This window comes from Microbacterium sp. OVT16B, assembly GCF_019969705.1.
Taxonomy (GTDB): domain Bacteria; phylum Actinomycetota; class Actinomycetes; order Actinomycetales; family Microbacteriaceae; genus Microbacterium; species Microbacterium natoriense.
The window spans coordinates 3,519,374-3,576,848 of the sequence record NZ_JAHXZA010000001.1; the positions used below are offsets into that span (position 1 = coordinate 3,519,374).

General features: G+C 70.2%; 47 protein-coding genes (1 of these 47 only partly in view). 25 read left to right on the forward strand and 22 right to left on the reverse strand.

Translation table 11 applies throughout. From position 1 onward, the window contains the following. From LC438_RS16590 to erm, 4 genes are all read left to right on the forward strand, one after another. Positions 1-1,164, forward strand: the 3' portion of a protein-coding gene (locus LC438_RS16590; RefSeq protein ID WP_223587226.1) for an ABC transporter substrate-binding protein. Its footprint begins 147 nt before the window's first position; only the last 1,164 of its 1,311 coding nucleotides appear in the window; its start codon lies beyond the left edge, outside the window; it ends in the stop codon at positions 1,162-1,164. 90 nt (positions 1,165-1,254) lie between these two features. Next, positions 1,255-2,226, forward strand: coding sequence for a carbohydrate ABC transporter permease (locus tag LC438_RS16595; protein WP_223587227.1), 972 nt, complete (start codon positions 1,255-1,257; stop codon positions 2,224-2,226). Further along, the gene (locus LC438_RS16600) at positions 2,226-3,146 is read left to right on the forward strand and encodes a carbohydrate ABC transporter permease (protein WP_105676707.1); all 921 of its coding nucleotides are present in this window, start codon (positions 2,226-2,228) and stop codon (positions 3,144-3,146) included. The genes LC438_RS16595 and LC438_RS16600 overlap by 1 nt, the downstream gene beginning before the upstream one ends. 540 nt (positions 3,147-3,686) lie before the next feature. Then, complete coding sequence (gene erm / locus LC438_RS16605; protein ID WP_223587228.1) at positions 3,687-4,454, forward strand: 23S ribosomal RNA methyltransferase Erm; 768 nt, start codon at positions 3,687-3,689, stop codon at positions 4,452-4,454. A 209-nt stretch (positions 4,455-4,663) separates the two neighbouring features. Here erm and LC438_RS16610 read toward each other — a convergent pair whose 3' ends face one another. After that, positions 4,664-9,865 (reverse strand): endo-alpha-N-acetylgalactosaminidase family protein, encoded by a 5,202-nt coding sequence (locus LC438_RS16610; protein WP_223587229.1) that lies wholly within the window; start codon positions 9,863-9,865, stop codon positions 4,664-4,666. Between the two features lie 269 nt (positions 9,866-10,134). Between LC438_RS16610 and LC438_RS16615 the strand changes: the two genes are divergently transcribed. Beyond that, on the forward strand, positions 10,135-12,192 hold the full coding sequence (locus LC438_RS16615) for an MMPL family transporter (protein WP_223587230.1): 2,058 nt from the start codon (positions 10,135-10,137) through the stop codon (positions 12,190-12,192). Here the strand turns inward: LC438_RS16615 and LC438_RS16620 are convergent. After that, a complete protein-coding gene (locus LC438_RS16620) occupies positions 12,179-13,993 on the reverse strand; it encodes a beta-galactosidase family protein (protein WP_223587231.1) in 1,815 nt (604 codons plus the stop codon). The two genes, LC438_RS16615 and LC438_RS16620, sit on opposite strands and share 14 nt — an antisense overlap. A 93-nt stretch (positions 13,994-14,086) precedes the next feature. Here LC438_RS16620 and LC438_RS16625 point away from each other — a divergent pair, with 93 nt between their 5' ends. Next, positions 14,087-15,115, forward strand: a complete 1,029-nt coding sequence (locus LC438_RS16625) for a LacI family DNA-binding transcriptional regulator (protein WP_105676700.1) — start codon at positions 14,087-14,089, stop codon at positions 15,113-15,115. A gap of 12 nt (positions 15,116-15,127) precedes the next feature. On the opposite strand, the gene LC438_RS16630 is transcribed toward LC438_RS16625, so the two are convergent. From LC438_RS16630 to purM, 3 genes are read right to left on the reverse strand one after another with little or no spacing between them, the layout of a single operon-like run. Continuing rightward, positions 15,128-16,450 carry a CynX/NimT family MFS transporter gene (locus tag LC438_RS16630; protein ID WP_105676699.1) on the reverse strand — a complete coding sequence of 441 codons (1,323 nt, stop codon included), beginning with the start codon at positions 16,448-16,450 and terminating at the stop codon, positions 15,128-15,130. Further along, entirely contained in the window at positions 16,450-17,922 is a 1,473-nt protein-coding gene (purF, locus tag LC438_RS16635) for an amidophosphoribosyltransferase (protein ID WP_105676697.1), read from the reverse strand. The genes LC438_RS16630 and purF overlap by 1 nt, the downstream gene beginning before the upstream one ends. 24 nt (positions 17,923-17,946) lie before the next feature. Continuing rightward, a complete protein-coding gene (gene purM, locus LC438_RS16640) occupies positions 17,947-19,056 on the reverse strand; it encodes a phosphoribosylformylglycinamidine cyclo-ligase (protein WP_105676696.1) in 1,110 nt (369 codons plus the stop codon). Between the two features lie 82 nt (positions 19,057-19,138). On the opposite strand from purM, the gene LC438_RS16645 reads away from it, so the two are divergent. Beyond that, a complete protein-coding gene (locus LC438_RS16645) occupies positions 19,139-19,762 on the forward strand; it encodes a zinc-binding alcohol dehydrogenase (RefSeq protein ID WP_105676695.1) in 624 nt (207 codons plus the stop codon). 15 nt (positions 19,763-19,777) lie between these two features. On the opposite strand, the gene LC438_RS16650 is transcribed toward LC438_RS16645, so the two are convergent. After that, the gene (locus LC438_RS16650; protein WP_105676693.1) at positions 19,778-20,092 is read right to left on the reverse strand and encodes a potassium transporter Trk; all 315 of its coding nucleotides are present in this window, start codon (positions 20,090-20,092) and stop codon (positions 19,778-19,780) included. 146 nt (positions 20,093-20,238) lie between these two features. After that, positions 20,239-24,117 (reverse strand): HtaA domain-containing protein, encoded by a 3,879-nt coding sequence (locus LC438_RS18810; RefSeq protein WP_223587232.1) that lies wholly within the window; start codon positions 24,115-24,117, stop codon positions 20,239-20,241. A gap of 162 nt (positions 24,118-24,279) precedes the next feature. Here LC438_RS18810 and LC438_RS16660 point away from each other — a divergent pair, with 162 nt between their 5' ends. From LC438_RS16660 to LC438_RS16670, 3 genes are read left to right on the forward strand one after another with little or no spacing between them, the layout of a single operon-like run. Continuing rightward, complete coding sequence (locus LC438_RS16660; RefSeq protein ID WP_223587233.1) at positions 24,280-25,383, forward strand: hemin ABC transporter substrate-binding protein; 1,104 nt, start codon at positions 24,280-24,282, stop codon at positions 25,381-25,383. Continuing rightward, positions 25,380-26,453, forward strand: a complete 1,074-nt coding sequence (locus LC438_RS16665) for an iron ABC transporter permease (RefSeq protein WP_223587234.1) — start codon at positions 25,380-25,382, stop codon at positions 26,451-26,453. Before LC438_RS16660 ends, LC438_RS16665 begins: the two co-directional genes overlap by 4 nt. Then, positions 26,450-27,220 carry a heme ABC transporter ATP-binding protein gene (locus LC438_RS16670; protein ID WP_223587235.1) on the forward strand — a complete coding sequence of 257 codons (771 nt, stop codon included), beginning with the start codon at positions 26,450-26,452 and terminating at the stop codon, positions 27,218-27,220. Before LC438_RS16665 ends, LC438_RS16670 begins: the two co-directional genes overlap by 4 nt. Positions 27,221-27,240: 20 nt before the next feature. Here LC438_RS16670 and LC438_RS16675 read toward each other — a convergent pair whose 3' ends face one another. Then, positions 27,241-27,612 carry a sterol carrier family protein gene (locus tag LC438_RS16675; protein WP_105673230.1) on the reverse strand — a complete coding sequence of 124 codons (372 nt, stop codon included), beginning with the start codon at positions 27,610-27,612 and terminating at the stop codon, positions 27,241-27,243. A 105-nt stretch (positions 27,613-27,717) separates the two neighbouring features. On the opposite strand from LC438_RS16675, the gene LC438_RS16680 reads away from it, so the two are divergent. The 4 genes from LC438_RS16680 (at position 27,718) to LC438_RS16695 (ending at position 31,863) form a co-directional block, all read left to right on the forward strand. Then, positions 27,718-28,395 (forward strand): CoA pyrophosphatase, encoded by a 678-nt coding sequence (locus LC438_RS16680; RefSeq protein WP_105673229.1) that lies wholly within the window; start codon positions 27,718-27,720, stop codon positions 28,393-28,395. Positions 28,396-28,607: 212 nt separating this feature from the next. Next, the gene (gene purD, locus LC438_RS16685; RefSeq protein WP_223587236.1) at positions 28,608-29,885 is read left to right on the forward strand and encodes a phosphoribosylamine--glycine ligase; all 1,278 of its coding nucleotides are present in this window, start codon (positions 28,608-28,610) and stop codon (positions 29,883-29,885) included. 149 nt (positions 29,886-30,034) lie between these two features. Then, entirely contained in the window at positions 30,035-30,568 is a 534-nt protein-coding gene (locus LC438_RS16690; RefSeq protein ID WP_223587237.1) for a helix-turn-helix domain-containing protein, read from the forward strand. Continuing rightward, the gene (locus LC438_RS16695; RefSeq protein WP_223587238.1) at positions 30,565-31,863 is read left to right on the forward strand and encodes an MFS transporter; all 1,299 of its coding nucleotides are present in this window, start codon (positions 30,565-30,567) and stop codon (positions 31,861-31,863) included. The genes LC438_RS16690 and LC438_RS16695 overlap by 4 nt, the downstream gene beginning before the upstream one ends. A 223-nt stretch (positions 31,864-32,086) precedes the next feature. On the opposite strand, the gene LC438_RS16700 is transcribed toward LC438_RS16695, so the two are convergent. From LC438_RS16700 to LC438_RS16725, 6 genes are all read right to left on the reverse strand, one after another. Continuing rightward, on the reverse strand, positions 32,087-32,815 hold the full coding sequence (locus LC438_RS16700; protein WP_105673225.1) for an amino acid ABC transporter ATP-binding protein: 729 nt from the start codon (positions 32,813-32,815) through the stop codon (positions 32,087-32,089). Then, complete coding sequence (locus LC438_RS16705) at positions 32,812-34,284, reverse strand: amino acid ABC transporter substrate-binding protein/permease (protein ID WP_223587239.1); 1,473 nt, start codon at positions 34,282-34,284, stop codon at positions 32,812-32,814. The genes LC438_RS16700 and LC438_RS16705 overlap by 4 nt, the downstream gene beginning before the upstream one ends. 109 nt (positions 34,285-34,393) lie before the next feature. After that, positions 34,394-34,924 (reverse strand): GNAT family N-acetyltransferase, encoded by a 531-nt coding sequence (locus tag LC438_RS16710; protein ID WP_105673223.1) that lies wholly within the window; start codon positions 34,922-34,924, stop codon positions 34,394-34,396. Positions 34,925-35,098: 174 nt separating this feature from the next. Beyond that, on the reverse strand, positions 35,099-36,658 hold the full coding sequence (locus LC438_RS16715) for a DHA2 family efflux MFS transporter permease subunit (RefSeq protein ID WP_223587240.1): 1,560 nt from the start codon (positions 36,656-36,658) through the stop codon (positions 35,099-35,101). After that, positions 36,651-37,277 carry a PadR family transcriptional regulator gene (locus tag LC438_RS16720; protein WP_223587241.1) on the reverse strand — a complete coding sequence of 209 codons (627 nt, stop codon included), beginning with the start codon at positions 37,275-37,277 and terminating at the stop codon, positions 36,651-36,653. Before LC438_RS16720 ends, LC438_RS16715 begins: the two co-directional genes overlap by 8 nt. A gap of 66 nt (positions 37,278-37,343) precedes the next feature. After that, a complete protein-coding gene (locus LC438_RS16725; protein WP_223587242.1) occupies positions 37,344-37,904 on the reverse strand; it encodes a GNAT family N-acetyltransferase in 561 nt (186 codons plus the stop codon). Between the two features lie 44 nt (positions 37,905-37,948). Here LC438_RS16725 and LC438_RS16730 point away from each other — a divergent pair, with 44 nt between their 5' ends. After that, the gene (locus LC438_RS16730) at positions 37,949-38,812 is read left to right on the forward strand and encodes a phosphoribosylaminoimidazolesuccinocarboxamide synthase (protein ID WP_223587243.1); all 864 of its coding nucleotides are present in this window, start codon (positions 37,949-37,951) and stop codon (positions 38,810-38,812) included. 88 nt (positions 38,813-38,900) lie between these two features. Beyond that, a complete protein-coding gene (locus tag LC438_RS16735) occupies positions 38,901-40,241 on the forward strand; it encodes a uracil-xanthine permease family protein (protein ID WP_223587244.1) in 1,341 nt (446 codons plus the stop codon). 50 nt (positions 40,242-40,291) lie between these two features. Here LC438_RS16735 and LC438_RS16740 read toward each other — a convergent pair whose 3' ends face one another. Continuing rightward, complete coding sequence (locus LC438_RS16740) at positions 40,292-40,969, reverse strand: TetR/AcrR family transcriptional regulator (protein ID WP_223587245.1); 678 nt, start codon at positions 40,967-40,969, stop codon at positions 40,292-40,294. Between the two features lie 124 nt (positions 40,970-41,093). Between LC438_RS16740 and LC438_RS16745 the strand changes: the two genes are divergently transcribed. From LC438_RS16745 to LC438_RS16755, 3 genes are all read left to right on the forward strand, one after another. Continuing rightward, complete coding sequence (locus LC438_RS16745) at positions 41,094-41,966, forward strand: DUF1266 domain-containing protein (protein WP_181155837.1); 873 nt, start codon at positions 41,094-41,096, stop codon at positions 41,964-41,966. Next, a complete protein-coding gene (locus LC438_RS16750; protein WP_223587246.1) occupies positions 41,954-43,000 on the forward strand; it encodes a hypothetical protein in 1,047 nt (348 codons plus the stop codon). The genes LC438_RS16745 and LC438_RS16750 overlap by 13 nt, the downstream gene beginning before the upstream one ends. Positions 43,001-43,316: 316 nt before the next feature. Then, the gene (locus tag LC438_RS16755; RefSeq protein WP_105673214.1) at positions 43,317-44,135 is read left to right on the forward strand and encodes a M57 family metalloprotease; all 819 of its coding nucleotides are present in this window, start codon (positions 43,317-43,319) and stop codon (positions 44,133-44,135) included. A 112-nt stretch (positions 44,136-44,247) separates the two neighbouring features. On the opposite strand, the gene LC438_RS16760 is transcribed toward LC438_RS16755, so the two are convergent. The 5 genes from LC438_RS16760 to LC438_RS16780 all read right to left on the reverse strand — a co-directional run bounded on the left by LC438_RS16760 (position 44,248) and on the right by LC438_RS16780 (position 49,950). Next, complete coding sequence (locus LC438_RS16760; protein WP_105673213.1) at positions 44,248-45,246, reverse strand: LacI family DNA-binding transcriptional regulator; 999 nt, start codon at positions 45,244-45,246, stop codon at positions 44,248-44,250. A gap of 38 nt (positions 45,247-45,284) precedes the next feature. Further along, complete coding sequence (locus LC438_RS16765; protein ID WP_223587247.1) at positions 45,285-46,697, reverse strand: GH1 family beta-glucosidase; 1,413 nt, start codon at positions 46,695-46,697, stop codon at positions 45,285-45,287. A 5-nt stretch (positions 46,698-46,702) separates the two neighbouring features. Next, positions 46,703-47,626 carry a carbohydrate ABC transporter permease gene (locus LC438_RS16770; RefSeq protein ID WP_105673211.1) on the reverse strand — a complete coding sequence of 308 codons (924 nt, stop codon included), beginning with the start codon at positions 47,624-47,626 and terminating at the stop codon, positions 46,703-46,705. Continuing rightward, positions 47,623-48,567 (reverse strand): carbohydrate ABC transporter permease, encoded by a 945-nt coding sequence (locus tag LC438_RS16775; RefSeq protein WP_105673210.1) that lies wholly within the window; start codon positions 48,565-48,567, stop codon positions 47,623-47,625. Before LC438_RS16775 ends, LC438_RS16770 begins: the two co-directional genes overlap by 4 nt. A 111-nt stretch (positions 48,568-48,678) precedes the next feature. Then, the gene (locus LC438_RS16780; RefSeq protein WP_105673209.1) at positions 48,679-49,950 is read right to left on the reverse strand and encodes an ABC transporter substrate-binding protein; all 1,272 of its coding nucleotides are present in this window, start codon (positions 49,948-49,950) and stop codon (positions 48,679-48,681) included. Positions 49,951-50,218: 268 nt separating this feature from the next. Between LC438_RS16780 and LC438_RS16785 the strand changes: the two genes are divergently transcribed. The 3 genes from LC438_RS16785 to purQ all read left to right on the forward strand — a co-directional run bounded on the left by LC438_RS16785 (position 50,219) and on the right by purQ (position 51,893). After that, entirely contained in the window at positions 50,219-50,743 is a 525-nt protein-coding gene (locus LC438_RS16785; RefSeq protein ID WP_223587248.1) for an adenine phosphoribosyltransferase, read from the forward strand. A 197-nt stretch (positions 50,744-50,940) separates the two neighbouring features. Further along, positions 50,941-51,189, forward strand: a complete 249-nt coding sequence (gene purS / locus LC438_RS16790; RefSeq protein ID WP_105673207.1) for a phosphoribosylformylglycinamidine synthase subunit PurS — start codon at positions 50,941-50,943, stop codon at positions 51,187-51,189. Next, complete coding sequence (gene purQ / locus LC438_RS16795) at positions 51,186-51,893, forward strand: phosphoribosylformylglycinamidine synthase subunit PurQ (RefSeq protein WP_105673206.1); 708 nt, start codon at positions 51,186-51,188, stop codon at positions 51,891-51,893. The genes purS and purQ overlap by 4 nt, the downstream gene beginning before the upstream one ends. A gap of 262 nt (positions 51,894-52,155) precedes the next feature. Here purQ and LC438_RS16800 read toward each other — a convergent pair whose 3' ends face one another. Both LC438_RS16800 and LC438_RS16805 read right to left on the reverse strand, forming a co-directional pair. Beyond that, positions 52,156-53,421, reverse strand: a complete 1,266-nt coding sequence (locus LC438_RS16800; protein WP_223587249.1) for a hypothetical protein — start codon at positions 53,419-53,421, stop codon at positions 52,156-52,158. Positions 53,422-53,605: 184 nt separating this feature from the next. Beyond that, positions 53,606-54,034 (reverse strand): DUF1761 domain-containing protein, encoded by a 429-nt coding sequence (locus LC438_RS16805; protein ID WP_223587250.1) that lies wholly within the window; start codon positions 54,032-54,034, stop codon positions 53,606-53,608. Between the two features lie 241 nt (positions 54,035-54,275). On the opposite strand from LC438_RS16805, the gene LC438_RS16810 reads away from it, so the two are divergent. The 3 genes from LC438_RS16810 (at position 54,276) to LC438_RS16820 (ending at position 57,471) form a co-directional block, all read left to right on the forward strand. Continuing rightward, positions 54,276-55,937: a glycoside hydrolase family 13 protein gene (locus LC438_RS16810; RefSeq protein WP_105673203.1), complete on the forward strand. Its 1,662-nt coding sequence runs from the start codon at positions 54,276-54,278 to the stop codon at positions 55,935-55,937. A gap of 97 nt (positions 55,938-56,034) precedes the next feature. Next, positions 56,035-57,042, forward strand: a complete 1,008-nt coding sequence (locus tag LC438_RS16815) for a LacI family DNA-binding transcriptional regulator (protein ID WP_105673202.1) — start codon at positions 56,035-56,037, stop codon at positions 57,040-57,042. A gap of 24 nt (positions 57,043-57,066) precedes the next feature. Next, on the forward strand, positions 57,067-57,471 hold the full coding sequence (locus tag LC438_RS16820) for an arsenate reductase ArsC (RefSeq protein WP_105673201.1): 405 nt from the start codon (positions 57,067-57,069) through the stop codon (positions 57,469-57,471). Positions 57,472-57,475: the final 4 nt, after the last annotated feature.

Here is a 57,475-nt window from a genome sequence, read left to right on the forward strand (position 1 = left end):
CCCGACGGCGACGGCATGACCAAGGTCTCCGACATCGTGAAGCGCTGGAACGACGACCACCCCGACATCCAGGTCAAGGCCACGAAGTTCGACGGCAAGTCCAGCGACATGATCCTCAAGCTCGAGACCGACATCAAGGCCGGCAACGGCCCGTGCCTCGCGCAGACCGGCTACTCCGAGGTCCCCCAGCTGTACGTCAAGGGCCTGCTGCAGGACGTCGCATCCGAAGCCAAGAAGTACGAGGACAAGTTCTCCGCCGGCGCGTTCAGCGGCATGAAGGTCGGCGACGCGATCGTCGGACTCCCGCAGGACACCGGACCCCTCGTGTACTTCTACAACGAGACCGCGTTCGCGGCCCTCGGCCTGGAGGCCCCGAAGACCCTGGACGACCTGACCGCCGACTCGGCCACCGCCGCCGCCGCGGGCAAGTACGTCACCGCGTTCACCCCCGACGAGGCGCTGAACTGGCTCGCCGGACAGTCCGCCGCCGCAGGCGACACCTGGTTCTCCACCTCGGGCGACAAGTGGAAGGTGGATGCCGAGGGCGAAGGCTCGCAGCGCGTCGCCGCGTTCTGGCAGAGCCTGCTCGACAACAAGCAGACCCTCGCGACCGAGCGCTGGGGCGAGGGCTTCACCGCCGCCCTCAACGACGGCAGCCTGATCGGCCACGTCGGCGCGGCCTGGGAGGCCGGCTTCCTGCTCGACTCGCTCGACGGCACCCCGGCCGAGGGACAGTGGCGCGTCGCGCAGCTCCCCGACTTCGGCGCAGGCGCGCTGAGCGGCCCCGACGGCGGCTCCGGCGTCTCGGTCATGAAGGGCTGCAAGAACCCCGCCGAGGCCATGGAGTTCAACGCCTGGCTCAACACCCAGGTCGACGACCTGGCCTCGCAGGGGCTCGTCGTCGCCGCCAAGGGCAGCGTGAAGACCCCCGAGAAGATGCTGCGCCAGTTCGGCGGACAGGACGTCCTCGCCGAGCTCGCGACCGCGACCGAGAACCTCAACCCGGACTTCCCCTACGCTCCGGGCTTCTCGACGCTGTCGACGATGAACGAGACCGCGGCCGCGGCCGTCGCCGGCACCGCGAAGGTGGCCGACATCTTCACCACCGCCCAGGAGACGGCCGTCGCCTCACTGAAGGACCTCGGCCTCCCGGTCGCGGAATGACCCTCGGACAAGGCATCATCTGATGATCGACGGCGGAGTGCATACCACCACGGTGCACTCCGCCGTCGTCATGAAGCGAGAGGCGAAAGCATGGTCACCGTGACCGACAGCAGGGTCATCCCGAAGACCCCGACCCCGGCATCCGCACCCGCACGACGGCGGCGCTCCGGCATCCGACGCGAAGGACTCACCGGCTGGCTGTTCATGCTGCCGTTCGCGATCCTGTTCGTCGTCGTGTTCCTGGTTCCGATCATCGTGTCGGTGCGCTCGGCCTTCTTCGCCCAGGTCCCCGCGGGCGACGGACTCTACGGCGGCGGCGAGCTCGTCGACACCTTCGTGGGACTCGACAACCTCGCCATGGCCGCGACGAACAGTGCGTTCTGGGCCGGCATGGGCAGGGTCGTGCTGTTCGCGGTGATCCAGATCCCCGTCATGATCATCGGCGCCCTCGCTCTCGCGCTGCTGCTCGACTCGTTCATCGTGCGGCGCCCCGCGCTGTTCCGTCTCTCGTTCTTCCTCCCGTACGCGGTGCCTGGCATCATCGCCGCGATGATGTGGCTGTACCTCTACACGCCCCAGGTCTCGCCGTTCCTGCCCTACCTCCCCGAGGGCACCGACCTGATGTCGCCCCAGACGATCCTGTTCTCGATGGCGAACATGACGACCTGGACCTACATGGGCTACAACATGCTGATCTTCCTGTCGGCGCTGCAGGCCGTGCCGCGCGACCTGTACGAGGCCGCGCGTCTCGACGGCGCATCCGGGTTCCAGGTCGCGATGCGCATCAAGGTCCCCCTCGTCCGCGGCGCCGCGCTGCTCGCCGTGCTGCTGTCGATCATCGGCACGATCCAGCTGTTCAACGAGCCCGTCATCATGGAGGCCGCGAACTCGTGGATGGGCAAGGACTTCACGCCGATGATGCTCACCTACAACTCGATGATGGGCGAGATCTCGCCGTCGGGCAGCGGTCCGGCATCCGCCTACTCCCTGCTCATGGCCCTGATCGCGGGCGTGCTCGCGGTCGTCTACGCACTGCTGCAGCGCCGGAAGGGTGACGCCTGATGACCACCACACGACTCCTCACGGTCGCCCCGGCATCCGCTCGCCGAGCGCGCAAGCCGCAGTCGGCGGATGCTCCGCCCCCGTCGATCGCGCCCGGCCCCCTCGCGCGGACCTTCGGCATCATCGCACTCGTCATCGCGACGCTGTACTTTCTGGTGCCGGTGTACTGGCTCATCGTCGCCTCGACCAAGAACAACACCGACCTCACGTCGACCTTCGGCTTCTGGTTCGCCGACTGGAACCTCGGCACGAACTACGACAGCCTCATGGGCTGGACCCAGGGGCTGTTCTGGCGCTGGGTGGGCAACTCGCTGTTCTACTCGGTGAGCGCCGGCGTCATCGGCACCCTGTTCGCGGTGATGGCGGGCTACGCGATCGCGAAGTTCGCGTTCCCCGGCAAGAGGATCGCGGTCGGCGTCATCATGGCGGGGCTGCTGCTGCCTGTCGCCCTGCTGACCGTGCCGCTGTACATCGAGTTCCACTCGCTGGGGCTCACGAACACGGCCTGGGCGATCATCATCCCCTCGGCGGTGTCGCCGTTCGGTGTGTTCCTCGGCATGGTCTACGCGCAGTCGTCGGTGCCGACCGAGCTGCTCGAGGCCGCGCGCATCGACGGCGCAGGAGAGGCGCGCATCTTCTTCACGATCGTGCTGCGCCTGCTCGGGCCCGCGATGGTGACGATCTTCCTGTTCATCTTCGTGGCCACGTGGAACAACTTCCTGCTGCCGCTCATGATGATCTCCAGCGCCGACCTGAAGCCCGTCACCCTCGGCCTCTACGGCATGATGAGCTACTTCTCCCCCGACAAGGGCGCGGTCATGCTCGGCGCCCTGCTCGGCGTCATCCCGCTGATCATCCTGTTCTTCACCCTGCAGCGGTACTGGCGCTCCGGCCTCGCGGCCGGCGCCGTGAAGGGCTGAGCCCCCTCCCCACGTGCGTGGCGGGGAGACCCTCCCCTCATCCCCGCCACGCCGGTTCGGGAGGAGAACGCGCGTTCGGGAGGAGAAAGCACGTTCAGGAGGAGTCTCCGCGCGGGATCCTCCTCCCGAGCGTGAGAACTCCTCCCGAAACAGCGTCCCCTCCCGAGCAGGAGTTCTCCTCCCGAGCAGGGGCTCCCCTCCCGAGCAGGAGTTCTCCTCCCGAGGGCGAGCTCGCCTCCCGAGCAGGAGCTCTGCTTCCGAGCAGGAGTTCTCCTCCCGAGCAGGGGCTCCCCTCCCGACAGGACGGATGCCGCGGCATCCGGCTCCTGTATAGTCGGGCCGTGGGAACAATATGCTCTGCGCCCGTGACGGGGCGCTTCTTCACCTTCCGCGACCGCCGCGCCTGACGGCGCGCTCGCATCCGCTCGATTGAGCGCGCCGTCCCTCCGAGACGTCATCACGCACCTCGGACGGGCGCTTCCGCATACCCGCGACCCGGCCTCTCCGTGGTGCTCCAGAACCTTTCCTTGGAGCGCTCCCATGCCTCGTTCCCTTCACGGCGGCCGCCATGAACTCGGCCAGAACTTCCTCGTCCACCGACCGACCATCGACACCGTCATCGCCCTCGTCGACGCGACCACCGGGCCCATCCTCGAGCTCGGGGCTGGTGACGGCGCCCTCACGCGCCACCTCGCGTCGACCCGCCGGCCGCTCACGGCGATCGACCTCGACGAGCACCGGGTGCGGCGCCTCGCCCGTGCCCTCCCGCACGTGCGCGTCATGCACGCCGATGCGCTGCGGCATCCGCTCGACGCGCCCGTCGTCGTCGGCAACGTGCCATTCCACCTCACGACGCCGATCCTGCGGCGCCTGCTCTCGGAGCGCCGGTGGGATCACGCCGTGCTCGTCACCCAGTGGGAGGTCGCCCGCAAGCGCGCCGGCGTCGGAGGCGGGACGATGATGACGGCGCAGAGCGCGCCGTGGTTCGAGTTCTCCCTGCGGGGGCGGGTGCCCAGCTGGGGATTCGCGCCGCGCCCCGGCGTCGACGGCGGCATCCTCACGATCACCCGTCGCGGATCGCCCCTCGTGCCGCACGCCGAGAGACGTGCGTACGAGAGGTTCGTCCGTGACGTGTTCACCGGGCGCGGCGCCGGCATCGAGAGCATCGTCAGGCGGATCGCGCCGGTGAGCGCCGCGACCGTTCGGCACGCCCTCGCCGCGGCGAAGGCGCCGCGGCGCGCACTGCCCCGCGACCTGACCGCGGCCCACTGGGCATCGCTGTGGGCGGCGGTGCGCGGCGCGCGATGACCGCCTCCCGGCGCGGCGCGGCGCGGTGCGGTGCGGTGCGGTGCGGTGCGACACGGTGGATCAAAAGTGCATCCGCCGGGCCATCCCCACCGGCATTTCTGATCCATCTTCGCGCGACGCGGGAGCGGGACGGGACGGAACGGGACGGGACGCACGACACGGCCCGGAGGAATCGTCCTCCGGGCCGCGTCGTGCTGCGGATCTGCGGGTCAGCTCAGCCGACGCCGCCTCGTCCACAGCACCGCACCGAGGGCCAGCAGACCCAGAGCGGATGCCGCCACGGCCGACCACAGCGAACCATCGGCTCCCGTCGTGGCGAGACCCGCTCCGGAGCCCGTGCCCGCACCGGGCGCGGCCGTGACCGCCAGCCCGGCCGATGCGAGTTCGACGCCCTCGGCATCCGTCGCGACGAGCGTGTGGGCGCCCGCCGGGGTGGAGGCGGGAACCGTGATCGACAGCACCGCTTCGCCGTCATCGGATACCGTCGCCTCGCCGACCTTGACCGGCTCGGAGTGCAGCCACAGCTGCACGAGCTGACCGGGCTCGAATCCGCCCAGCTGCACGGTCAGCGTGCCGCCGGAGCGCACCGTCCCGACCGACGGGGTGATCTTCGGGTCCTTGGCCGGCTTGGCCTTCTTGACCTTCAGCTCCGCGCTCGCGAGCTCGGCTCCAGAGCCGTCCTTCACGATGACGCGGTGCTTCCCGATCTCGGCATCCGCAGGGATCAGCAGCGGGGTGGTGAGCGCTCCGTCGGCGTCGACCGCGGCATCCGCGATCTTCACGCCGTCGAGCCAGAACGACACGGTCGAAGACGGGACGAAGCCGGTCAGGGCGGCCCCGACCGTCTCTCCCGCCCGCACCGAATCGGCGTCGAGAGCGAGCGCCGGGTCGGTCGCGGGGGTGCACTCGCCCAGGTCGTCGGCCGGACGCGCCTTCGGGGCGTGGCCGTCCTTCGACGCGGGCGTGCCGTAGATCGCCATCTCGGCGATCGCGGCGAACTGCGTTCCCGAGATCGACGAGGTCGCGGTGACCCTGACGTACCGTGCCGACACGGAGGCGAAGTCGACGTCCTGCCAGTCGGCGACGTTCTTCCACTCCCCCGCGGCGACGTCGGTGAACGTCGTGCCGTCGGTCGAGACCGCCACCTGGAAGCCCTTGATGGGGCCGTTCTGGTTGGCTCCGCGGCGCAGGTAAGAGATGCCGTCGACCTGCTCGGCGCTGCCGAGGTCGAAGGTCACCACGTGCGGGTACGACGTGGCGTTCGCGCTCCAGCGGCTGTGCCAGAAGGTGCCGGCCTCGCCGTCGAGCATGTTCGCGGCCTTTCCGTCCTCCCCCTCGGTCTCCTCGGAGTTCGCGGATGCCGTGATCTGCGCGTTCGGGATGCGAGCACGCGACGCGACCGAGGTCTGCTGCACCGTCGACACGGTGCGCACGTCGCAGTCGACGAGATAGGTCGCCGAGATGCCGATGTCGACCGCGGAGCCGGCCGCCGCGGCGGGCGCCGTGATCAGCCAGGTCGTCTCGACGCTCGCGCCGGGAGCGACCTCATCGAACAGGTTCGACGAGCCGTCGGCCACCTCGACCGTGTACCCCTCGGGCAGCGCGAGCTGCACGCCGATGTTCTCGGCGGTCAGCGCCTCGCTGTTCGTGAAGGTCGTGGTGAACGTCGCCTGCGCTCCGGGGTTGAGCACCGCGGTGCCGCCGGAGACCGTCGCGCACGGCGTGCCACCCACGGTCGGTCCGAGGTCGGTGACCGTGAAGTCGTCGAGCACGAAGTCGACGTCGGGTCCGCCCGTACGCTCGAGTCCGACCCAGGTGTAGTCGCCGCATCCGACGATCACATCCTGGCTGAACGCCGTGGTCTCCAGCGCCTGGGCGATCGGCGTGCGGCTCAGCGTGGTCGAGGCGACCTCGCCGCCCGCGACGACATCCGTGCCGGTGAGCCAGCGGTAGGCGCCGCTCGCTCCCGCCTGGTAGTCGAAGCCGATGCGGTACGAGTGCCCGGCCTGCAGCGGCACGAGCGTGGGGTCGGTCCGGTAGACGATGCCGTTGTTCTCCGAGTGCGACATGAGCGAGTGCTCACCGGTCAGGGTCGAGTCGACCGCGAGACCCGCGAGCGCACCGCCGGGGGCGAACGGGGATGCCGTGTTGCGCCAGTCGCTGCTCGTGTACGGGTCGTGACGGCGGGAGATGCTCGTGCGGGGGTCGTTGATGCCGCCGGAGCTCCCCTTCACGAACGGCCCCCAGCCGGCCTGGTTGCCCTCGAAGTCGTTCGAGTAGACGGTGCCCGCAGCTGCGGGAGCCGTGGTGTCGGTCATGATGCGCGCGTTGTCGATCCGCACCTTCGCGTCACCCGCGGCCGCAGACACCGAGACCGTCACCTGGCCGGAGGCCGGAGCGAGGAACGATGCCGTGCCGCGCTGGTAGTACTGCCCGGCCTTCGAGTCCGCAGCGGTGTAGTTGAACGTCGGGGAGAGGTTCCAGGTGCGCTGCACGGCGCCGGCACCGGTGTCGACCGCCACGGTGACGTCACGCGTCGCCGTCGGGTCGATCTGCACCTGCGCGGAGAACGAGTAGCGCTGGCCGGGGGTGAGCCCGGTCACGGTCTGGCTGATCGACGAGGCCGCCGGACCGAAGACCGCGATGTTGTCGCCGCGCGACTTGTTCTTGCCGGAGCCCTCGTTCGTGCGGGCCAGGGTCACGTCGCCGCTCGGGTGCCAGACGTCGAGCGAACCGGAGTTGAAGCCGGGGTCGTCGAGGCCCGCGTCGTGGTAGGTCACCGCGGCGCGCTGCGCTCCGCCCTGAGGCACGACGACGTAGGCCACGCCCTTGTCGCCGCTGATGGTGAGCTTTCCGCCGACCGCGTTCACGGTGCCGACCTTGACGCGGCCCTGGTCGCCCAGAGTGAAGACGTCGAACGCGGTGTTGCCGCTGAAGGCGTCGGTGAGGCCGAACGTCTTCTCGCCGCCCGATGCGGAGTAGAAGTACATCTTGTCGGCATCCACCGGGGATCCGGCATCCGCGTTGGAGGCCAGCGACTGCCACGGCAGCAGGTAGGAGTCGCCGCGGAGCACCGTGGCGCCGTCCATCGTGATGACGCGCGTGCTGCCGTCCATCGAGATCTTCACGTCGTCGGTCAGCGTCGCGGCCTGCCCGGCCGTGTAGCTGAGCAGATCGAAGTGCTGGATGAACTTCGTCGGCAGGCTCTGGGTCCAGACGTTGTCGATGAAGCCGTCCCAGTTCTGGTTGCCGACCCAGCCCTCGGCGTCGACCAGGCGCTGCTGGCCGAGGAGGGCGTCGTTGTTCCAGATGTCGGCCTGGCCGTTCTGGATGAAGCGCACCATCGTGGAGTTGATGCCCTTGTTGGTCACTCCGCCGTAGCTGAGGTCGTTGGGCCAGTGCGACCAGACCGTGTTGTCGACGAACTTGTCGCCCCACTCGGTCGCGACCTCGAGGCCCATGCCGTGCAGCTCGTCGGCGAGCTCCTCGGCGACCCAGCCGTTGGAGTAGTAGACGTCGATGTAGACGCCGCTGAGGCCGGGGACCTCGTCGCGCAGCTGCTGGAACCGGTCGAGCACGCGGCCCGAGCCGAGGTCGGCCTGCTGGTTGATGTAGTACGACTGGTCGAGCCAGTTCCAGCCCGGCTTGTAGGGTGCGGCGCCGTCGATGATGGCCGAGTCGAAGGCATTCGCCTGCGGGTACATCTCGGTCGCGTTGACGTGCACGCTCATGTCGGCGTTGAGCTTCGCGCCCTCGTCGACGAGGTGGTTGAGGTCGCCCACGCCGCCGGCGCGCTCGTTGAAGTTGTCGCCGTAGTCGGTGTTGGCCGAGTCGTGGCCCTCGCTGCCGAAGCCCTTGTTGAGCACCCACTGCCCCAGGCCGTCGGTCTGGTTCGCGATGCGCTTGGTGTTGTCGAGCGTGAGGTCGAAGTAGTTGGTCGCGCTGGAGGCGAAGTTGAACGGGATGCGGCTGACGACGCGCTCCGCGACCCTGTCGGCCCCGAGACGCGGGGTGTCGACCTCGCGGTAGCGGATGCCGGCATCCTGCCAGTCGACCGCTCCGTCGCCGTTGCGGTCGCCCGCGAACAGCACGGTGACCTTCGGCAGCTCGTACGTGGTGACGCGGCCGTCGACCGCGGTCGTCGGGTGGATCAGCCACGTGTTCGAGCCGATCTCGGCCGTGCGCCCGTCGGCTTCGGTCACGCGGGTGAGGAGGCGGCTGTTCCACGAGGGGGTGCTGCCTGATGCCTGCGTGGTGGCGTTGGTGATGACGCTGCCGACGACCTCGCCGTTGCCGAGGAACGCGAAGGACGCGCCCTTCTGCCCCGTCGCCGTCGTGCCGCTCAGAGCGATGTGCTCGTCGGCGTTCTTCGTGCTGTCGGGGCTGATCACGGTGCGGTCGAGCACCGAGCCGGCATCCGATGCGCTGGTCGACAGGAACGCGTTGTCCGGCAGGCCGAGGGTCGTGACCGGCGCGGTGCCGTCGACGCCCGTGACCGCGAAGGCGACGGTGCCGTCAGCGGCGACGCGGATGCTGCTGCGCACCGTCACGTCGACGCCGGTCAGGACCGAGACGTAGTCGATGCCGGATGCCGTCGACGTCGCCGTGGTCGTCGAGGCGTAGGAGGTGCCGTTGACGGCCCACTTGCCGCCCGACGTGCGCTGGCCGCCGATGGACGAGCCGCCGACCGCGTACCCCAGGATCTGCGGGAAGGTCTTCGACACGGTGGCCGTGGTGCCGCCGTTCGCGATCTGCACGGTCGCTCCGGCCGGCGGGGTGCCGGGGTCGGTGACGATCGGCGGAAGGGCCTGGTCGGAGAGGACCTCGATCTCGCCGGCGCCGCCGCCGTTGCCCGCGGGGTCCTGCGCATCGAGCACGACGAGGGCGACGTAGCGCCCGGTCTTCGCCGTCGCGAGCTCGATGCGCTGCTTCTCGGTGTTGGCGGTGGGGGCGTGCAGGGTCGCCGTCCCCACGGCCGCACCCCACCCGCCGTCCTTCGGCGAGGTCGTCGCGACGGACGCGTCGTCTGTGACGTACACCTCGACGTTCTTCGCGTCGATGCGCTGGCCCTTCTTGCCCGAGTAGTCCAGCGCCTTCACGGAGATCGACCGCTGCAGGTCGATCGCCAGCCAGTGCGGAGCAGGGGCCGGGACCGTGTACCGCGAGACCCACTGCGTGGCGTAGTCGCCGTCGAAGGCCCCGAGGGCGGTGCCGTCGAGAGCAGGGGGCGCAGGGTACGCGTCCGACTCGCTGGACACCGCCGCCAGGCGGTACTCGGTCTTGGGCACGGGGATCAGGTCGGCTGCCTGTGCGGGAATCGCCTGCACGGCGACTCCGCCGAAGACGAGCACGCTGGTCAACAGTGAGCTGACCGCGCGCGTCGCGCGGGGTGGTCGGGTATGAGTCGACACGTCTTACCTCTCGAACGGGAGGTGCTCGGAGAGAAAGACGCTCCGATGCGCCAGGGTGGAGTCATCGCTCGCACGATGTTTGCGCAATCACTCTATGGGAGCGGGTATTGATATTTCAATACTTTCTGGGGACGCGAGCGCAAACATTCACACGATCGACATCGGCCGCCCCGCACGTCGGGGCTCGCACGGCATCCATCGTTCGACGGAGAACGTCGTCAACCGTCCTCGCGATGTCACCGCTCTCCCGCCACTGTGGAGTGGAGGACATGACCGACTCCTCCGCGCGCCAGCGCCTCTCCGACCGTCTGACCTCCCGACGAGGGGCGTGGATCTCCCTGGGGCTCGTCCTCCTCATCATGACCCTGCTCTTCGGCGCGTTCGGCTCGGCGAAGGCGCCGGGGGGCAACGCCCAGGCGCCCGCCGCATCGGAGTCGTCCGAGGCGGCGGCGCTCCTCGACCGGTTCCCTGACGCCGACCGGCAGTCGGTGCTGGTGGTCGCGTCACGCGACGACGGACGCGCGCTCTCCGACACCGACATCGACGATCTGGAGAACCTCCTCCCGGTGCTCGAGCCGCATGCCGACGCCGAACCGACGGGCCCGATGGTGAGCGACGACGGCAGGGCCGCCGTGATCGCGACACCGATCCTCGTCGGCGACACGAATGCGGAGACGGCGGAGACGATCGACGCCCTGCGCACCGCCATCGCCGGAGAGAGGCTCGAAGGGATGAGCCTGCAGGTCACGGGAGGCCCGGCCTTCGGGGCCGACGTCGCCTCCTCGTTCGAGGGAGCCGACTTCACCCTCCTGCTCGTGACGATCCTCATCGTCGCCGTGCTGCTGATCGTCACCTACCGCTCGCCGGTGCTGTGGCTGATCCCGCTGGTCGTCGTCGCGCTCGCGGACGGCCTGGCCGGACGCATGACCGCGGCGGCGGCATCCCTGTGGGACCTGCAGTTCGACGCCGGCATCATCAGCGTGCTCGTGTTCGGCGCGGGGACGAACTACGCGCTGCTGCTCATCTCGCGCTACCGCGAGGAGCTCCTGCTCTCCGACGACCACCGGCAGGCGCTGAGCACCGCCTGGCGCAAGTCCGCCCCGGCGATCGTCGCCTCGAACGCGACCGTCGTGCTGGCACTGCTGACCCTGGTGCTCGCGGTGATCCCCGGCACGCACGGCCTCGGCATCACCTCGGCGATCGGACTGCTCATCGCCCTCGGCTCCGTGCTGTTCCTGCTGCCGCCGCTGCTCGCCGTCTGCGGTCGCGGGGTGTTCTGGCCATTCGCCCCTCGCCCAGGAGCGGCCGTCCGCCACGGCGGCGGCTGGCGACGGGCGGCGACACAGGTCGTGCGGCGCCCCGTGGTGAGCCTCCTGTCGGGAGTCGCCCTGCTCGCGGTCATGGCGGCCGGCCTCTTCGGCACGGCGGTCGGGCTCGACCAGCTCGACAGGTTCCGCGTGCAGTCCGAGTCGGCGACGGGACTCGAGGTGCTCTCCGCGCACTTCGCGCCGGGAGAGGCCCAGCCGATCCTCATCGTCTCGCACAGCGACGAGGCCGACGCCGTCATCGCCGCGGCGGAGGGCGTCGACGGCGTGGTGCGAGTGAACCCCGCGGGGACCGCGGATGACGGCTCGCTGACGAAGATCAGGGTCATCAGCGAGTACGGCCCGAGCACCACGCAGAGCCTGGATCAGGTCGCCGCGCTGCGTGACGCGGTGCACGCCGTGGACGGCGCCGACGCGGTGGTCGGCGGCGCGGTGGCGACCGACCTCGACGCCAGAGAGGGCGGTCAGCGCGACCTCCTGCTCATCGCCCCGCTGGTGCTCGCCGTGAGCGTGGTGGTGCTGCTGATCCTCCTTCGCTCCGTCATCGCCCCCGTGCTGCTGCTCCTCGTGAACGTCGCGAGCGCTCTCGCCGCGATCGGCGCCGGAGCCTGGCTGAGCCGGGTGCTCTTCGGGCAGCCCGCGCTCGATCTGCAGGTGCCGCTCCTCGCGTTCCTGTTCCTCGTCGCTCTCGGCATCGACTACACGATCTTCCTCGTGCACCGTGCGCGCGCCGAGGCGTCCGTCCACGGCACCCGCGACGGCATGGTCGAGGCGATCGCCCACACCGGAGGCGTGATCACGAGCGCCGGGATCGTGCTCGCCGCCGTGTTCGCCGCCCTCGGCGTGCTGCCGCTCGTCACCCTCGGTCAGCTCGGGCTCATCGTGGGCGTCGGCGTAGTGGTCGACACGCTCGTCGTGCGGACCGTGATCGTCCCGGCGATCTTCGCCCTCGTCGGCGACCGCATCTGGTGGCCGGGTCGGCCCGCGGTCAGGAGCCGATGAACTCCTCCGGCGGGCCGAACGACGGCTGCTCGCGGATCTCGACGGCCGCACCCAGGCCGTCGAGATCGAGCACCACGACCTCGTTGACCCCCTCGCGCCAGAGCGGTGCCGGCGCGTACAGCGTCTCCTGCGGACCGATCTTCCAGTAGCGGCCGAGCAGGAAGCCGTTCAGCCACACCATGCCCTTCGAGCCGCCGGGGAAGGCGAGCCACGCGTCGAGAGGTTCGGCGACGTCGAGGCGGGCCACGGCCACTCCGTCGGCGGAGGGGGTTCCGGACGCGGCATCCGGAGCCCCCTGCGGCACGATGCGGTGCGTCCAGCCGTTCACGAAGCGGCGTCCGACCATGACGGAGCCCATGATGCCCTTGCCCTCGCCCGTGCGCGGGCCGTAGTTGATGCGGCCGAGGCTCTCCACGATGATCGTGAGCACGCCGCGACCTCCGGAGGCTGAAAGCGCGAGAGACGTCTGCGCATCGCGATCGAGGGTGCCGAGCCGCGCGTCATCGAGGAAGACCGTGGCGCGGTCGTGCAGCCCCTCGATCGTGAGCGTCGCATCCGCGGGGAACGACACGGGAGCCTCGTAGACGACCAGGCCGTCTTCGGCGCCGAGCTGTTCGAACGTGCGCGGCATCGGCGTCGAGCGTCCGGTCGTCGGAAGCGCGCGCACGACGTCGAGAAGAGAGCGCACGGGCACGAGCGGGACGGATGCCGCGGCCTGGCGTCGCGGGTCCGCGGGGATCTCGGGCAGCTCGCCGTCGTGGAAGGGAGCGAGCATCGCGCGCAGCGCGTGGAACTTGTCGTTCAGCGTGCCGTCCTCGCCGATCGGAGCGTCGGAGTCGTAGCTGGTGACGGTCGGCTGCAGCACCCGGTCGTGGTTCGCGCCGTTCCACAGCCCGAAGTTCGTGCCGCCGTGGGCCATGTACAGGCTGACCGAGCCGCCCTCGGCGAGCAGGTCGCCCACGGTGCCGCCCATGCTGGCCGCGGAGCGGACGTGGTGCCGCTCGCCCCAGTGGTCGAACCAGCCGCCCCAGAGCTCGCTGCACATCAGCGCCTCGTCGCCGCGGCGCAGCTCGACCGCCTTCGCCACACCGGTGCCGAAGGTGAAGGTCGTCATGGCTCCAGGGACGCTGCCGTGCTCGATCATGTCGGACGTGATGCCGTCGGCCGTCGTGAGCATCTCGACGATGCCGCGCGCGCGCAGTCCGTCGCGCAGGTGCACCAGGTGGGCCGCGTCGCTGCCGAAGGAGCCGTACTCGTTCTCGATCTGCACCGCGACGATCGGCCCGCCGTGCGCCGCCTGCAGAGGGGCCAGTCGCGGAATGAGCTCGTCGTACCAGGCATCCACCGCCGCGAGGTACGCGGGGTCGCTGGTGCGCAGGGCGTCCACCCGACCGGAGAGCCAGAACGGGATGCCGCCGTTCGACCACTCGGCGCAGATGTAGGGGCTGGGCCGCACGAACACGTCGAGGCCGATCTCGCCGGCGAGGCGGATGAAGCGCTCGATGTCGCGCCAGCCGTCGAACCGCACATCGCCCTCGGTGCGCTCGTGGAAGTTCCAGGCGACGTAGGTGTCGACGGTGTTCGCGCCCATCGCCGCGAGTCGGCGGAGGCGGTCCTCCCACTGGTCGGGGTGGACGCGGAAGTAGTGGATCGCGCCGGACAGGATGCGGTGAGGCGCACCCCGGCGGATGAGCTCACCGGCGCGCCAGGACAGGGCGGGACCGGAGGAGGGTGCCGCGGGCGCCGGGTCGGCGAGAGTCGCGGTCGGGCCGTCGACAGCGGCGGCGAGAAGGTCGGACATAGCGCTCCAAAGACGAGTGTTTGCGTTCACATTATCGCATCATGACCCGCCTGAGTTACTGAGATTCCGCCGATTGATCGCTACCATTGAGACATGTCACCTCGCCGTCACCAGGAAGACAGGGCCCCGAGTCAGGTCGATGTCGCCAAGCTCGCGGGCGTCTCGACGCAGACCGTGTCCCGCGTGATGTCCGGCCAGGACAACGTGCGGGCCGACACCGCCCGACGGGTTCTCGCCGCCGTCGACGAGCTCGGCTACCGCGTGCACGCCGCCGCGGCATCCCTCGCATCCGGGCGCACCCGGGTGCTCGGCGTGATCGTCGTGTCGACCGACCGCTACTCCTCCGCGGCGCTCGGCGTCGGCATCCAGCAGGCCGCCGCCGCCAACGGCTACACCGTGTCGACCGCCGCCGTCGCCGACCACGCGTCGACCGAGGCCTTCCTCGAGGCGTTCGACCGGCTGGAGCGGCAGGGCGCCGAGGGGATCATCCTCGGCGTGCCCGTCGAGCTGGAGACCCCCGCCATGCGGATGCGCATGGAGCGCACTCCGGCCACGCGCAGCGAGCGCACCTCGCTCGACGAGGACGCTCCCCTCGCCGTCGACCAGCGCGCCATCGCCAGGCTCGCCGTCGAGCACCTGCTCGACCTCGGCCACGAGACCGTGTGGCACGTGTCGGGCGACGACTACTGGACCGAGACGCAGCAGCGCAGCGAGGCCTGGGAGCAGACGCTCCGCGACCGCGGCATCGTCCCTCCGCCCGTGATCCCCGCCGACTGGACCCCAGAGTCCGGCTACCGCGCCGGCCGCACGATCGCGGCGATCCCCGAGGTCACCGCGGTCTTCGTGTCCAGCGACGAGATGGCCTTCGGCCTCATCCGCGCCCTGCACGAAGCGGGCCGCAGCGTGCCGGAGGACGTCTCCGTGGTCAGCGTCGACGATATCGCCCTCGCGGCCTACGCCTCCCCCGCCCTCACGACCGTGCGTCAGCCGTTCGAGGACATGGGCCGAGCCGCCGCGCTGCGCCTGATCGCGCAGATCGAGGGGCACGACGCGATCGGCGACATGCCGTCCACCGATCCGCAGCTCGTCGTCAGGTCGTCGACCGCTCCGCCGCGCACCTGACCGGGCGCACCCTCACCAGCGCCCGTACCGGCGCTCCCACTCGTCCTCGATCGTGCGACGACGTCCGGCGATCCAGCCGAAGGGACAAGCGACGACGAGCGCGCCGGCGAGGAGCAGCAGCGGAACCTGCCACCCTCCGGTCGTCTCGTGCAGCAGGCCGATCGTCAGCGGGAACAGCGCGGCCACGCCGTAGCCGAGGCTCTGCACGAAGCCGCTGAGGGCCACGGCGCTCTCGGGGGTGCGGGCGCGGATGCTCAGCAGCACCAGGCTCAGCGGGAACATGATGGCGGTCAGTCCGAAGATCATGACCCACAGCGCGAGGGCCACGGTCGGGAAGAGCAGGAGGCCCGCGAGGCCGACGAGCCCCGCGCCGACCGCGAAGAAGAACAGCGGCCTGGTGGCCTGATAGCGCACCACGAGGATCGGCACGAGCATCGAGCAGGGCAGACCGACGAGCGCGAACGCCGACAGCAGGAAGCCCGCCGTCGCCGGGGTGACGCCGCCGATGTCGACGAGCATCGTCGGCATCCAGGCGAACGACGCGTACGCCATCGACGAGGATGCCGCGAACACGACCGCGAGCGCCCAGGCCAGCGGCAGCCGCCACAGCCTGCCGAAGATCCGCGGGTTCGCCGACGCCGTGGTGATGGGCCCGGTCGCGACGGCCACGGCATCCTGCGCCGACGCCTCGCGGACGATCGCCGGCCGGTCACCAGCGGGCTCCTCCGCCACATCCGGGGTCGTGCGGTTCGTGACGAGCATCGTGATCCACGGGATGAGCGCGACCGCGGCGAAACCGCCCCAGATGCCGAGCGACACGCGCCAGCCGAGCGTGTCGGCGATCGGCACGGCCACCAGCGGCGGCAGGAAGGTCGAGACCGCCATCGTGGTCGAGTAGACCGTCATCATGACGCCGAGACGGTCGGGGAAGTACTTCTTCACCAGTGGCGGGAGCAGCACGTTGCCCGAGCCGACGCCGGCGAACACGACGGCGGTCGCGGCGAGCAGCGTCGTCGAGTCCACCGCGAAACCGCGCAGCAGGAGCCCGGCGGCCATCAGCCCGATCGCGAACACCGCGACCCTCTCCAGCCCGAAGCGGCGCTCGAACAGCGGGGTCACGATGCCGAAGATCGCGAAGCACACCGGAGGCGCGGCGCCGATCAGACCGACGACCACGGGTGACATCGGGAAGTCCCGTGCGATGTGGTCGATCACCGGAGACAGCGACGCGACCGCGGATCGCAGCGAGAACGCGACGAGCACGATCCCGAGCAGGGCCAGTGTCCGACCCTCCCAGAGCGGCCGGCTCGCAGGCGTACCCAGGGATCCGGTCATCAAGAGGTCTGCGACCCCTCCACCCACGCGAGGTATTCGTCCGACACCGTGCCGGTCACGTAGCGTCCGTCGAAGCAGCTCATGTCGAGCTCGGTCACCGCCGAGCCCTCCGTGATCGCGGCCTTGAGGTCGTCGACCTCCTGGTACACGAGGTGGTCGCAGCCGAGCACCTCGGCGATCTCGGGGATCGTGCGGCCGTGCGCGATGAGCTCCTGACGCGACGGCATGTTGATGCCGTAGACGTGCGGATGCCGCACCGGAGGCGCCGCGGAGGCGAAGGTCACCGAGCTCGCGCCGGCATCCCTGGCCATCTGGATGATCTCCTTCGACGTCGTTCCCCGGACGATCGAGTCGTCGATCAGCAGGACGTTCTTGCCCTGGAACTCGGTCGACATGGCGTTCAGCTTCTGCCGCACGCTCTTCTTGCGCACCGCCTGGCCGGGCATGATGAAGGTGCGGCCGACGTAGCGGTTCTTGTAGAAGCCCTCGCGGTACTCGATGCCGAGCTTGCGGGCGACCTCCATCGCGGCGGGGCGCGAGGAGTCGGGGATCGGCATGACGACGTCGATCTTGTCCATCGGAACGTGCTTGGCGATCGTGTCGGCGAGACGGTCGCCCATGCGCAGGCGCGACTCGTAGACCGAGATGCCGTTCATGACCGAGTCCGGACGCGCGAGGTAGACGTACTCGAACGCGCAGGGCGCCAGGGTCGGGTTCTGCGCGCACTGCCGGGAGAACAGCTCGCCGTCGTTCGTGATGAACACGGCCTCGCCGGGCTCGACCTCGCGGACGACCTCGTAGTCGCCGTTCTCGAGCACGAGCGACTCGCTGGCGACGACCCATTCGTCGCGGCCCTCCGCGCCCTCCACGGTGGACGGACGGCGACCGAGGATCAGCGGACGGATGCCGAAGGGATCACGGAACGCGAGCAGGCCGTAGCCGGCGATCACGGCGATCACGGCGTACGCGCCCTCGATGCGCTCGTGGGTGCGCTCGACGGCCTCGAACACGCGCTCCGGGTCGAGGTCGACCGTCGAGGTGGTGTTCTGCAGTTCGCCGGCGAGCACGTTGAGCAGCAGCTCGGTGTCGCTGGAGGAGTTCAGGTGGCGGCGGTCACGCTGGGCCATGTCGGCCGTCAGCTCGCGCGTGTTCGTGAGGTTGCCGTTGTGGATGAGGATGATGCCGTAGGGCGCGTTCACATAGAACGGCTGCATCTCCTCCTCGTTCGACGCCGTGCCCTTCGTCGCGTAGCGCACGTGGCCGAGGCCGACGTTGCCGAGGAGCGCGCGCATGTCGCGGGTGCGGAACGCCTCGCGCACCATCCCCTGCGCCTTCGCGTTGTGCATGACGCCGTTCGACTCTGCGGTGGCGATGCCCGTCGCGTCCTGGCCGCGGTGCTGCAGCAGGAGGAGAGCGTCGTAGATGTCCTGGTTGACCGGGGCCGTTCCGACCATTCCGACGATGCCGCACATGGGGTGGTTATTTCATCCGTTTCTTCAGTGGGAGGAGTAGGCGCCCACGAGGCGCACCGCTCCGCCGTCGACGCCCTTGGCGCCCTGTTCGAACTCGCCGGCCGGACGCGCGCCGAAGCCCACGGTCGCGACCTGCCAGGCGGGCATGCCCTCTGCGGCGAGCGCAGCGATGGCGGCATCCTTCTTGTCCTGCGCGATCACCGCGAGGAAGCCGATGCCGAGGTTCCAGGTGCCCTCCGCCGACTCGAGCGTGGAGCCGGCGATGTCGCTGAGCACGCGGAAGACGGGGCTGGGCGACCACGTACCGCGGTCGACCTCCGCCCAGGTGCCCTGCGGGAGCACGCGCGCGAGGTTCGCCGCGATGCCGCCGCCGGTGACATGGCTGAGCGCGTGGACGCCGCCGCCGAGCGCGTCGATGAGGCGCAGCAGCGGGAGCGTGTAGAGGCGCGTCGGCTCGAGGAGCGCTTCGCCCCAGGTGGTGCCGAAGTCGGCCGCGGTGTCGGCATAGCTGATGCCGGCGCCGGTGACGATGTGGCGCACCAGGGAGTAGCCGTTGGAGTGCAGGCCGCTGGACTGCACGGCGAGGACGACATCGCCGTCCTGCACGCGCTCGGCGCCGAGGATGGCGTCGGCCTCGACCACACCGGTCGCAGCGCCCGCGACGTCGTAGTCGCGCGGTCCGAGCAGACCGGGGTGCTCTGCCGTCTCGCCGCCGACGAGCGCGGTGCCCGTGGCGGAGCAGGCCTCGGCGATGCCGCGCACGATGTCGGCGATGCGCTGCGGCACGACCTTGCCGCACGCGATGTAGTCGGTCATGAAGAGCGGCTTGGCGCCCACCACGACGATGTCGTCGACGACCATGCCGACCAGGTCCTGCCCGATCGTGTCGTGCTTGTCGATCGCCTGGGCGATCGCGACCTTGGTGCCGACCCCGTCTGTGCTGCTGGCCAGCAGCGGTCGGCGATAGCCGAGCAGCGCGCTGGCGTCGAAGAGGCCGGCGAATCCGCCGACACCGCCGAGCACTTCGGGTCCGTGCGTCGCGCGCACGGAGGACTTCATCAGCTCGACGGCGAGATCGCCTGCAGCGGTATCGACGCCGGCTTCGGAATAGGGATTGGTGGGGGAGGCAGCCACCCCTCGATCCTACCGTCAGCCGCGACCCCCGAACTCCGGAAGACGAAGAGCGGATGCCGCGCTCTCCCCATACGATGGGGCCATGTCCGACAAGCCGCAGTGGCTGATCCGCGAAGACGCGAGCGTGCCGGTGCTCGTCGCGCTCGCGCTGCGGCAGTCCCTCGGCATCCGCACGCCCTCCGACCTGCCCAGCCTGCGGGATCTGCCGGTGCGCGCCCCGGATGCCGTCGACGCCGCTCCGCTCGTCGAATCGCAGTGGCGGGACTACTGGGACATGACCGTCGAGCCGCGCGCGCATCACTCCGGCGTCCCGCTCGAGCTCGTCGACGGGTTCGACACGCTCGTCGCGCTCCCCGCGACCGGCGCCGAGGAGCTCACCGCGGCGATCACGCCGTTCGCGGCATCCGCCCTCGACTACGCCAGATCGGCGCACGACCGCTACGTCTCGACGCTGCACGGCCCCTCAGCGGGCAAGCCGGGCACCGGCGGAGACTCCTACCGGGCGTACGCCAGCGCCATCGCCGAGTTCGAGCGCGAGGTGGGGCGCCGCGCGCACTCGTTCGAGCTGAACGTGCAGGTGCTGCCCCTCTCGCAGCGGGGCATCTGGTGGATCGGCGCGCTGTCCGTCGCCGTGACCGACGGCCTGCGGCGCGACGTGGTCGCCTTCGACGGGGCGATCCGGCCGATCATCGCCGAACTCGCCTGAGGCGAGGGTCTCGGGTCAGTCGTTCTCGATGATGGTCTCGCGCTCGACGCGGACCACCCGGTCTCTGCGGCGCGCGACCCGCTCCGCGATGAGACCGGCGACGCCGCCGAGGGCGAGGCCGATCGGCGCGGTCCACAGCAGCAGGAATCCGAAGACCTGGCCGGGAGGGTAGACGACATCGAGGGCCTCCGAGGGCTGGAAGCTGCCCGCGAACGTGAGGATGCCCGCGACGATCACGCCGACGACGACGCCGATGCCCATGAACACGCCGTAGCGCGGCACGCGGCGCACGGTCGCTTCGACGGTCTGCTCGGATTCGCTGGGGGCCATGCATCCATTGTCCCACCGCGGGGCCGTGGTGCTCGCCCCCTTCTCCGTGCCGCCGCGGCGCCTCCGTCGGAGCCGCGCGCGCTGAGGAGCCGGATGCCGACGCGAGTCGCCCTCCCCGCGCGGGCGAGGAGGGCGACTCGTGGCGCTCAGGCGTCGACGGAAGCGTCGACGGCCTCGGTCTCGCCCTTGCCGCGACGGGCGATCAACACGCCGCCTCCGGCGATCAGTGCGACGAGCACCAGACCGCCGACGATCCAGGGCCACACCGGCGCCCCCTGCACATCAGGGACAGCCGTGACCGCGGTCGCCGCCGCACTGCCCTCCGACTCGCTCTTCTCCGGGGCGACGGGCGCGGAGCCGCAGTCGGCGCCCACGGGGATGACGGCGCTCACCGGGTCGAGCTCCTCGCCGGCCGCGTAGGTGCCGAACGCGGCGGCTCCGGCGTCGGTGAGGGTGGTGGGCACGGCGTCGAGCGTGATCACGCCGTCGGCGAGCGCGGCATCGGGCACCGCGAACTCCGCGAGGCGAACGCCCTGCTGATCGACGACCTCGCCGGACTGCGTGGTGCCCGCGATGTCGAACACGAGGTAGCCGGTGGATCCGGCGAGCTCGACCCTGGCGTTCGACAGCGTCGTGTTCAGCGCGCCGTCGTGACCGGTGAAGGCGATGCCGCCGCCGTAGCCGATGAGGCCGGCGCCGCTCTCCCCGTCGAAGGCCCCCGTGCCGTTCGCCCACACGAACTGCGGGTACTCGTACGCCACGTCGGTGAGTGTCCACCCGCCCCTGGCGATGCCCTCGATGTAGGTGCGGAACGACTCCTTGTAGCCCCAGTTCAGGGTGGCGCCCTCGACGGTGCACGCGCCGATCGCCGCCGTCGTCCTGGACAGGGTGAACGCCAGCCCGCGGTCGACCGAGCCCTGCAGCGTGAGGGTGTGGTCGCCGTCGGCGAGGGTGGCCGGGAGGGTTCCAGTCCACGAGGCGATGCCCGCGGCATCCGCCGTCACGGTGCCGAGCACGACCGGAGTCGAGTACACGACCACCTTGATGCCGGTCTCGCCCGATCGGAACCCGGATGCCGAGATCGTGGCCTCCTCGCCGGCCTGGAGCGCGGTGAGGTCGTCGGCGCTGATGTCGATCCCGGTCGACGCCGGCGGGGTCTGCGGGAGCGGCTTGGCCTTGACCACCGCGGCGGCGGCGACGGTCCCGGTGGTCCCGGCCGGTGCGGCCGCGGCCGAACCGATCGTGAACGTCACGGGGTCGAGGGCGGTCGTGTAGCCGGCGAGCACCTGGTCGCGCCCAGCGGACGTGAGCGCCGCGGGCGCCGCGCTGTACGTGACAGCGCCGTTCGCGGAGATCCGCGCCGCCCGCGAGAGGTCGAGCGTCGCGAAGGCGACCTGCGTGCCCCCGCTGGTCACGAAGAGCGTCGCGGCATCGGCCGAGGTGATCCGGATCTGCGGCTGCGAGACCGTCACGTCGAGCACGCCGTGGTGCCCGGTGAACCGCACGGCGCCGACGTACGAGACCGTGCCGAGGCCGGTGCCCTGGTCGTAGGTGCTGCCCGTCGCCTGACCGAACTGGAACTGGCCGCCGGAGCGGGTGGCTCCACCCGACACCTCGATCGCACCCTGGGCGATCGGACCGGTGACGTAGCTCGTGAAGGAGGAGGAGACGGCCCACTTCAGCGCGCCGCCGGGGACGGTGGTCGGCGGCGTGGTCGGGGTGGTCGGGGTCTCGGGCTCCGGCTGGGTGAGAGCCTTCCACTGCTCGGGACTGATCGCGACTGTGGAGCGCGCAAAGATCGTCGCTGCCGACGGCACCGAGTGCTGCCGCCACACGATCACCTCGTAGGTCTTCGCCGGGTCGAGCTCGGCGGCCTTCGCCGTGAGGTCGACGGAGAAGGCCCCGGCGGTGATCTTCTGCACCCACTGCATCGCGAGGAATCCACCGCCGGCCGTGACCTCGGCCTCGGTGCCCGCCTCGATCAGCGCGGCGTAGGCGCCGGTGACGTCGCCGAGTCGGGATCCGGATGCCGTGACGGTCAGACCGTCAGCCGCCGTCGCGCTCTTCACGCTCGTCGAGAGCGAGGAGGCGAGGCCGTAGTCGAGGGCGACGCTGCGCTCCTGGTCGGCGTTGACGACACCGCCCGCGCCGTACGTGTAGACACCGTACGAGCCGGGGGTCGCGGGGGTGTCCTTGAGCGTCAGCGTCGCCTGGAACGAGCCATCCGCGGCGATGTCCGCCCACTGCGCCCGGATCGTCGGCTGGTACTGAGCGGGCACCTGGTTCAGGACGCTCTCGGCGAGAGCCCACGCCTGCGTCCCCACCGAACGGGTCGCGGAGGCCGCACCCTTCGACGGCTGCCAGGTCGCAGCGAAGTTCCCGAACACCACATACGTGCCCTGCGGCAGAGTCGACGGAATCGGCGCCCCACGACCACCCACGTTCGCCGTGGGGTCGTACCCCGTGCCCTTCACGACGACCCTGTCACCTGCCTTGAGCGCGATCCCGGTCGCCGGGGTGACACCGTCGGCGAGGAACACGGAGAGCGAGGGGGATGCCGGAGCCGGCTTGATGACGTCCCACTCGGCATCGCTGATCGCGACGGCCGCCCGGGCGAGCATCGTCGTCGCGTCGGGGTTGGAGTGCTGCTTCCACACGATCACCTCATAGGTCTTCGCGCGGTCGAGCTTGTCAGCGGGCGCCGTGAGCTCGACGGTGAACGCCCCGCCCGAGACACCGCGGACCCACTGCATCGCGGCGTAACCGCCTCCGCCCGTGACGTTCGCCTCGGCGCCCGTCTCGATGATCGCGGCGTAGACGCCGGTCGCGGTGCCGAAGTCCTTTCCCGTGACGGTGGCGGTGATGCCGGGGGAACCCGCAGTCACGGCCGAGGACACGGTGATCTTCGGAGCGATGGAGTAGTTCAGGGCGACGCTGCGCTCCTGGTCGGCGTTGACGACCCCGCCGGCGCCGTACGTGTAGACGCCGTACGAGCCCGGGGTCGCGGGCGTGTCCTTCAGCGTCAGCGTCGCCTGGAACGAGCCATCCGCGGCGATGTCCGCCCACTGCGCCCGGATCGTCGGCTGGTACTGGGCAGGCACCTGGCTCAGCACGCTCTCAGCGAGCGCCCACGCCTGCGTCCCCACCGAGCGAGTCGAGGACGCCGCACCCTTCGACGGCTGCCACGTTGCAGCGAAGTTCCCGAACACCACATACGTGCCCTGCGGCAGCGTCGACGGAATCGGCGCCCCACGACCCCCCACGTTCGCCGCCGGGTCATACCCCGTACCCTTCACGACCACCCTGTCACCTGCCTTGAGCGCGACACCGGTCGCCGGAGTGACACCGTCGGCGAGGAACACCGAGAGAGACGGGGATGCCGGAGGCGTCGTACCCGGGTCGGTGCCCGGCTCGGTGCCGGGGTCGGTACCCGGATCGGTACCGGGATCGGTACCGGGGTCAGTGCCCGGATCGGTACCGGGGTCAGTGCCCGGATCGGTGCCGGGGTCAGTACCCGGATCGGTACCGGGGTCGGTACCCGGATCGGTACCAGGAACGGGGCCGAAGACGGCATCCCACTGCGCGCCGCTGATGCTGACGGCGCCGCGGCCGTAGATCGTCGTCGCGTCGGGGTTGGAGTGCTTCGCCCAGACGAGCACCTCGTAGGTCTTGGTGCGGTCGAGCGTGACGGCGGATGCGGTCAGCGTGAACGCGCTGGCGCCCGTCGTGACGACCGGCATCGTGAACGCCGCGTACCCGCCGCCACCGGTCAGCCCCCCTTCGGTTCCCGTCACGATCAGCGCCGCATACGCTCCCGTGGCATCGGCGGGGAGGCCCGAGGCCTGCACCTGCACGGAGACGCCGCTGGAGTCCGCCGAGCCGACGCTGACGGAGACGATCCCGTCGGCGGCGAGCGCAGGCTGCGCGGCCGCGAGTCCGGCGACGATGAGGAAGAGCGATATCAGGGCGGCGAGGCCTGCGCGGAGGCGCGTGCTCGCCGTGGGGGCTGGGGCTGTGTCGTTCACGGATTCTCTCCGGACTCCGGGGCGCGCGGGCACACGCGCCGGCGGTGCCGCTGTGCAGTCGGGCGGGAAGGGTGGATGTTGGTTAGGCTTAGCTAAGTCGCATCATCTCCGACAGTAGACGGACGTCGCAGGGCGCGTCAACTTTTAGGTTAGCCTTGCCTAATGCGTCGTACTCTCGTCGTCCTCCTGGTCTCCACGCTCGCCTTCGGCCTCTCCGCCTGCGGCGGCACCGGAGCACCGGCCTCCCCCGCGGCCTCGCAGGACGACTGCCCCGCGGCATCCGTGCCCCTGGCCTCGCTCGACCTCGTCAAGGACGTCCGCGCCGCGAAGGGGCAGTCGACCGCCTGCCTTCCCAGCCACGCCATCGAACCGGTCTCCGACGAGACCGCCCCGAAGCTCCCCGTGACGGTGACCGACAGCGAGGGGCGCGAAGTGACCGTGACGGATGCGGACCGCATCCTGCCCATCGACATCTCCGGCACGATCTCATCGACCGTGTTCGCCCTCGGCCTCGGCGACCGCGTCGTCGGACGCGACTCGTCCACCGACTTCCCCGGCACGGAGGAACTGCCCGTCGTCACGAAGTCGGGCCACACCCTCAACGCCGAGGCCATCCTCGAGCTGGCGCCCACCGTGGTCCTCACCGACACCACGATCGGCCCGAAGGAGGTCAGGCAGCAGCTGCGCGACGCCGGCATCGCGGTCGTCGTGATCTCCAGCGACCGCAGGCTCGACACCACCGACGAGCTCGTCACGGAGATCGCCGCGGCGCTCGGCGTCCCCAGCCGCGGGAACGCCCTGATCGAGCGCCTCGACGCCGGACTCGACGACGCGATCACCCAGATCGCCGAGGTGACCCCCGCTGCGGAGTCCGACCGGGCGCGGATGCTGTTCCTCTACGTGCGCGGCAGCGCGAACGTCTACTACATCTTCGGTGAGGACTCGGGCGCCGATTCGCTCATCGACGCGGTCGGCGGGATCGACGTCGCGGGCGAGATCGGCTGGCAGGGCATGAAGCCGATGACGGCGGAGGCGCTCGTCGAGGCGCAGCCCGATGTGATCGTCATGATGACCGACGGACTGGAGTCGGTCGGCGGCGTCGACGGCCTCATCGAACGCATCCCCGCCGTCGCCCAGACCCCGGCCGGCGCCCATCGCCGCGTGATCGACATGGCCGACACCGAGGTGCTCAGCTTCGGCCCGCGCTCCGCTGACGTCGTCCTCGCGATCGCCCGCGCCCTCTACGCCCCCGAGACGACGAAGTGACCGGAGAGGTCGTCACCCCGACGCCGACGACGCACCGGGGTCTGCGGTTCACGCTCGTGCTGATCGGGCTGATCGCGGCCCTCGTCATCACGTGCGTCGCGTCGATCACGAGCGGTCAGTACCAGCTGTCGCCGTCGGGCCTCGTCGGGGTGCTCCTGCACGGCATCGGCATCGACACCGCGTGGGCTCCCGACAGCGCCACGGACTACGGCGTCATCTACAGCATCCGGCTCCCCCGCCTCGTGCTCGGCCTGCTCGTCGGCGCCGCCCTCGCCGTCTCCGGCGTGCTCATGCAGGCGATCTTCGGCAACCCGCTGGCGGATGCCGGAGTCGTCGGCGTCTCCTCCGGCGCGGCGCTGGGCGCCGCGGCGAGCATCACCCTCGGGCTCGCGTCGTTCGGGATGTGGACGACACCGGCTTTCGCGTTCCTCGGCGGCCTCGTCGCCGTGATGGCGGTCTACCTCATCAGCCGATCCGGCGGGCGCACCGAGGTCGTCACGCTGCTCCTGACCGGCATCGCGATCAACGCGATCGCCGGCGCCGGCATGGCCTTCCTGACGTTCCTCGGCACGACGTCGACGCGCGAGCAGATCGTCTTCTGGCAGCTCGGGTCGCTCAACGGCGCACTGTGGTCGCACACGGCGCTCGTCGCCCCGCTGGTCGCCGTCGGCGTGATCGTCGCACTCGTCGTCGCACCCGGCCTCGACCTCTTCGCACTCGGCGAGCGCACGGCCAGACACCTCGGCCTCAACGTCGAGCTGCTGCGGATCGTGGTGATCGTGACCGTCGCCGTGCTCGTGTGCGCGGCCGTGGCCTTCGCGGGGATCATCGGGTTCGCCGGACTCGTCGTGCCGCACCTCATGCGCATGATCATCGGCCCCGCGCACCTGCCCCTCGTGATCGCATCGGCGTTCGGCGGGGCGCTGCTGATCTCGCTGGCCGACCTCGTCGCGCGCACCGCCGTGCCTCTCGCCGACCTTCCGATCGGCATGATCACGGCGCTCGTCGGCGGCCCGTTCTTCCTCTGGCTGCTGGTGCGCACCCGACGGCGCTCGGGAGGTTGGGCATGACCGTGCGTCTCAGCGGCACCGGCCTCACGGTGCGCGTGGGCGAGGGGCGGACCATCCTCGACGACGCCGCGATCGACATCAGGGCGGGCGAGGTGCACGCGCTGGTCGGGCCCAACGGGGCGGGCAAGTCGACGCTGTTCGGCGTGCTCGCCGGTGACGTCTCCGCCGCGGGAGCGGTGGCGCTCGACGGACGTCCGCTCGGCGGCATCCGTGCGCAGGAGCTGGCCAGACAGCGCGCCGTGCTGCTGCAGGAGAACGCGGTGACCTTCCCCTTCACCGTCGAGCAGGTGGTGCGGATGGGGCGGGCGCCGTGGGCTCGCACGCCCTCGTCCGCCGAAGACGACGACATCGTGATCGCCGCGATGACGGCGACCGAGGTCCTGCCCCTGGCCCTCCGCGCCGTGACGTCGCTCTCCGGCGGCGAGCGCGCTCGGGTGGCCCTCTCACGCGTGCTCGCTCAGCGCACCGGCATCCTGCTCCTCGACGAGCCGACCGCCGCCCTCGACCTCAAGCACCATGAAGACGTGATGCGCCTGATCCGCGAGCAGGCCGCCGATGGTGCGGCGGTGGCGATCGTGCTGCACGATCTGAACGCGGCCCTCGCCCACGCCGACCGCGTCACCCTCCTCTCGAACGGACGGGTGGCAGCATCCGGCATACCGTCCGAGGTGCTCACCGCCGCCAGGATCGAGCAGGTCTACGGGCAGCCGGTCGACGTCTTCCCCCACCCCTCGACGGGGGTCCCCCTGGTGGTGGCGCGGCGCTGAACCGGGCAGGTGCGACCGGGTCAGGGACGCAGGGGCAGCACCTCGGCCAGGTCGGCGCGGGTGCCAGATGCCTGGACGCGACCGGATGCCGCGGCATCCGCCCATCGCTCCGCCCCGGTCGCGACGGCGATCCAGGTGGCGGCGTCCATCTCGACCACGTTCGGCGGGGTCCCACGCGTGTGCCGCGGCCCCTGGATGACCTGCACGGCGCCGAACGGCGGGACGCGCACCTCCACGGTGCCTCCCGGCGCCTTCTCGTCGAGCAGCTGCAGCAGATAGCGCACGGCCGTCGCCAGGGCGGTGCGCGCCGGCTTCTCGCCCGCGGCATCCGCGGCGCCGACGGCGGCGAGCGCCGCACGTCCGTCGATGATGTCGATCCTCTTCGGGGGCATGGGATCAGGGTACGCGGCGGGGGCGCCCGCTCGGCGGTGCCGGTGCTTGTCGGGAGCGCACAAGATCCGCGCCCGACCCCTGCCCGCAGGCTTAGGCTCGAAGCGATGACTCCGAACGAGACCCTGCACGGGGCGCGCGCCGAGCTGATCGCGGCGGCGCAGCGCAGCGCGCGCTGGGCGGCGCCGTTCCCTCCGACCGACGACGGCGCGCACGCGGCATCCGTCCTGGTGCTGTTCGGCATGCTCGACAGCATCCCCGCTCGCACCGACGAGCTGACGGTGGCGGCCGACCTCGACGTGCTGCTGCAGCGACGGGCGGCGACCCTTTCGTCGCACCCCGGCCAGGTGTCGTTCCCCGGCGGGCGCAGGGAGGAGCAGGACGCGGATGCCGTCGCCACGGCGCTGCGCGAAGCGGAGGAGGAGACCGGACTCGACCCCGCGGGCGTCGAGGTGCTCGCGACACTGTCGGAGCTGCCCCTCGCCGCGAGCAACCACCTCGTGACCCCCGTGCTCGGCTGGTGGCGGTCGCCGTCGCGGGTCGTCGCGGTCGATCACGCCGAGACCGTCGAGGTGTTCCGCGTGCCCGTCGCGCACCTGCTCGACCCCGACATCCGCTTCACGTCGACGATCAGCCGCATGGGCCGCACGTGGAAGGGCCCGGCGTTCGACGTGGACGGCACGATCGTGTGGGGCTTCACCGCGATGGTCCTGGACGCGCTGTTCGACGCCACGGGCTGGACCATCCCCTGGGACCCCACGGTCGAGCGGCCCGTCACGGTCTGAGCCACCCGCTCCGAGGCTTCGGGCCCGTGCCCGCGTTGCGCCCCGGCATCCGAATCACGCGCCGTCGCGCGCCAGAACTCCGGAGATTCCGTCATGATCGGGCTCCGAGCCGCTCCATGGCCGGGAGCCGCGGTGATTCTCCGGAGTTCTGGCATCCGCCTGCGCCGCACCCGGTCCGAAATCCGGACGCGCGGCCTCGGTAGTCTGGACGGGTGAAGATTCTCGTCCTCGGTTCCGGTGCCCGTGAGCACGCGATCATCCTCGCCCTGCGGGCCGAGCAGACGGAGCACGAGATCTTCGTCGCCCCAGGCAACGCCGGCATCGCGCAGGACGCAACCCCTGTCACGGTGGACCCGCTCGACGGCGCCGCGGTGACCGCGTTCGCCAACGAGCACGCGGTCGACCTCGTCGTCGTGGGGCCTGAGGCTCCGCTGGTCGCCGGCGTCGCCGACGTGCTCCGCGCGCACGGCGTCCCCGTGTTCGGACCGGGCAAAGCCGCAGCCCAGCTCGAGGGGTCGAAGTCGTTCGCGAAGCGGATCATGGATGCCGCGGGCGTCCCCACCGGCCGCGCCGTGCGCGCCGCCACCGTCGCCGAGGTCGAGGCCGCATTCGACGAGCTCGGCGCCCCGCACGTCGTCAAGGCCGACGGTCTCGCCGCCGGCAAGGGCGTCATCGTGACCTCCGACCGCGCCGAGGCGCTCGCGCACGCGGAGCACTACCTGCCCTCCGGCCCCGTGCTCGTGGAGGAGTTCCTGTCGGGCCCCGAGGTCTCGCTGTTCTTCCTCAGCGACGGCGACACCGTGCGCGCGCTCAGCCCCGCGCAGGACTTCAAGCGTGCGCTCGACGGCGACGAGGGCCCCAACACGGGCGGCATGGGCGCGTACTCGCCGCTGCCCTGGCTCGACGAGCAGTTCGGCAGCGAGCGCGCCTTCGTCGAGGAGGTCACGCGCGACGTGGCCCTTCCCGTCATCCGCCGGCTGGATGCCGAGGGCACGCCGTTCATCGGACTGCTCTACGCGGGCCTCATCCTCACGCCCGCCGGCGTGCGCGTGATCGAGTTCAACGCGCGGTTCGGCGACCCCGAGACGCAGATCGTGCTGCCGCGCCTGGTCACCCCGCTGTCGGAGCTGCTGTTCGCCGCGGCATCCGGCACCCTGGAGGACCAGCCGGAGCCCGTGTTCAGCGACGACGTCGCGATCACCGTCGTCCTCGCGAGCGAGGGCTACCCCGAGGCGCCGCAGACCGGGCGTCCGATCGAGGGCCTCGCGGATTCCGCGGCCGTCGAGGGCGTCCGCCTCGTCCACGCCGCGACCGCCAGCCCCGACGCCCCCGGGGGCTCGCTCGTCGCGACGGGTGGCCGGGTGCTGAACGTCGTCGCCGTGGCATCCGACTTCCGCACCGCACGTACCCGCGCCTACGAGGCGATCGCGAAGATCTCCCTCGACGGGTCGCACTACCGCACCGACATCGCCGCCCGCGTCGCGGAGTAGGCGCGCGGCGCCGTGCCGCGGCATCCGTTCTTCGGATGAACGCGCGTTTCTCGGAGGATTCCTGCCTGATCGTCCGAGATTCCTGCCATTCTCCGAACTCTCGCACGTTCACTCTTGACAGCCCTGGCTTTCTTCAAGAAAGTTAGCGGATGCCGCTCCGCTCCGACTGGTCCTCGGCGACCTGCCCGATCGCCCACTCCGCCGACGTGCTCGCCGACCCGTGGGTGCTGCTGATCCTGCGCGAGATGTTCTCCGGACGCACGCGCTTCGACCAGCTGCGCGCGGCCACCGGCGCCGCCGACTCCGTGCTCTCGCGGCGACTCACGGCCATGACCGACGCGGGTCTCATCGAGCGCGAAGACCCCGCGGCGGCGCGCGCCGGCTATCGGATGACGGATGCCGGACGCTCCACGCTTCCGATCCTGCACGCCTACGCCCGCTTCACCCAGGTCACCGACCCCGACGGGCCGTGGGGCCTCACGGTCACGTGCGGCCGATGCGGGGCGACCGCGGCATCCGTCGACTGGTGCGCGGTCTGCGCCGCTCCCCTCGATGCGGACATCACCCGATGGTCACGCCGCAGCATGGGCGGAGAGCCCTTCGCCCTCACCGGATCGAGCACGGCACCCGGCTCCACCGGGGCGAGCTCCCCCTCCGAGGCCACCGCGTCGAGCGCCGCATGACCGCCGAGTCCGTCGAGGAGCCGACCGGCACCCGCCGCCGCATCCACCCCGCCTGGATCGTCGCTCTCGTCGCCCTGATCGCGCTGATCGGCGCCGCGGGGTTCCGCGCCGCCCCCGGCGTGCTGATGCTCCCGCTCCAGGAGGAGTTCGGGTGGACCACGGCGGAGCTCTCCCTCGCCGTCACCGTCAACCTCCTGCTGTTCGGGCTCACCGCTCCGTTCGCCGCTGCGCTCATGCAGCGCTTCGGCATCCGCGCCGTGACCGTCACCGCATTGCTGGTCATCGGCGCGGGGTCCGCGCTCAGCGTCTTCGTCGCCACCCCGGCGCAGCTGATCCTGACGTGGGGTGTGCTGATCGGCCTCGGCACCGGGTCGATGGCCCTCGTCTTCGCCGCCACCATCACCGACACGTGGTTCGCCACCCGTCGCGGACTCGTCTCCGGCGTGCTCACCGCGGGCAGTGCGACCGGCCAGCTCATCTTCCTGCCCGTCATCGCGGCGACCGCCGAGGGCGTGGGCTGGCGTGCGGCCTCGCTCATCATCGCGGGAGGCGCTCTCGCCGTGGTCCCGCTCGTGTGGATCTTCCTGCGCAATCGACCGGCCGACCTCGGCGTCGGCCGGTACGGCGAGGCGACGCCGGTCGCGGCATCCGCTCCGGCTCCCCGCGGCAGCGCCTGGGGCGCGGCTCGACTCGCCCTCACGACGCTGCGCGACGCCGCCCGCACCAAGACGTTCTGGGCGCTGGCGATCGGCTTCGCGATCTGCGGCGCCACCACCAACGGCCTCATCGGCACGCACTTCATCCCCAGCGCCCACGACCACGGGATGCCGACGACCACGGCGGCCGGCCTCCTCGCCGTCGTCGGCGTCTTCGACATCGCGGGCACCGTGCTCTCGGGGTGGCTGACCGACCGGGTGAATCCCCGCATCCTGCTCGCGGCGTACTACGCGCTGCGCGGGGTGAGCCTGCTGTTCCTGCCGAGCCTGCTGTCGGCGTCGGTGCAGCCCAGCATCGTGGTGTTCATCGTGATCTACGGTCTGGACTGGGTCGCGACCGTGCCGCCGACGATCGCCCTGTGCCGCGAGGTCTTCGGCGAGCGGGGTCCGCTGGTCTTCGGCTGGGTGTTCGCCGCGCACCAGGTGGGCGCCGGCATCGCGTCGGTGCTCGCGGGCATGGTCCGCGACCACACCGGCCAGTACACGATCGCCTGGTTCGCCGCCGCCGGCCTGTGCGCCGTCGCCGCCCTCGTGAGCGGCACGATCCGCCGGCATCCCACCCCCGCCTCGCGCGCCTGACCCCGCGCCCCGTCTCGTCGCGTCTCGTCTCGTCTCGTCTCGGCGAGTTCACGAGTAGTCGGCGAGTGCGCGGCCTGCACACGCAAACTTCCCGTGCACTCGGCGAGTTCACGAGAAATCGGCGAGTTCACGAGAAGTCGGCGAGTGCACGGCCCGCACACGCGAACTTCCCGTGCACTCGGCGAGTGCACGGGAAGTCGACGGAGGATGCCGCGGACGCGACTCAGAGCACCTTCGAGAGGAAGTCCTTCAGGCGCTCGTTCTTCGGGGATCCGAACAGCTCGGAGGGAGGAGCCTCCTCGACGACCACGCCACCGTCCATGAACACGGTGCGACCGGAGACCTCGCGGGCGAAGCCCATCTCGTGGGTGACGAGCACCATCGTCATGCCGCCGGACGCGAGATCGCGGATGACCTGCAGCACCTCGCCCACCATCTCGGGATCGAGGGCGCTGGTCGCCTCGTCGAAGAGCATGATCTCGGGGTCCATCGCCAGCGCACGGGCGATGGCCACACGCTGCTTTTGACCGCCGGAGAGGGATGCCGGCTTCGCATCCGCCTTCTCCTTGAGCCCGACCCGGTCGAGCAGGGACAGCGCCCGTGCCCGGGCATCCGCCTTCGACAGCCGACCGAGCTCGATCGGCGCGAGTGTGATGTTCTCCAGCACGGTCATGTGCGGGAACAGGTTGAAGTGCTGGAACACCATGCCGATGCGCTGGCGCACCTCGTCGAGCTTGACGCTCTTGTCGGTCAGGTCGACGCCGTCGATGATGACGTGACCCGAGGTGGGCTCCTCGAGCTTGTTGAGGCAGCGTAGCAGCGTGGACTTGCCCGAGCCGGAGGGACCGATCACGGCGATGACCTCGCCGTCCTCCACCCGGAGGTCGATGCCCTTGAGCACGTGGTTGTCTCCGAAGGACTTGTGCAGGTCCCGGACTTCGATCTTGCTCATGCGGTGAACTTCCTCTCCAGGCGGTTGGCGAGCAGCGTGAGCAGCGTGATCACGACGAAGTAGATGAGGGCGACGATCGTCAGCACCTGTGCAGACAGGTAGGTCGAGGCGATGATCTGCCGCGACTGGAACGTCAGCTCGGCCAGGCCGATCACGCTGATCAGCGACGTGTCCTTGAGGGTGATGATGCCCTGGTTCACGAACGACGGGATCATGATGCGGAACGCCTGCGGCAGCACGACCTTCTGCATGGTCTTCCAGTGGCCGAGGCCGAGCGAGCGCGAGGCCTCGTTCTGGCCCGGGTCGACGGCCTGGATGCCACCGCGGATGATCTCGGTCATGTACGCGCCGGTGTTGAGCGACAGGGTGATCGCTCCGGCGACGAACGGGTTGAACGTCAGCCCGGGGAACAGCTGCGGGATGGCGAAGAACACGAAGAACGCCTGCACCAGGATCGGGGTGCCGCGGAACACGAAGACGTACGCGGTGGCGAGCCAGCGGAACAGGAAGAACCCGGAGATGCGGCCGAAGCCGAAGACGATGCCGAGCACGAACGCGGCGACCAGCGCCACGAGGGTCGCGAGGATCGTGAGCCACAGACCGCTCATGAGCGCCGGCCAGTACTTCACGGCCACCGAGATGATGTCGGTCGGCTGCGCCGACTCCTCGCCGCCGGAGAGGTACCGGTCGACGATCGTCTCGTACTCGCCCGACTTCTTGAGGTTCGCGAGGCCCTTGTCGAACATCTCGACCAGTTCGGGGTTCTGCCCCTTGTTCACCGCGAAGCCGTACTCGCCGCCGAGCTCCGGGTCGCCGACCAGACGGAAGCCCGACCCCTGCTGGATGCCGTAGGCGAGCACCGGGAAGTCCTCGAAGTAGCCGACGGCCTGGCCCGCCTTGACGGCGTCGACCATGTCGGTCGTGTCCTGGTACGGCGTGATGGTGAAGCCGTACTTCTTCTTGTTCTCCTCGGCGAAGGTCTGACCCTGGGTGCCGGTCTTCACGGCCACGGTCTTGCCGTCGAGGTCGTCGAGCGACTGGACGTCGCTGTCCTTCATCACTCCGAGCTGGATGCCGCTGGTGAAGTAGGGGTCGCTGAAGTCGAAGGTCTTCTTGCGCTCGTCGGTGATCGACATGCCGGCCATGACGGCGTCGACCTGGTTCGCCTGGAGCGCCTGGACGGCGGCGTCGAATCCGAGCTGACGGATCTCGACCTCGAAGCCCTGGTCCTTCGCGATCGCGCGGAGCAGGTCCATGTCGATGCCGACGAGCTGGCCGTCGGAGTTCGTGAACTCGAAGGGCGCGAAGGTGGTGTCGGTGCCGATGACGTACTTCTCATCGGCGGCGGTCGCCGCGGTCGGCGCGACGAGGAGGGCGCCGACGGCGAGGAACGCCGTGAGGACGGCTGCTCCCGCGGTGCGCCCGAACCTGCGCAGGCGCGCGGAGGCGGAGGAAGGATTGCGGATCACGACGGATGCTCCCGGGATCGACGACGACGACCGGTTGGCCGCCGACCAACAACCCTAGCCTCCGGTCGCGTTCTCGCACGCAGAACCGGCACAAGGGCCGGTGGGCTGACTACAGCGTGATCCAGTAGCGGCGCAGCAGCGCGTGCCCGCGCTCGGTCTGGTCGCTCACGTCCTGCAGCACACCGCCGGCGCCCTCGATCGTGCGGGCGGAGGCGACGTTGTCGTCGTCGCAGGTGACCAGCACGCGGTCCAGCCCGATCTCGCGCGCACGGTCGAGCGCGAGGGCCAGCGCCTTCGACGCGTAGCCCTGGCGGCGACGCGACTCCCGCACCGCGTAGCCGATGTGCCCGCCGGCCTCGCGGAGCCACTCGTTGAGGTCGTGGCGGAACGAGAGGAATCCGATCACCTCGGCGTCGTCGACGATCCAGTAGAGGTCGTTGTGCACGCGGTCCTCAGGAGGCGCGATCGAGGTGTCGGCGAGCCGTGCGGCATCCGCGATCAGCTCGTCGAGGGTGACCCGCCCCGGGATGACAGGGGCCTGCAGACCCGAACCGTCGATGTGACCTCCGCCGAACTCCGCCACGGCGGCGGCCCAGCTGTCGTAGAGGTCGGTCGTTGGTCGGATGAGCGCGATCGTCATCACCCGATGACATCACACGCGCTCGCTCTCGCCAAACCCGTCCGCCCTACCAGCCGCCGACGCCCCACCCGACACCGACGCCCCACCTGTCTGTCGTGCGTCAGGTGGGGCGTCGGAACTCGGAGGGGGGACGTCGAGACGCGGATGCCGGGAATCCGGTGCCGCGTCAGGGCGTCAGCCCTTCCCTCCCGGCGCGGCCGCGGGCTCGGACTCGTAGCGTCCGAGGAACAGCGACGCGACGAGGGCGACGACCATGACGCAGGCCGGCAGCAGGATCGCCTGCGCCATTCCCGCGGAGAACCCGTCGGCGACCTGCGGGGGCAGCGCGCCTCCGGTGCCGATGCCTCCGGCCGCGTCGGACAGTCCGGGGAGGTTGGCCTCCAGCCGCGACTGCATGAACGCCGCGATGGATGCCGAGCCGATCACCGATCCGATCGTGCGGGTGGTGTTGTAGATGCCCGCACCGGCGCCGGCCTGGCGCGGCGGGAGCTTGCGGGTCGCCGTCGTCGCGAGGGGACCCCACATGCCGGCGTTGCCGATGCCCATCAGGGCGGACGGGAGCAGGAACATCCAGATCGGGGTGTCCATGTTGATCAGCGCCGAGTACCAGACGAGGGCGATGCCCACGCAGAGCAGACCGGGCACCAGGATGATGCGCGGATCGACGCGATCGAGCAGCTTGCCCGCGAACGGCGCGAGCACTCCGGACAGCACCGCCATCGGGATCAACAGCAGCGCCGCCTCGGTCGGGGTGAGGCCGCGTGCGATCTGCAGGAAGAACATCATCGGCAGCGACATGCTCGTCACGGTGAAGCCGACGGCGGCGATCGCGACGTTGGCTCCCGAGAAGTTGCGGTCGCGGAACAGGTCGAGGGGCACCAGCGGCTCGCTGCGCGTGCGGGCCTGCTGCACGATGAACAGGGCCAGCACGACGAGGCCCGCGATGATGAGGCTCCACACGGAGATCGGGCCCCAGATGACGCCCCACTTGAACTTCTCGCCCTCCTGCAGTCCGAAGACGAGGAGGAAGAGGGCGACGGCGCTGAGCACGACGCCGAGCACGTCGAAGCGATGCGGGTGCGTGGCCAGCTTGGGCACGTAGATCCACGCCAGCACGAAGCCGATCACGCCGACGGGCAGGTTCACGAAGAAGATCCACTCCCAGCCGAGGCCGTCGACGAGCAGGCCGCCGACGAGCGGGCCGACGAGCGTCGCCACACCGGCGGTCGCGCCCCACAGCCCCATCGCGGCTCCCCGACGCTCGGCGGGGAACGTGCGCGTGATGACCGCCATCGTCTGCGGCGTCATGAATGCGGCGCCGAGCCCCTGCACGGCGCGGGCCACGATCAGCCCTTCGAGCGTCGTCGACAGGCCGCACCACAGGGAGGCGAGCGTGAAGACGGCGAGGCCGATGAGGTAGATGTTCTTCGGCCCGAAGCGGTCGCCGAGGCGCCCGGTGATGAGCAGCGGAACGGCGTAGGCGAGGAGGTAGGCGCTGGTGACCCACACGACGTTGTCGAGGTTGTTCGTCGTCGGGTCGAGGGCGGCCTTGATGGCCGGGTTCGCCACCGAGACGATGGTCGTGTCGACGAGGATCATGAAGAAGCCGATGACCAGCGCCCACAGAGCGGGCCAGGGGCTCTTCGGCCGGTGGCCGACGGAGTAGGTGCCGGTGGACGGCCCTGAAGACGAGGGGGCGGATGCCGCGGCCCCGGTGGATTGAGATTCAGTCATTCTGTGCGGCCTTTCGCTGGGCGAGATAGCGTTCGGTGTCTTCGAAGGCGTGCGGTCCCCAGGGGAACGCGGCGGCCTCGAGACGGGTGAGGAGGGAGTCGAGCCAGCGGAGCTCTGCGTCGAGCAGCATCTCCTGGCGTTCGAACTCGACGAGGACCTGTTCGGGGACCCCGTTGGCGCGGGCCCCGCGCAGCCCGTCGCTGTGCTGCGTGTGGGCATCGGCGAGAGCCGCCCGCCGGATGCGGAGGCTGTCGATCGCGTCGGGTCGTTCGAGGTTGTGCGCCTCGGCGAGCGCGATGCGGAAGTCGGACGGACGGTCGATGCGCGACAGCTCGCGCCGCACCCAGCCGATGACCGCCTCACGGCCCTCGGCGGTCAGCGTGTACGTGGTGCGCTCCGGCCTGTTGCCGTCGCGATCCACACCGACCTCGTCGAGCAGTCCTGCCCGCTGGAGGCGCGCGACCGTGTGATAGAGCGTGCCGTTCGTGATCGGGAGCAGGCGATCGTCGCGGCGCGCGCGCATCAGCCGCACCATCTCATAGGGGTGCATGTCGCCCTCGCGCAGCAGCGCGAGCACCATCACCCCCATCGGGGTGAGCTTGTCGACGGCATCCGGCATTGTTAGTCCATTCCAATTAGTCCACGTGGACTATACGCCCGATACGACCCCGACGGCAAGCTCGGATCAGCGCAGCGCCACCTCGAGCTGCGCCTCGGTGAGCGGACGGTCCGCGTAGACCAGACGCATCACCGCGGGGTCAGGGTTTCCGGCATCCGGACCGCGATGCACCAGCTCGAGTCCCAGCTTCTCCGCGACGTGCGCCGACGCCGTGTTGTGCTCGACGAGATAGGCGATGAGCGGCCACTCCGGGACGCGTTCGCGCGCGAGCTCGACCCCCGCCCGCGCGAGCTCGGTCGCATACCCGCGCCCGTGGTGGTCGGGCGCGATCCGGTACCCGACGTTCCACACCGCTCCCTCGGTGCCGAACCCCCGCACCGAGCTTCCGCCGTTGCCGACCATCTCCCCGGTCTCGCGCAGCCGCGCCACGAAGGACCCGAGTCCGGCATCCGCCCACCCCTCCTCCCACTTCCGCATCATCGCCAGCGTCGGCTCCGTGTCGAGATGCCGCAGGGACGGGAAGTGGGTCCACACACGGGGGTCGTTGTGGATCGCGAAGACCTCATCGAGGTCGCTGGGCGCCGGTCGCGTGAGCACCAGACGCTCGGTGAAGAACTCCTCAGGCATGCCCTCACGCTACGACCACCCTCCGACACCGGGATAATGGCTGGGTGAGCGAAGCACAGAGCATCCCCGGCTGGCGGCACGTCTACTCCGGCAAGGTCCGCGACCTGTACGCCTCGGAGGATGCGGCGGACACGCGCATCCTCGTCGTGGCGTCCGACAGGGTGAGCGCGTTCGACTACGTGCTGTCCCCCGGCATCCCCGAGAAGGGAGCCCTGCTCACCCGCCTCAGCCGCTGGTGGTTCTCCGCGCTCTCCGATGTGCCGAACCATCTCGCGGAGGGCGAGATCCCGGCGTCCGTCGCCGATCGCGCCATGCTCGCGCAGTCCCTCGAGATGCTGCCGATCGAGTGCGTCGTGCGCGGCTACATCACCGGCACCGGCTGGGCCGAGTACCAGGAGAGCGGCACCGTGTGCGGCATCCCGCTCCCCGCCGGTCTGCAGAACGGCGACCGCCTGCCCGAGCCGCTGTTCACCCCCGCCTACAAGGCGCCGATGGGAGAGCACGACGAGAACATCACCTTCGAGCGGGTCGTCGAGCTGGTCGGCGCCGAGCGCGCCGCCGAGCTGCGAGACGTCTCGCTGGCCGTATACGGCCGGGCCGCCGCGATCGCCGAGGAGAAGGGCCTGATCCTCGCCGACACCAAGTTCGAGTTCGGGACGGATGCCGACGGCGTCCTGCGCCTCGCCGACGAGGTGCTCACGAGCGACTCCTCCCGGTACTGGGATGCCGAGGCCTGGGCCGTCGGCACCACTCCGAGCGCGCGGATGGCGAGCTTCGACAAGCAGATCGTGCGCGACTGGCTGGCGCTGCACTGGGACAAGCAGGGCGAACCGCCCGCGCTGCCGAAGGACGTCGTCGAGCGCACCGCCGCCCGCTACCGCGAGCTGATCGAGCGCCTCGGAGCCTGAGTCGCGGCATCCGGCGCACCCAGGCAACACTCAGGAATCGGTAGTGTGGCTCCAGCACTCCGACACCCCCGACCCTGAGGAGCCCGCAATGCCCCTGTGGAAGCTGCACGGAGACGGCCGCACCGTCGCACCCGGCGCCGTCGTGCGCCCCGATGAGCGCCTGAACTGGCCCGGCACGATCGCGATCGGCGTCCAGCACGTCGTCGCGATGTTCGGCGCGACGTTCCTCGTCCCCATCCTCACCGGGTTCCCGGTGTCGACGACGCTGCTCTTCTCGGGCGCCGGAACCCTGCTGTTCCTGCTGCTGACCCGCAACAAGCTGCCCAGCTACCTCGGCTCGTCGTTCGCGTTCATCGCCCCGATCACCGCGCTCAACGGCGGCAAGGCCCTCGAGTCGGCCGAGCAGATCACCCAGGCGCTCGTCGGCGTCGTCGCCGCGGGTGTGCTGCTCGCCGCGATCGGCTTCCTCGTGCAGGCCGTCGGCACCGGCTGGATCGACAAGCTCATGCCCCCGGTCGTGGCCGGGTCCATCGTCGCCCTGATCGGCTTCAACCTCGCGCCGGCCGCCTGGGGCAACTTCCAGAAGCAGCCGGAGCTCGCGACGGTCACCCTCGCCGCCGTCGTGCTCTTCAGCGTGCTGTTCCGCGGGTTCCTCGGCCGCATCTCGATCTTCCTCGGCGTGGTCGTCGGCTACATCGTCGCCCTCTTCACCGGACAGGTGAAGTTCGACGGCGTCGCGGAGGCCGCCTGGATCGGCCTTCCCGACTTCCACCTCGCCGCCGTCGGCGACCCGAAGGCGTGGGCGCTGGTGCCGATGTTCCTCCCCGTCGTGCTCGTGCTCATCGCCGAGAACGTCGGCCACGTGCGCGGCGTCGCGACCATGACGAACGACCCGGGGATCAACAAGCACACCGGGCGCGCCCTCGTCGCTGACGGCCTCGCGACCACTCTCGCCGGCGGCTTCGGCGGCTCTGGCACCACCACCTACGGCGAGAACATCGGCGTCATGGCGGCGACCCGCGTCTACTCGACGGCGGCGTACTGGGTGGCCGGCATCGTCGCGATCCTCCTCGCGTTCTCGCCGAAGGTCGGCGTGATCTTCAACAGCATCCCCGCCGGCGTCCTCGGTGGCGTGACGACGGCGCTGTACGGCCTCATCGGCGTCATCGGCATCAAGATCTGGGTCGACAACCGCGTGGACTTCTCGCGTCCGGTCAACCAGTACACGGTCGCCGTGTCGTTCGTCATCGCGATCGCCGGCTTCATGATGAGCTGGGGCACGTTCCAGCTCGGCGCCATCGTGCTGGGCACGGTCGCCGCTCTGGTCATCTACCACCTGGGCAACGCGATCGCCCGCTGGCGCCGGAGCGGCGCCGACGACGGCGGCCCCATCCCCGCGGTCGGCCCGCTCGGCGGCGACCCCGCCTGACCCGCCTGGAGGGGCACGGATGCCGCGGCATCCGTCCCCCTCTGCGCACCTCAGCCCACCGTGCCCGTGTCGGGGCACACCGCACCGGACGCGCGCGGACGCGGCTCGCCCCGCCGCGGAGGCATCGCCAGCGGCAGCGGCTCCTCGGGCTCCGGCAGCCCGTAGCTGCGGCGCACCCAGCGCCGCGCGTCCTCCAGCGGATAGGTGTCTCCGAAGACGGCGAACTTCACGAACACGCCCTCGAGCAGGCTGCGCAGCATGACCTCCTCGAGACCAGGGTCTGCCGCGCCGCGCGCGCGGAACAGGTCGCGCACGGCGTCTTCCGTCGCCGTCACCGCATCGGCGTGACGCCGCTCGGATTCGGCGAACAGCCGGTGCGTCGCGGGCTGCTGCTGCATCGCGAGGACAGCCCGCTGCAGGGGCACCGCGAAGGCCGTGGCCATGAGGGCGCCGTCGATCACGGCGGCGAGCGCCTCGTCCGGCGTGCCGTCGACGCGGGCGAACGAGAGCACGGTCTCGAACCAGCGGTCGATCACGGCGGAGACCAGCTGCTCCTTGCCGCCGAAGTGGTAGTTCACGAGCCCCTGGGCGACACCGGCCCTGGAGGTGATCTCGGCGATGCTGGCGCCGGCCACTCCTCGCTCGGAGAACAGGGTGATCGCAGCCTGGAGGATGTTCTCCCGCGCCCTCTCCCTGGCGATGCGGTTCTGCTCATCGGAGCGTGCCACGAGGCATCCTCCTCTGCGATGCGGACGAGTGTCTTTGCTGAACGGCCCCCACCGTATAGATTACTCACTGAATAATCGTTCAATCTATGAGGATCGGTCAGATCCCCCACTTCCAGGAGCCCCCATGCATCCCCTCGCCCGCGTCGATCTCAACGACCTCGGCTCCCTGATCGAGTGGCTCATCTCGCAGTGGTGGGTGTGGGCGATCGTCGGCGCCGTGGTGCTCTTCTTCATCGTGGTCTGGCTCATGCCCGGCTTCAAGGTCAAGGCCGATGAGAAGTTCTCCACCACCGACACCGAGGCCAACGAGATCGCTCTCGGCCTCCTGCAGATCGTGAACCTCCCGTCCGGGCACTGGAACGACCCGACGGCGTCGATCCTCGGCGACCGCGAGAAGAAGGTGCTCGTCGACCAGTGGGGCGTCCCCACGCGCCAGGACTGGCTCGACAACATCGAGCGCCTCGTCACCGTGCGCCGCCGCCGCGAGATGTGGGTCCTCTACCTCGCCGTGCGCGCGCAGCTCGCCGAGCAGCTCGGCCGCGTCCCCAAGGCGAAGGAGTGGCTGAACGCGATCGTCGCCGAGGGCGGGGACAAGCGCGATGCGCGCACGTTCGTCACCTCGATCGAGTACACCGAGGGTCTCATCCGCAAGCGCGTCGGCAAGGACATCGTCACGCCCGACCTGTTCGTGAAGACCCTCGACGGCTACGCGCTCGGCCAGGCCGTGGGCATGACCACGTGGGGTGTGGCGCTCGGACACGGCGACGTCGCCGAGGCGCGCCAGATCATCCACCGCATCAACGTCGAGGGCCGCCCCGCCTTCTCGTCGTGGGCGGACTTCGGCCTCAGCTACATCGCCGGCCGCGTGATGCACTGGAGCGACGGCAAGGTCGAGGAGAAGTCCTTCGACAAGTTCGGCGACGGGTGCGTCGACTTCCAGGCCGCGGCCACCGCGAAGCGCAACGGTCCGTGGGCGACGCTGTCATGGAGCCTGTGACCGTAGACCTCGACCCTCTTCGACGAGGGGCCGGCTTCCGCGACATCCTCGCGTACGAGCGCATCTGCCGCACGCCGCTGCACCGCCGCTTCGTGTTCATCCTCGTCGCGGTGCTGCTGTTCGCCGTGGCGATGCTCGGGGCGCTCTGGTTCCTCGGACGCAGCGACATCCTCGCCGTCGCGCCGATCCTCGGGGTGTTCGTGGTGGGCTACACGGTGCTCGCCGCCGTGGGGTTCGTCTGGTACGCGATCGGGCTGGGCCGCAGAGTCAAGGTGGCGGCGTTCGCCTGGCGCAACGGCTGGGCCTATGCCGATCTCCTGGAGAGCACCCGGCGCCCCGGCGCGGCGTTCGCCCGCGTGAACCGAGGACAGGAGCGCGCGGTCGTCGCCTGCGACGACGAGCGGATGCCGTTCGAGCTGGGCATGCACCACTCGGTGGCGCGCGGCCAGGAGGCGGCGACGATCCAGCGTCCCTTCGCCTTCATCGAGCTGCCGCTGCCGTCGGCGGTGCCCCACATCGTGCTGGCGAATCGCCGACGCAGCATCATCCCCACCCTCGGTCTCGGCCGTGGCGCGGCGAAGATGCAGCTCGAGGGCGAGTTCGCGTCGGTGTTCCGCCTGATCGTGCCTGAGGGATACCAGCAGGACGCGCTCTACATCTTCACGCCCGACCTCATGGCCCGCGTGCTCGATCTCGGCTCCGGCGCGGAGATCGAGCTCGTCTCCGACCGTCTCTACGTGTATCTGCCGGCGCGGACGCGCTTCGACCGCGCCGACACGATGGCCGCGGCCGTGGTCCTCGCCGAGGATTTCCACCGTCGCTTCGCCGCGCGCACCGAGCTGTATCGCGACGACAACGCCGGCGAGCTCGCCGCCAGGGCCGGCGTCTCGGTCGGCCTGCGCGGACAGCGCCTCGGCGGCAGCGGCGTCTCGGTGATCGCGATCGCCGCGACAGCCGGCGTGCTGCTGCTCTCCGCCGGGGTGACGGCGTTCTCGCTGTTCGGCGGAGACATCCTGCGCACCCTCACCGGGTGACCCAGACCCACGGGTGCGGACCTGGCCGGGGGGCATAACAAATGTCCGCACCCGTGTTCCCCTCTTCCTCGACGGACGTCAGACATCGACGTCCGTCGAGCCCGGTCGACACCTTCGGCCAGGCTGAGCGCACGCAATTGTTTACCTGAGTACAAGAATTCGTGGGCACGCCGTCGCCGACCTTGACCCGCTCGAATCGACGCGGTTACCGTGAGCGGGCTTCGGCACGGCGGCGGCGCAAGGAAGCCCGTCCTCCGGATCGGAGTCCGCTCGCCGACCGGGCGTGCGGCATCGCTCAGATCGAAAAGGATCATCCATGCGACTCACGAGAACACTCGCGCTCGCCGCCACCGCGGCAGCAGCGCTCTGCATCGGCGCGGTCATCCCGGCCGCCGCTGCGACCAGTCCGGACGACGGCTCCGACGTGCCCACCTTCCAGGAGTTCGCCGCGTCGACCTTCCGGGACGTCGACGGCAGCTACATCGTCAACGGAGACGAGGTGATCTCCAACCGCGGCGAGCTGCGGAAGTTCTACGACGTGCTCGTGGGCCCGGCGACACCGATCGACGGCCTCATCGTCAACACGGTCAGCGGCACCGACGACAAGTGGTCGGCGCAGCAGGTCGGCAACCTCACGTACTGCGTCAGCACCGCCTTCGGCACCCGTCACGCAGACGTCGTGAACGCCATGGCCAGCGGCGCCGCTCTCTGGGAGGCCGCATCGTCGAAGATCAAGTTCCAGTACGTGAGCAGCGCCGACGGCAACTGCACGACGCGCAACAAGTCGGTCGTGTTCTCGGTCGAGCCCGTGCAGACGACGCAGTACATCGCCCGCGCGTTCTTCCCGAGCACGCCGGACCGCCAGCAGAACGTCCTCATCGACGACTCGATCTGGAGCTCGGGCTCCTGGACCCCGACGAACATCCTCGGCCACGAGCTCGGGCACGTCCTCGGTTTCCGGCACGAGCACACCCGTCCGGAGTCCGGCACCTGCTTCGAGGACAACAACTGGCGCCCGCTGACCCCGTACGACTCGGCGTCGATCATGCACTACCCGCAGTGCAACGGCTCGTCCGACGACCTGTCGATGACCAGCACCGACCGCGCGGGCATCGTCGCGCTGTACGGAAACTGAGGCCCCTCGCCCAACACGGCGTGACGTCTCAGCGGGGGTCCGGCCCATTCGGCCGGGCCCCTTCTGCGCGCAGACGCGGAGAGACCGCCGCCGGGAGCGCCGCCACCACACCTCACGCCGAGGCGCGCACCACCAGCTCGGTCGGCAGGATCGTCGACCGCGGAGCCTCGCGCCCCGCGAGCACGTCGAGCAGGACGGATGCCATCGCCTCGCCCTGCGCGTACATCGGCTGCTGCACGGTCGTCAGCGGCGGATCCACCGCGACCGCCACCTGAGAGTCGTCGAACCCGACGATCGCAACGTCCTCGGGGATCCGGATGCCCGCCGAGCGGAGCACGCGCATCACACCCCTGGCCATGAGGTCGCTCGCGACGAACACGGCATCGGGGAGCGGCGAACCCGCGGCGAGAAGACGTCGGGCGGCTTCCGCCCCTCCCTCCTCGGTGAAGTCGCCGTCGAGCTCCGCGGCCGGGGGGATGCCGGCATCCGCCAACGCGTCCCGGAAACCCTGTACGCGGTCGACCGCCGCGGGCATGCTGAGCGAACCCGAGATCGTGGCGATCCGCCGGTGACCCCGGTCGAGCAGATACTGCGTCGCCATGCGGCCGCCCAGCACGTTGTCGACGTCCACCACGTAGTCGCCGGGGCGCGCGCGCACCGGGCGTCCGCCGAACACGACGGGGACGGCCTCGGCGATGCGGTCGACGAAGGAGTCGCTGGTGTGGTGCGACACGATGATCGCACCGTCGACGCCTCCGTTGCGCACGAATCCGGCGGTCTTCGCGCCGCCCTCCTCGCTCGCGATCAGGAGGTTGAGGATGTAGTCGGACCTCGTCATCCTGGCGCTGATGCCCGAGACGATCGTCGCGAAGAACGGGTCGCCGAAGAAGCGCGTGGTGTCCTCCGGCACGACCAGGGCGATCGCGTTCGTCTGCCTGCTGGCGAGCGTGCGGGCCGCGGGGTTGGGCACGTAGTGCAGCTGGGCGATCGCGTCCTGCACCGCGGCGAGCGCCTCGGGGCTCACGGACGTCGAACCGTTCACCACGCGGGACACGGTCGAGCGCGACACCCCCGCCGCCGCCGCGACCTCCTCGATCGTCGCCCTGACCATCGCCTGCTCCCCGCTCTGATGCTGTCGCGGCAGCAGCCTCAGACGGCGCGCGCTGCGATGATCCGAGCGTACTGGAGGCCGGAGTCCTTGACGACGCGCTCCTGGGTGTCGTACTCGACCCGCACGATGCCGAAGCGCTTCTCGTACCCCCACGCCCACTCGTAGTTGTCGAGCAGGGACCAGTAGAAGTAGCCGCGCACGTCGACGCCCGCATCGATCGCGTCGCGCACCGCGGAGACGTGCGCGACGAGGAACGCGGTGCGATCGGCATCCGGCACCGTGTCGCCCTGGCGGACGTCGTCGTAGGCGGCGCCGTTCTCCGTGACGTACAACGGGATGCCGGGGGCGTATTCCGACCCGACCCGCTGCAGCAGACGCGTCAGACCCTCAGGCTGCACCTCCCAGCCCATGCCCGTCCGGGGCAGCCCGCGCTCGACCCAGTGGATGCCCTCGTGCGAGGGGAACGGGGAGGCGACGGCCCGCTCGGTCGGGGCGTCTCCCGCCGGCGGCTCCTCGGCCGGGGCGGTGCCGGCGAGCAGCTCCCCGTGGTAGTAGTTCACGCCGAACGCGTCGAGCGGAGACGAGATCGCCTCCATGTCGCCCGGCTGCACGGCCTGCTCCCACCGGGCGACAGCGGAGGAGTCGACGGTGCGGAAGTCGCGGATGACGTCGGCGGGGTAGGCGCCGCGGAAGATCGGGTCGAGGAACCAGCGGTTGAACTGCCCGTCGATGCGGCGGGCGGCGTCGACATCGCCGGGGGCGTCGGGGTCGGCCGGGTCGGCCACCGTGAGGTTCAGCGTGACGCCGAGATCGAGGGAGGAGTCGCGCGAGCGCAGCTCCTGCACGGTCTTCCCGTGGGCGAGCAGCAGATGGTGCGCGGCGAGCATGCCGTCTCCGACGTCCATCCGCCCTGGGGCGTGGATGCCGGCCGTGTACGACAGGAACGACGAGCACCACGGCTCGTTGAGCGTCGTCCAGTACCGCACCCGGTCGCCGAGCGCGTCGTGCATGGTGCCCGCGTACTCCAGGAAGCGGTCGACGGTGTCGCGGCTGGTCCAGCCGCCCTGTGCCTCCAGCGCCTGCGGCATGTCCCAGTGGTACAGCGTGAGCCAGGGCACGATGCCGGCATCCAGCAGCTCATCGACCAGTCGACTGTAGAAGTCGACGCCCTTCTCGTTGACCGCGCCGCCGTCTGGCCGCACCCGCGACCACGACGTGGAGAAGCGGTACGTCTGCAGCCCGAGCTCCTTCATCAGCGCGACGTCCTGCGGGTAACGGTGGTAGTGGTCGCACGCGACGTCGCCGTCGTCGCCGTTGATCACCGCGCCGGGCACGCGCGCGAACGCATCCCAGATCGAGGCCGTGCGGCCGTCCTCGAAGGCGGCGCCCTCGATCTGATAGGCCGCGGTGGCGGCGCCGAACAGGAACTCCTGAGGGAAGGGGCGGGTCATAGGGGTCATCCTTTCACCGCGCCCGCCATGATGCCACTGACCAGCTGCCGACCCGCGAACACGAAGAGCAGCAGGAGCGGGATGGTCGAGAGCAGCACTCCGGCGAGCACGATCGAGTAGTCGACGAAGTGATTCGACTGGAGCAGGGAGAGCGCGACGGGCAGGGTCGGGTCCTGCCGGTCGAGCACGATGAACGGCCAGAAGAAGTTGTTCCACGCCGACACGAACGTGAACAGCGCGAGCATGGCCGCAGCGGGACGGGCGGCCGGCACCCCGATGGTCAGGAACGTCCGGAACGAGGAGGCGCCGTCCATGCGCGCCGCCTCGATGAGCTCGTCCGGCACGGCCTGGGTGAGGTACTGGGTCATCCAGAAGACGCCGAACGCGCTGGTCAGAGCGGGAACGATGATCGCTCCGGGGGTGCCGGTCCAGCCGAGCTCGCTGAACAGCACGTACAGCGGCACCACGCCGAGCTGCGTCGGCACGGCCATGGTCCCGACGACGAAGGCGAGCAGCCAGCCGCGGCCCTTGAACTTCAGCTTCGCGAACGCCCAGCCCGCGAGCGTGGAGAAGAACACGACGGATGCCGCGATCAGGGCGGACGTGTAGATCGAGTTCCACAGCGCGCGCCAGAAGTTCACGGCCGGGTCGTTCACGACCTCCAGGGCGTTCTGGATGAAGTTGCCCCCGGGGATCCAGGAGCGGTTCGGGTCGCGCAGCGTGTACGCGTCGCCCGAGCCGATGAGGAAGGACCAGTAGAAGGGGAAGAGGCTGCTCAGCAGCACCACCCCGAGGGCCCCGTACACGAACCACCCCGGTCGGGAGCCGCGGATGCGGCGGGTGCGACCGGCTCCTCTCCTCGGCGACACGGGCGCCCGGTCGTCTGCGGCGTCGCCGGCGGAGGCATCCGTCCTGTCGATCACGGTCATGAGCGCTTCCCCTCGCTGCGCACCAGGGCGCGGGTGATGAGCAGGTTGATCGCGCCGATGACGAGCACGATGAGGAACAGGATCCAGGCGAGCGCCGAGGCCCTGCCGAAGTTCCACTCGCCCCAGCCGATGTTGTAGAGGTACAGGGTGATCGTCAGCCACTGGCTGTCTGCGCCGCCGGTTCCGTACTGGTCGTACATGCGCGGCTCGTCGAAGATCTGCAGACCGCCGATCGTGGAGGTGATGATCACGAAGATCAGGGTCGGCCGGAGACTCGGCAGCGTGATCGCGAAGAACTGGCGCACGGCGCCGGCCCCGTCGACCGTCGCGGCCTCGTAGTAGTCGCGCGGGACGGCCTGCATCGCGGCGAGAAGGATGAGGGTGTTGTAGCCCGTCCAGCGGAAGTTCACCATCGTCGCGATGGCGATGTGGCTCGCGAAGGCGTTCGAGTGCCACGGCACGGGGCCGAGGCCGATGCCCTCCAGCAGGCTGTTCACCAGACCGTACTTGTCGCCGAAGAGATTCGAGAAGATGAGGGCCACGGCGACCGGCGCCATCACGTAGGGCACCAGCACGCCCATGCGCCAGAAGGTCTTGGCCCGGATGTTGCGGTCGAGCATCGCGGCGATGAACACCGCGGCGATGAGCTGCGGGACGCTCGACAGCACGAAGATGCTGAACGTGTTGCGCAGCGCGATCCAGAACTTCGGCTGGCCGAGCACATAGGCGTACTGCTCGAAGCCGATCCAGGTTCCGGTGCCGCGCACCTGATCCCAGTCCATGAACGAGATCACGGCGGTGTAGGCGATCGGGAACAGCCCGACGATCAGGAACAGGATGAAGAACGGGGAGATGTAGAGGTAGGGCGAGAGCCTCAGGTCCCAGCGCGAGAGCCGCGCTGACCCGAAGCCGAATCGCCTCGGCGGTGCAGTGGTGGTCATGTCGAGTCCTCAGTCGTGGGTCCGGGCCGTCGGGCGGGGGCGGTCTCCCCGCGGGTCGTCGAGCGAGCGCAGCGAGACGACACGCGCCCGCTCGACGACCCGGGAGTCCGGCTACTTCAGCGCCTTGACCTCTTCGGTCCACTGGGTCCAGGACGCATCGGCATCCTGCGTGCCCTCCTCGACACGGGTCAGGGCCTTCTGCATCGCGTCGTTGATCTGGAAGTAGAAGGCGCCCTTGAACGGGGCGACCGTGACGGCCTGTGCGCGCTCCGAGAGGATCTGACCGGTCGGGGCGTCGTTGAAGAACGCGTTGGTGGCGCCGAGCAGCGCGTCATCCGTGAGCGCGTCGTTCTGGCTCGGGAAGGTGCCCGCGTTCGAGAACGCCTTGATCTGCTGCTCGGGGGCGGTCAGCCAGTCGGCGAGCTCCTGCGCGGCCTTGACGTTGGCGCCGTTCGCGGGGACGGTCAGGTACGACCCGCCCCAGTTGCCTCCGCCGCCGGGGAAGACGTTGGCGATGTCCCAGCCGGTGACGTCCTTGGCGTTGCCCTCGATGACGCCGAGCATCCATCCGGGGCAGAGCATGGTCGCGAAGGAGCCGTTGGCGAGCCCCGCCATCCAGTCGTCCGACCACTGACCGAGGTGCGCGGACTGGGTGGCGGATGCCGTGAGCACCTGGTCGTAGATGTCCTTGACCTCGTCGTTGTCGGTGGCGATGATGTCGCCCGACTTCGGGTCCTCGTAGGCCGCCTCGACCTGGTTGATCATGCCCTGGTAGGTGCCGCCGGCCGAGTCGAAGAAGGCCTTGCCGGTGGCGTCGGTGTACTGCTGGCCGACCTCGAAGTAGCGCGCCCAGTCGCCCTCGAGGAGCTTGGCGACCTCGTCGCGGTCGGTGGGGAGCCCCGCGGCGGCGAACAGGTCGCTGCGGTAGCAGACGCCCTCCGGGCCGATGTCGGTGCCGTAGCCGATGAGGTTGCCGTCCTTGTCGGTGGCGGCCGCCGTCTTCCAGTCCAGCCAGCGGTCCTTGAGGCCGTCGTCGACGGGTGCGAGCAGGTCGGAGTACTTCATGACCTCCGGCAGCCAGTCGACCTCGATGGCCTCGATGTCGGCGAGGCCCTTCTTGCCGAGCTTCTGAAAGTAGTTCTCACGGGCCTCGTTGCTGGTCGCGGCCCGGTTGTGCACGATCTTCACGTTCGGGTGCTCGTCCATGTACTCCTGGAGGAGCTCATCGGTGTAGCCGAAGTCGTTGAAGGTCGCGACGGTGAGGGTGATCTCGCCGCCGGATCCGCCGGACTCGGCGGCGCCTCCGGCGCAGCCGGCGAGAGCGAGGGCGGAGACGGAGGCGACGGCGGCGACCGTCGTCAGTCTGCGTGCATGCGTATTCACGGGGCACTCCTTTGTGTGCGTGGTGGGGATGTTCGTGGTGCGGGGTGATCCGTTCATGGGAGCGCTCCCACGAACTTCTGAGCACTCTATGGGAGCGCTCCCACGGGTGTCAAGCGCGGGCCGGCGCCTCCGAGATCCGGTCACTCGCCCGAGATCCGGTCCTTTCCCCCGCCGTCATCCGCATCTCGGGCCAGCATCCGGATTCCGGCGGATGCCGGCGGTTCCGGCGGATGCCGGCGGATGCCGGCACGCCGAGTAGCCTTGACCGGTGCCCGAACTCTCCCCCGCCCTCACCCGCGCAGAAGCACTGATCCGCTCCATCCCGGACTATCCGGAGCCCGGCATCGTCTTCCGCGACATCACGCCCCTCCTGGCCGACGCCGAGGCGCTGCGCGTGACGACCGAGGCGATCATCGAGCCCTTCGCTGGTCAGTTCGACGTCGTCGCCGGCATCGAGGCGCGCGGGTTCATCCTGGCCGGGGCCGCGGCGATCGCGGCCGGAGTGGGACTCATCCCGATCCGCAAGGCCGGCAAGCTCCCTCGACCAGCGGCATCCGTCGACTACGCCCTCGAGTACGGCACCGCGACGATCGAGATGCACGACGACCTCCCCGCGGGGTCGCGCGTGCTGCTCATCGACGACGTGCTCGCCACCGGCGGCACCCTCGCGGCGGGCCGCGAACTGGTCGAGCGCCTGGGCAGCCACGTCATCGGCATCTCGGTGCTGTTCGAGATCGACGGGCTCGGCGGCCGCGAGGCCATCGGCGACCTGCACACCGTCTTCCACGCCTGACCCGCCCTCCGCCCAGCGGCGTCGACGTCGCGTGCAATCGCCGAGTGCACGGCATCCTCGCGTCCGCATCCCGTTCACTCGACGACGTCCCGTTCCCTCGGCGACATCACGTGAGGTCGGCGGGGACCCGCGAAAAGGCGGTGCGCGCGAGCCGGTAGACTGAAACCGCCCGTCCTCCCACGACTTCCGGAGCCGTCATGCCCACCATCGTCGTCGACGTCATGCCCAAGCCCGAACTGCTCGACCCGCAGGGGAAGGCCGTGTCCGGAGCATTCACCCGCCTGGGCGTCGAGGGCTTCACCGCCGTCCGCATCGGCAAGCGCTTCGAGCTCACCGTCGAGGGCGAGGTCACCGACGAGGTCCTCGCCGAGGCCCGACGCATCGCGGACGAGGTGCTCTCCAACTCCGTGATCGAAGACGTCGTCGGCATCGAGGTCGCCGAGTGACCGTCCGCATCGGGGTCGTCACCTTCCCCGGTTCGCTCGACGATCGCGACGCGCAGCGCGCCGTGCGCATCGCCGGCGCCGAGCCCGTCGCCCTCTGGCACGGCTCGCACGATCTCGACGGCGTCGACGCGCTCGTCCTCCCCGGCGGCTTCAGCTATGGCGACTACCTGCGTGCAGGCGCCATCGCCGCGCTCTCGCCGATCATGTCGGAGGTCAAGGATGCTGCGGCCAAGGGCATGCCGATCCTCGGCATCTGCAACGGATTCCAGATGCTCGTCGAGGCGCACCTGCTGCCCGGCGGCCTGATCCGCAACGACCACCAGCACTTCGTGCGCCGCGACCAGCGGCTCACGGTCGAGAACTCCGACACCGCGTGGACGAACACGTTCCGCACGGGTCAGGAGATCGTCATCCCGCTGAAGAACGCCGACGGCGGCTACATCGCCGACGAGGAGACGCTCGACCGCCTCGAGGGCGAGGGCCTCGTCGCCTTCCGCTACGCGGGCGTGAACCCGAACGGATCTCTCCGCGACATCGCCGGCCTCACGAACGAAGCCGGCAACGTCGTGGGGCTCATGCCGCACCCCGAGCACGCCACCGAGCCCGGCTTCGGACCCGACACGGCGGCCGCCATGCGCTCCGGCGTCGACGGCGTCGGCTTCTTCGCGAGCGCGATCGCCGCGGTCGCGCGCGTCGCCGCCTGATCAGCCTTCCGAAGACGGATGCCGCAGCTGCGGCATCCGTCTTCGTCGTTGCGGGGCCCGGTCAGCAAGTCGGGAGGCTGCCCGCCGGCCAGGACCCGGGCAGTCGTCCGGTGAGCCGCCGGTCGGCGGGACCCGCTCGGTCGACGGGACCGGCCAGTCAGCGGGAACCGGCCAGTCGACTGGACCCTTCAGTCGGCGGGGCCCAGCCAGTCGGCGGAGCCCGCTCAGTCAGCCGGGACCGGCCAGTCGGCGGGGCCCCGGGTCAGTCGGCCGGGAGGCGAAAGGGATCGTCGCCCGCCGCCGCGAGCAGGTACCACGCCGTCGTCCCCGTGTGCAGGCTCGCGTAGTAGAGGTCGCCGAACCCGGAGTCCAGGCCGTCGCTCGAGGTGGCGACGATGCCCTTGCCGTCGCCGTTCGGGGCGTCGCGCTGCGCGAGGCGGATGCTGTTCAGCAGACTCTCCACTCGATCGGCGTCTCCTGCGCCGGCGCGGAGCCGGAGCGACAGCGCCAGGTGGCCGGCACCCTCGAACCACACCTTCGAGACGTCGACGTCGCTGATCGAGGGCCCCTGGTACGGGCCGTCGGTCGCCATGAGGTTCGTGAGGGTCCAGTCCAGCGCAGCTCCGTAGCGGCTGTCTCCCGTGGCGAGCGAGCTCCAGGTCTGCGCGTCGAGCGGTATTGGATGCGTGTTGACGGTGGAGCCGTCGAGAAGGGTGCCGGTGTCGACGTGTCCGTCCTGCCCCTGCATCGCGGCGACGAATCCGGATGCGACGGCCGCCCTGTCGGCCCACACCGCGTCGCCGGTGAGCTGCGCCAGCTGGGTGAAGAAGCCCGCCACGTCGGCGTTGTGCTCCGTCGACTTCCAGGTCAGGGAGGCGCCGGCATCCGTCTGCCCTCCCGTGTACCCGTAGGGGGCTCTGGTCATGTCGGCCGTGTTCGTCTGGATCCACCCGCCGATCCGCAGCGCCCCGTCGAGGTACCGCTGATCCCCGGTCGCGTGGAAGAGCCGAGCGAGGGCCATCCCGACCCAGGCCTCGTTGCCGGTGAAGGTTCCGGGCCCGGTGATCTCCACCCGCCCCTGTCGGATCCCGTGCGGTTCGTAGGAGGTCCTGACGCGGCCGTCGCCGATGGGGTCGTTCGCCTGCACGAAGAGCAGCGTGTCGCCGACCGTCCGCGCGCGGCGGAGGTCGTCGGGCAGCCCTCGGGCGGTGTACGCGATCACGACCAGGGCGTCGTCGTACACGAACGACGGCGTGAAGTCCCAGCTCGGGGTGGTGAAGAACCCGCCCTGGTAGCTGCGGGGCAGGCAGTGTCCGTCGCCGTCGCAGAACTCGTCGACGCGCGCATCGAGGAACTCGTAGGCCCGCGCGACCGACAGCGCGGGGTCGAGCGGGGTCACGTCGGCCGCCGAAGGGTCGTGCATCGTGACGACGGCGGATGCTGCCGGCGCCGCTCCCCCGACCGCAGCCGCGACGACGAGCGCGGCGACGACGGCCCACAGCGCGGAACGACGCGGAGAACCCGGCATGGAGACCTCTCGGACTCAGCCGCGGTCCACGGGCGCGGACGCGCGGACGACCAGGAGGTCGTGTTCAGAATCCTGGCATGCTGGTTGACAACGGGGTAGCGGCGAAGGTCCAGCATCCCCTGTCCGTTCGTCGAATGCCGACGCCGCGACCGAGGAGACGCCATCGCGATCAGCTCTCCGAGGACTAGCCGAGTGCGGGCGGCCACACGCCGATCAGCACGGCCATGACCACCACGGTCACGAGCTCGTGCGCGATGTTCATGGTGGTCAGCGCGGTCGGGCGCCCCTCGAACGCGTCGTGGGTGATGAAGCGCGCGGCGGTGAATCCGGCCCACAGCGTGACCGAGGTGATGATCGCGCCCCAGAAGAACGATCCTCCGTAGAAGTGCCAGGCGATGGCGGATGCTCCAGCCAGCACCCACGCCGTGATGAAGCTCACGATCACGGTCGTGATGATCGCCATCGTCGCGCTCGATCCGGGGCGGTCCATGTCGACGTTCGCCAGCTTCGACCACCGCGTGCCGAACACCTTCGGCGCGTACCAGATCGACCCGACGAGCATGCTCGACGCGGTCGCCAGAAGGACGGCCCAGTAGTTGATCTCGGGAACCATGACAGCCTCCACTCGTCGGATGCCGCCACACTACTCCCCGGCATCCCCCTGGCCGCGGGTCGCCTCGCCGACGGTGGGACACGCCTGCACGATCCCGCGACGCCGTCCCGCCTGCGCGATCCCGCCTCCACTCCGCCCACACGGATGCAACAAGCCCCTGACCCGCGGCGGAGAACCCCCCGTCGAACCGATTCGATTCCTGCTCTGGCGAGAATGTAAGCGTTTGCACTAGCCTGATCCCATGGCACAGCTTGAGCAGATCGCAGCCCCCGGTTCCGAGTGGTGGCGCAGCGCAGTCATCTACCAGATCTACCCCCGCTCCTTCGCGGACGCCTCCGGCGACGGCATCGGCGACCTGCCCGGCATCACGAGCCGCCTCGACTCCCTCAGGGAGCTCGGCGTCGACGCGATCTGGCTGAGCCCGTTCATGACGAGCCCGCAGCGCGACGCCGGCTACGACGTGGCCGACTACCGCGACGTCGACCCGCTGTTCGGCACTCTCGCCGACTTCGATGAGATGCTCGCGCAGGCCCACTCCCGCGGCATCCGCGTCGTCGTCGACCTCGTCCCGAACCACTCCTCCGACCAGCACGTCTGGTTCCAGGAGGCCCTGAAGGCGGCCCCCGGCAGCCCCGAGCGCGCCCGCTACATCTTCCGCGACGGCAAGGGCGAGAACGGCGAGCTCCCCCCGAACAACTGGGAGTCCGTGTTCGGCGGCGGCATGTGGGAGCGCATCACCGAGCCCGACGGCACGCCCGGCCAGTGGTACCTGCACATCTTCGACGCCACGCAGCCCGACTTCGACTGGACCAACGAAGAGGTGCGCGAGGAGTTCCGCTCCATACTGCGCTTCTGGCTCGACCGCGGCGTCGACGGCTTCCGGGTCGACGTGGCGCACGGCATGATCAAGGCCGAGGGGCTGCCCGACTACACGCCCCCCGCAGACGCCGACTCGATGGGCGGCGGTGAGGCGGACGTGCCGTACTGGGGTCAGGACGGCGTGCACGACATCTACCGCGACTGGCACAAGGTGCTCGCCGAGTACGACGGCGACCGCGCGCTGTGCGGTGAGGCGTGGATGCCGACGCTGAAGCAGACCGCTCTCTGGGTGCGCCCCGACGAGATGCACCAGACGTTCAACTTCCCGTACCTGATGACCCCGTGGGACGCGAAGGCTCTCGGCGACGTCATCCGCGAGTCGCTCGACGACTTCGGCGCCGTCGGGGCCCCCAGCACCTGGGTGCTCTCCAACCACGACGTCGTGCGGCACGCCTCGCGCCTCGCGCTGACGGCCGACAACCCGCAGGGCGAGGGCATCGGCCCGAACACCCCGCACAAGCCCGACACGAAGATCGGCCTGGCCCGCGCCCGCGCGGCGACCACGCTGATGCTCGCCCTGCCCGGTTCGGCGTACCTGTACCAGGGCGAGGAGCTGGGTCTGCCCGAGGCGATGGAGATCCCCGACGAGTTCCGTCAGGACCCGACGTGGTTCCGGACCGACGGCGAGCGCTACGGACGCGACGGATGCCGCGTGCCGCTGCCGTGGGAGGCGGATGCTCCGGCGTTCGGCTTCAACGACACCGGCCTCTCGTGGCTGCCGCAGCCGGCCGACTGGGCGAGCTACGCGCGCGACACCGAGGAGGGCGACCCCGTCTCGACCCTGTCGCTGTACAAGGAGCTGCTCGCCGCGCGCCGTGAGCACGGCTTCGGCTCCGGCTCGCTGGTGTGGGAAGACGCGGGGAAGGATGCCGTGGCCTTCCGCCGCGGCGACGTCCACGTGCTCGCCAACCTCGGCACCGCGCCGCTGCCCCTGCCCGCCGGCGCCGCCGTGGTCCTGAAGAGCCAGCCCTTCACGGGAGACGCCCTCCCGGTCGACACGGCCGTCTGGTATACCACGGCCTGAGCCGACTCCCCCGTTCCGGTCGCGAACCTGGTCCTCTGCACCGTCAGATCACGACCGGGTCCGCGACCGGAACGAGGAACCCCCGAAAGGAACACCCATGGCGAGCATCGATGAGGTCGCCCGGCTCGCCGGGGTCTCGACGGCGACCGTGTCGCGCGCGCTGAGCGGCCGCGGGCACGTCTCCGAGTCCGCGCGCCTGCGGGTGCAGGAGGCGGCATCCGCCCTGGGCTACGTGGTGTCGTCGCGAGCGTCCAGCCTGGCGTCCGGACGCACCCGCAACATCGGCGTGATCGTGCCGTTCCTCGACCGGTGGTTCTTCAGCACCGTGCTCTCCGGCGTCTCCGCGGCGCTGATGCGCGAGGGCTACGACATCACGCTGTACAACATCACCGCCGACAAGGACGTGCGTCGCCACGTGTTCGACACGTTCCTGCGCCGCCAGCGGGTGGATGCCGTCATCGCCGTCTCGATCGAGCTCGACGACGACGAGACCCAGTACCTGCTCGACCTCGGCCTGCCCGTCATCGCGATCGGCGGTCCGAACCCGAAGCTCGACACCCTGACGGTCGACGACGTCGCCGTCGCGCAGCTCGCCACCGAGCACCTGATCGGCCTCGGCCACCGCGACATCGCGCACATCGGCGCGAACCCCGAGTTCGACATCGACTTCCACATCCCGACCAACCGGCGCCTCGGCTTCGAGAAGGCGCTGGCGAAGGCCGGCATCCCGCTCAACCCGGCGTTCCTCGAACCCGCCGACTTCACCGTCGAGGGCGGATACCGCGCGGCCAAGCAGCTGCTCGGCCGGCCTGGTCCTCGTCCGACCGCGGTGTTCGCGGCATCCGACGAGATGGCGATCGGCGCGATCCTCGCCGCGCGCGACCTCGGGTTCGGCGTGCCGGAGGACCTCTCGATCGTCGGCATCGACGGCCACGAACTCGGCGAGTTCTTCCGCCTGACGACGGTCGACCAGTTCCCGCTGGGCCAGGGCGAGAGGGCGGCGGATGCCGTGCTCGCCAAGCTCGCCGCCGACGGCGCCACCCGCGCGCCCGTCGCGCTGCCGTACGAGCTGAACGTCCGCGGTACGACCGCGCGCCTGCTCTAGCCTGTGCGCGGCTACCCTGGAGTCATGACCGCCTCCGTGCCCTCCGTCCTGTTCGTCTGCGTGCACAACGCCGGGCGCTCGCAGATGGCCGCCGGCTTCCTGCGCGACATCGCGGGCGACCGCATCGAGGTCCGCTCGGCAGGCTCCCTGCCCGCCGAGCAGATCAACCCGATCGCCGTCGAGGCGATGGGCGAGCTGGGCATCGACATCACCGCGGAGTCGCCGAAGGTGCTCACCACCGAGGCGGTGCAGGACTCCGACGTGGTCATCACGATGGGATGCGGCGACGCGTGCCCGTTCTTCCCCGGCAAGCGCTACGAGGACTGGGCTCTCGACGACCCGGCCGGTCAGGGCATCGACGCCGTGCGGCCGATCCGCGACGAGATCCGCCGCCGCATCGAGGCCCTCGCGGGAGAGCTCCTCGCCTGACGGC

Bases quoted from the DNA above. Each gene is read 5' to 3' on its own strand.
- LC438_RS16595 (WP_223587227.1), top strand. From the start codon at position 1,255: ATGGTCACCGTGACCGACAGCAGGGTCATCCCGAAGACCCCGACCCCG.
- LC438_RS16600 (WP_105676707.1), top strand. From the start codon at position 2,226: ATGACCACCACACGACTCCTCACGGTCGCCCCGGCATCCGCTCGCCGA.
- erm (WP_223587228.1), top strand. From the start codon at position 3,687: ATGCCTCGTTCCCTTCACGGCGGCCGCCATGAACTCGGCCAGAACTTC.
- LC438_RS16615 (WP_223587230.1), top strand. From the start codon at position 10,135: ATGACCGACTCCTCCGCGCGCCAGCGCCTCTCCGACCGTCTGACCTCC.
- LC438_RS16620 (WP_223587231.1), bottom strand. From the start codon at position 13,993: ATGTCCGACCTTCTCGCCGCCGCTGTCGACGGCCCGACCGCGACTCTC.
- LC438_RS16625 (WP_105676700.1), top strand. From the start codon at position 14,087: ATGTCACCTCGCCGTCACCAGGAAGACAGGGCCCCGAGTCAGGTCGAT.
- LC438_RS16630 (WP_105676699.1), bottom strand. From the start codon at position 16,450: ATGACCGGATCCCTGGGTACGCCTGCGAGCCGGCCGCTCTGGGAGGGT.
- purF (WP_105676697.1), bottom strand. From the start codon at position 17,922: ATGTGCGGCATCGTCGGAATGGTCGGAACGGCCCCGGTCAACCAGGAC.
- LC438_RS16645 (WP_105676695.1), top strand. From the start codon at position 19,139: ATGTCCGACAAGCCGCAGTGGCTGATCCGCGAAGACGCGAGCGTGCCG.
- LC438_RS16650 (WP_105676693.1), bottom strand. From the start codon at position 20,092: ATGGCCCCCAGCGAATCCGAGCAGACCGTCGAAGCGACCGTGCGCCGC.
- LC438_RS16660 (WP_223587233.1), top strand. From the start codon at position 24,280: ATGCGTCGTACTCTCGTCGTCCTCCTGGTCTCCACGCTCGCCTTCGGC.
- LC438_RS16670 (WP_223587235.1), top strand. From the start codon at position 26,450: ATGACCGTGCGTCTCAGCGGCACCGGCCTCACGGTGCGCGTGGGCGAG.
- LC438_RS16675 (WP_105673230.1), bottom strand. From the start codon at position 27,612: ATGCCCCCGAAGAGGATCGACATCATCGACGGACGTGCGGCGCTCGCC.
- LC438_RS16680 (WP_105673229.1), top strand. From the start codon at position 27,718: ATGACTCCGAACGAGACCCTGCACGGGGCGCGCGCCGAGCTGATCGCG.
- LC438_RS16690 (WP_223587237.1), top strand. From the start codon at position 30,035: ATGCCGCTCCGCTCCGACTGGTCCTCGGCGACCTGCCCGATCGCCCAC.
- LC438_RS16695 (WP_223587238.1), top strand. From the start codon at position 30,565: ATGACCGCCGAGTCCGTCGAGGAGCCGACCGGCACCCGCCGCCGCATC.
- LC438_RS16700 (WP_105673225.1), bottom strand. From the start codon at position 32,815: ATGAGCAAGATCGAAGTCCGGGACCTGCACAAGTCCTTCGGAGACAAC.
- LC438_RS16710 (WP_105673223.1), bottom strand. From the start codon at position 34,924: ATGACGATCGCGCTCATCCGACCAACGACCGACCTCTACGACAGCTGG.
- LC438_RS16715 (WP_223587240.1), bottom strand. From the start codon at position 36,658: ATGACTGAATCTCAATCCACCGGGGCCGCGGCATCCGCCCCCTCGTCT.
- LC438_RS16720 (WP_223587241.1), bottom strand. From the start codon at position 37,277: ATGCCGGATGCCGTCGACAAGCTCACCCCGATGGGGGTGATGGTGCTC.
- LC438_RS16725 (WP_223587242.1), bottom strand. From the start codon at position 37,904: ATGCCTGAGGAGTTCTTCACCGAGCGTCTGGTGCTCACGCGACCGGCG.
- LC438_RS16735 (WP_223587244.1), top strand. From the start codon at position 38,901: ATGCCCCTGTGGAAGCTGCACGGAGACGGCCGCACCGTCGCACCCGGC.
- LC438_RS16745 (WP_181155837.1), top strand. From the start codon at position 41,094: ATGCATCCCCTCGCCCGCGTCGATCTCAACGACCTCGGCTCCCTGATC.
- LC438_RS16750 (WP_223587246.1), top strand. From the start codon at position 41,954: ATGGAGCCTGTGACCGTAGACCTCGACCCTCTTCGACGAGGGGCCGGC.
- LC438_RS16755 (WP_105673214.1), top strand. From the start codon at position 43,317: ATGCGACTCACGAGAACACTCGCGCTCGCCGCCACCGCGGCAGCAGCG.
- LC438_RS16760 (WP_105673213.1), bottom strand. From the start codon at position 45,246: ATGGTCAGGGCGACGATCGAGGAGGTCGCGGCGGCGGCGGGGGTGTCG.
- LC438_RS16765 (WP_223587247.1), bottom strand. From the start codon at position 46,697: ATGACCCGCCCCTTCCCTCAGGAGTTCCTGTTCGGCGCCGCCACCGCG.
- LC438_RS16770 (WP_105673211.1), bottom strand. From the start codon at position 47,626: ATGACCGTGATCGACAGGACGGATGCCTCCGCCGGCGACGCCGCAGAC.
- LC438_RS16775 (WP_105673210.1), bottom strand. From the start codon at position 48,567: ATGACCACCACTGCACCGCCGAGGCGATTCGGCTTCGGGTCAGCGCGG.
- purS (WP_105673207.1), top strand. From the start codon at position 50,941: ATGCCCACCATCGTCGTCGACGTCATGCCCAAGCCCGAACTGCTCGAC.
- LC438_RS16800 (WP_223587249.1), bottom strand. From the start codon at position 53,421: ATGCCGGGTTCTCCGCGTCGTTCCGCGCTGTGGGCCGTCGTCGCCGCG.
- LC438_RS16805 (WP_223587250.1), bottom strand. From the start codon at position 54,034: ATGGTTCCCGAGATCAACTACTGGGCCGTCCTTCTGGCGACCGCGTCG.
- LC438_RS16810 (WP_105673203.1), top strand. From the start codon at position 54,276: ATGGCACAGCTTGAGCAGATCGCAGCCCCCGGTTCCGAGTGGTGGCGC.
- LC438_RS16815 (WP_105673202.1), top strand. From the start codon at position 56,035: ATGGCGAGCATCGATGAGGTCGCCCGGCTCGCCGGGGTCTCGACGGCG.
- LC438_RS16820 (WP_105673201.1), top strand. From the start codon at position 57,067: ATGACCGCCTCCGTGCCCTCCGTCCTGTTCGTCTGCGTGCACAACGCC.